The organism is Syntrophobotulus glycolicus DSM 8271, assembly GCF_000190635.1.
In the GTDB taxonomy this organism is placed as follows: domain Bacteria; phylum Bacillota; class Desulfitobacteriia; order Desulfitobacteriales; family Syntrophobotulaceae; genus Syntrophobotulus; species Syntrophobotulus glycolicus.
Genome location: NC_015172.1, coordinates 2,875,895 through 2,933,565 on the forward strand (window position 1 = coordinate 2,875,895; position 57,671 = coordinate 2,933,565).

The 57,671-nt window shown below is 48.4% G+C and carries 58 protein-coding genes (2 of these 58 running past the window's edge); 7 read left to right on the forward strand and 51 right to left on the reverse strand.

The features are described 5' to 3' along the window. From SGLY_RS14230 to nifH (SGLY_RS14315), 18 genes are all read right to left on the reverse strand, one after another. Positions 1-288, reverse strand: partial view of a nitrogenase component 1 gene (locus SGLY_RS14230; protein ID WP_013625925.1) — the 5' portion only. It extends 1,086 nt beyond the left edge of the window; 288 of the gene's 1,374 nt are visible here — the first part of the coding sequence; its start codon is at positions 286-288; its stop codon lies off the left edge, out of view. After that, entirely contained in the window at positions 251-1,651 is a 1,401-nt protein-coding gene (nifE, locus tag SGLY_RS14235) for a nitrogenase iron-molybdenum cofactor biosynthesis protein NifE (protein ID WP_013625926.1), read from the reverse strand. Before nifE ends, SGLY_RS14230 begins: the two co-directional genes overlap by 38 nt. A 113-nt stretch (positions 1,652-1,764) precedes the next feature. After that, on the reverse strand, positions 1,765-2,031 hold the full coding sequence (fdxB, locus tag SGLY_RS14240) for a ferredoxin III, nif-specific (protein WP_013625927.1): 267 nt from the start codon (positions 2,029-2,031) through the stop codon (positions 1,765-1,767). Further along, positions 2,031-2,414 carry a nitrogen fixation protein NifX gene (gene nifX / locus SGLY_RS14245; RefSeq protein WP_013625928.1) on the reverse strand — a complete coding sequence of 128 codons (384 nt, stop codon included), beginning with the start codon at positions 2,412-2,414 and terminating at the stop codon, positions 2,031-2,033. The genes fdxB and nifX overlap by 1 nt, the downstream gene beginning before the upstream one ends. Before the next feature lie 42 nt (positions 2,415-2,456). Next, positions 2,457-3,914, reverse strand: a complete 1,458-nt coding sequence (gene nifK / locus SGLY_RS14250) for a nitrogenase molybdenum-iron protein subunit beta (RefSeq protein WP_013625929.1) — start codon at positions 3,912-3,914, stop codon at positions 2,457-2,459. Further along, positions 3,911-5,326 carry a nitrogenase molybdenum-iron protein alpha chain gene (nifD, locus tag SGLY_RS14255; protein ID WP_041445455.1) on the reverse strand — a complete coding sequence of 472 codons (1,416 nt, stop codon included), beginning with the start codon at positions 5,324-5,326 and terminating at the stop codon, positions 3,911-3,913. Before nifD ends, nifK begins: the two co-directional genes overlap by 4 nt. 117 nt (positions 5,327-5,443) lie before the next feature. Further along, entirely contained in the window at positions 5,444-6,298 is an 855-nt protein-coding gene (gene nifH / locus SGLY_RS14260; protein WP_013625931.1) for a nitrogenase iron protein, read from the reverse strand. A gap of 49 nt (positions 6,299-6,347) precedes the next feature. Continuing rightward, positions 6,348-6,734 carry a P-II family nitrogen regulator gene (locus SGLY_RS14265; protein WP_013625932.1) on the reverse strand — a complete coding sequence of 129 codons (387 nt, stop codon included), beginning with the start codon at positions 6,732-6,734 and terminating at the stop codon, positions 6,348-6,350. A 14-nt stretch (positions 6,735-6,748) separates the two neighbouring features. Further along, a complete protein-coding gene (locus SGLY_RS14270) occupies positions 6,749-7,066 on the reverse strand; it encodes a P-II family nitrogen regulator (protein ID WP_013625933.1) in 318 nt (105 codons plus the stop codon). 613 nt (positions 7,067-7,679) lie between these two features. Continuing rightward, positions 7,680-8,228, reverse strand: a complete 549-nt coding sequence (locus tag SGLY_RS14275) for a pyridoxamine 5'-phosphate oxidase family protein (RefSeq protein WP_013625935.1) — start codon at positions 8,226-8,228, stop codon at positions 7,680-7,682. A gap of 4 nt (positions 8,229-8,232) precedes the next feature. Then, positions 8,233-8,943 carry a type 1 glutamine amidotransferase gene (locus SGLY_RS14280; protein WP_013625936.1) on the reverse strand — a complete coding sequence of 237 codons (711 nt, stop codon included), beginning with the start codon at positions 8,941-8,943 and terminating at the stop codon, positions 8,233-8,235. 1 nt (position 8,944) lies between these two features. After that, positions 8,945-9,343: a hypothetical protein gene (locus tag SGLY_RS14285; RefSeq protein ID WP_013625937.1), complete on the reverse strand. Its 399-nt coding sequence runs from the start codon at positions 9,341-9,343 to the stop codon at positions 8,945-8,947. Between the two features lie 126 nt (positions 9,344-9,469). Then, the gene (anfK, locus tag SGLY_RS14290) at positions 9,470-10,858 is read right to left on the reverse strand and encodes a Fe-only nitrogenase subunit beta (RefSeq protein ID WP_013625938.1); all 1,389 of its coding nucleotides are present in this window, start codon (positions 10,856-10,858) and stop codon (positions 9,470-9,472) included. A gap of 67 nt (positions 10,859-10,925) precedes the next feature. Continuing rightward, entirely contained in the window at positions 10,926-11,276 is a 351-nt protein-coding gene (gene anfG, locus SGLY_RS14295; protein ID WP_013625939.1) for a Fe-only nitrogenase subunit delta, read from the reverse strand. A 14-nt stretch (positions 11,277-11,290) separates the two neighbouring features. Further along, positions 11,291-12,856 (reverse strand): nitrogenase iron-iron protein, alpha chain, encoded by a 1,566-nt coding sequence (anfD, locus tag SGLY_RS14300; RefSeq protein WP_013625940.1) that lies wholly within the window; start codon positions 12,854-12,856, stop codon positions 11,291-11,293. 14 nt (positions 12,857-12,870) lie between these two features. Beyond that, positions 12,871-13,251, reverse strand: a complete 381-nt coding sequence (locus SGLY_RS14305) for a P-II family nitrogen regulator (protein WP_013625941.1) — start codon at positions 13,249-13,251, stop codon at positions 12,871-12,873. A gap of 12 nt (positions 13,252-13,263) precedes the next feature. Continuing rightward, complete coding sequence (locus tag SGLY_RS14310) at positions 13,264-13,581, reverse strand: P-II family nitrogen regulator (RefSeq protein ID WP_013625942.1); 318 nt, start codon at positions 13,579-13,581, stop codon at positions 13,264-13,266. A 40-nt stretch (positions 13,582-13,621) separates the two neighbouring features. Beyond that, on the reverse strand, positions 13,622-14,446 hold the full coding sequence (gene nifH, locus SGLY_RS14315; RefSeq protein ID WP_013625943.1) for a nitrogenase iron protein: 825 nt from the start codon (positions 14,444-14,446) through the stop codon (positions 13,622-13,624). Between the two features lie 629 nt (positions 14,447-15,075). On the opposite strand from nifH (SGLY_RS14315), the gene SGLY_RS14320 reads away from it, so the two are divergent. The 5 genes from SGLY_RS14320 (at position 15,076) to mqnC (ending at position 20,401) form a co-directional block, all read left to right on the forward strand. After that, positions 15,076-16,041 carry a helix-turn-helix transcriptional regulator gene (locus SGLY_RS14320; protein ID WP_041445456.1) on the forward strand — a complete coding sequence of 322 codons (966 nt, stop codon included), beginning with the start codon at positions 15,076-15,078 and terminating at the stop codon, positions 16,039-16,041. Between the two features lie 468 nt (positions 16,042-16,509). Continuing rightward, complete coding sequence (locus SGLY_RS14325; protein WP_013625945.1) at positions 16,510-17,166, forward strand: 4Fe-4S binding protein; 657 nt, start codon at positions 16,510-16,512, stop codon at positions 17,164-17,166. A 168-nt stretch (positions 17,167-17,334) separates the two neighbouring features. After that, the gene (gene mqnE / locus SGLY_RS14330) at positions 17,335-18,444 is read left to right on the forward strand and encodes an aminofutalosine synthase MqnE (RefSeq protein WP_041445457.1); all 1,110 of its coding nucleotides are present in this window, start codon (positions 17,335-17,337) and stop codon (positions 18,442-18,444) included. Beyond that, positions 18,429-19,274 carry a menaquinone biosynthetic enzyme MqnA/MqnD family protein gene (locus SGLY_RS14335; RefSeq protein WP_013625947.1) on the forward strand — a complete coding sequence of 282 codons (846 nt, stop codon included), beginning with the start codon at positions 18,429-18,431 and terminating at the stop codon, positions 19,272-19,274. The genes mqnE and SGLY_RS14335 overlap by 16 nt, the downstream gene beginning before the upstream one ends. A gap of 65 nt (positions 19,275-19,339) precedes the next feature. Further along, positions 19,340-20,401: a cyclic dehypoxanthinyl futalosine synthase gene (gene mqnC, locus SGLY_RS14340; protein WP_013625948.1), complete on the forward strand. Its 1,062-nt coding sequence runs from the start codon at positions 19,340-19,342 to the stop codon at positions 20,399-20,401. Positions 20,402-20,409: 8 nt separating this feature from the next. On the opposite strand, the gene SGLY_RS14345 is transcribed toward mqnC, so the two are convergent. The 18 genes from SGLY_RS14345 to SGLY_RS14430 form a co-directional block, all read right to left on the reverse strand. Beyond that, positions 20,410-22,188, reverse strand: a complete 1,779-nt coding sequence (locus tag SGLY_RS14345) for a bifunctional homocysteine S-methyltransferase/methylenetetrahydrofolate reductase (protein ID WP_041444840.1) — start codon at positions 22,186-22,188, stop codon at positions 20,410-20,412. A 59-nt stretch (positions 22,189-22,247) separates the two neighbouring features. Further along, the gene (metE, locus tag SGLY_RS14350) at positions 22,248-24,542 is read right to left on the reverse strand and encodes a 5-methyltetrahydropteroyltriglutamate--homocysteine S-methyltransferase (protein WP_013625950.1); all 2,295 of its coding nucleotides are present in this window, start codon (positions 24,540-24,542) and stop codon (positions 22,248-22,250) included. A gap of 172 nt (positions 24,543-24,714) precedes the next feature. Next, the gene (locus tag SGLY_RS14355; RefSeq protein ID WP_013625951.1) at positions 24,715-25,632 is read right to left on the reverse strand and encodes a LysR family transcriptional regulator; all 918 of its coding nucleotides are present in this window, start codon (positions 25,630-25,632) and stop codon (positions 24,715-24,717) included. A 92-nt stretch (positions 25,633-25,724) separates the two neighbouring features. Continuing rightward, a complete protein-coding gene (locus SGLY_RS14360; protein ID WP_013625952.1) occupies positions 25,725-26,060 on the reverse strand; it encodes a metal-sensing transcriptional repressor in 336 nt (111 codons plus the stop codon). Positions 26,061-26,302: 242 nt separating this feature from the next. Continuing rightward, entirely contained in the window at positions 26,303-27,592 is a 1,290-nt protein-coding gene (locus SGLY_RS14365) for a homocysteine synthase (RefSeq protein WP_013625953.1), read from the reverse strand. A gap of 117 nt (positions 27,593-27,709) precedes the next feature. Continuing rightward, positions 27,710-29,695 carry an NAD(+) synthase gene (locus tag SGLY_RS14370; protein WP_013625954.1) on the reverse strand — a complete coding sequence of 662 codons (1,986 nt, stop codon included), beginning with the start codon at positions 29,693-29,695 and terminating at the stop codon, positions 27,710-27,712. 203 nt (positions 29,696-29,898) lie between these two features. After that, complete coding sequence (locus SGLY_RS14375) at positions 29,899-30,720, reverse strand: aminotransferase class IV (RefSeq protein ID WP_013625955.1); 822 nt, start codon at positions 30,718-30,720, stop codon at positions 29,899-29,901. Positions 30,721-30,738: 18 nt separating this feature from the next. Then, positions 30,739-30,885 carry a hypothetical protein gene (locus SGLY_RS18180; RefSeq protein WP_169312031.1) on the reverse strand — a complete coding sequence of 49 codons (147 nt, stop codon included), beginning with the start codon at positions 30,883-30,885 and terminating at the stop codon, positions 30,739-30,741. A 35-nt stretch (positions 30,886-30,920) separates the two neighbouring features. After that, positions 30,921-31,115: a helix-turn-helix domain-containing protein gene (locus SGLY_RS18680; RefSeq protein ID WP_041445460.1), complete on the reverse strand. Its 195-nt coding sequence runs from the start codon at positions 31,113-31,115 to the stop codon at positions 30,921-30,923. Between the two features lie 218 nt (positions 31,116-31,333). Beyond that, positions 31,334-32,827, reverse strand: a complete 1,494-nt coding sequence (gene pabB, locus SGLY_RS14390; protein WP_013625957.1) for an aminodeoxychorismate synthase component I — start codon at positions 32,825-32,827, stop codon at positions 31,334-31,336. Positions 32,828-32,877: 50 nt separating this feature from the next. Continuing rightward, the gene (gene trpA / locus SGLY_RS14395) at positions 32,878-33,684 is read right to left on the reverse strand and encodes a tryptophan synthase subunit alpha (RefSeq protein WP_013625958.1); all 807 of its coding nucleotides are present in this window, start codon (positions 33,682-33,684) and stop codon (positions 32,878-32,880) included. Next, positions 33,674-34,861, reverse strand: a complete 1,188-nt coding sequence (gene trpB / locus SGLY_RS14400) for a tryptophan synthase subunit beta (RefSeq protein WP_041445461.1) — start codon at positions 34,859-34,861, stop codon at positions 33,674-33,676. Before trpB ends, trpA begins: the two co-directional genes overlap by 11 nt. A gap of 4 nt (positions 34,862-34,865) precedes the next feature. Next, on the reverse strand, positions 34,866-35,531 hold the full coding sequence (locus SGLY_RS14405; protein ID WP_013625960.1) for a phosphoribosylanthranilate isomerase: 666 nt from the start codon (positions 35,529-35,531) through the stop codon (positions 34,866-34,868). Then, on the reverse strand, positions 35,522-36,307 hold the full coding sequence (gene trpC, locus SGLY_RS14410) for an indole-3-glycerol phosphate synthase TrpC (protein ID WP_013625961.1): 786 nt from the start codon (positions 36,305-36,307) through the stop codon (positions 35,522-35,524). The genes SGLY_RS14405 and trpC overlap by 10 nt, the downstream gene beginning before the upstream one ends. Then, positions 36,304-37,335, reverse strand: a complete 1,032-nt coding sequence (trpD, locus tag SGLY_RS14415) for an anthranilate phosphoribosyltransferase (RefSeq protein ID WP_013625962.1) — start codon at positions 37,333-37,335, stop codon at positions 36,304-36,306. The genes trpC and trpD overlap by 4 nt, the downstream gene beginning before the upstream one ends. Continuing rightward, positions 37,332-37,916 carry an anthranilate synthase component II gene (locus SGLY_RS14420; RefSeq protein ID WP_013625963.1) on the reverse strand — a complete coding sequence of 195 codons (585 nt, stop codon included), beginning with the start codon at positions 37,914-37,916 and terminating at the stop codon, positions 37,332-37,334. Before SGLY_RS14420 ends, trpD begins: the two co-directional genes overlap by 4 nt. Beyond that, positions 37,913-39,397: an anthranilate synthase component I gene (gene trpE / locus SGLY_RS14425; RefSeq protein ID WP_013625964.1), complete on the reverse strand. Its 1,485-nt coding sequence runs from the start codon at positions 39,395-39,397 to the stop codon at positions 37,913-37,915. Before trpE ends, SGLY_RS14420 begins: the two co-directional genes overlap by 4 nt. Before the next feature lie 435 nt (positions 39,398-39,832). Further along, a complete protein-coding gene (locus tag SGLY_RS14430; RefSeq protein WP_013625965.1) occupies positions 39,833-41,077 on the reverse strand; it encodes a YibE/F family protein in 1,245 nt (414 codons plus the stop codon). Between the two features lie 324 nt (positions 41,078-41,401). Here SGLY_RS14430 and SGLY_RS14435 point away from each other — a divergent pair, with 324 nt between their 5' ends. After that, the gene (locus SGLY_RS14435; RefSeq protein ID WP_013625966.1) at positions 41,402-41,842 is read left to right on the forward strand and encodes a MarR family winged helix-turn-helix transcriptional regulator; all 441 of its coding nucleotides are present in this window, start codon (positions 41,402-41,404) and stop codon (positions 41,840-41,842) included. Then, positions 41,826-43,055 (forward strand): MFS transporter, encoded by a 1,230-nt coding sequence (locus SGLY_RS14440; RefSeq protein ID WP_013625967.1) that lies wholly within the window; start codon positions 41,826-41,828, stop codon positions 43,053-43,055. Before SGLY_RS14435 ends, SGLY_RS14440 begins: the two co-directional genes overlap by 17 nt. Before the next feature lie 43 nt (positions 43,056-43,098). Here SGLY_RS14440 and SGLY_RS14445 read toward each other — a convergent pair whose 3' ends face one another. From SGLY_RS14445 to cobI, 15 genes are all read right to left on the reverse strand, one after another. Beyond that, a complete protein-coding gene (locus SGLY_RS14445; RefSeq protein WP_013625968.1) occupies positions 43,099-43,731 on the reverse strand; it encodes a precorrin-8X methylmutase in 633 nt (210 codons plus the stop codon). Next, the gene (locus SGLY_RS14450) at positions 43,724-45,244 is read right to left on the reverse strand and encodes a cobyric acid synthase (RefSeq protein WP_013625969.1); all 1,521 of its coding nucleotides are present in this window, start codon (positions 45,242-45,244) and stop codon (positions 43,724-43,726) included. Before SGLY_RS14450 ends, SGLY_RS14445 begins: the two co-directional genes overlap by 8 nt. 15 nt (positions 45,245-45,259) lie before the next feature. After that, complete coding sequence (locus tag SGLY_RS14455) at positions 45,260-46,390, reverse strand: alkaline phosphatase family protein (RefSeq protein ID WP_013625970.1); 1,131 nt, start codon at positions 46,388-46,390, stop codon at positions 45,260-45,262. Beyond that, positions 46,365-47,450 (reverse strand): pyridoxal phosphate-dependent aminotransferase, encoded by a 1,086-nt coding sequence (locus SGLY_RS14460; RefSeq protein ID WP_041445464.1) that lies wholly within the window; start codon positions 47,448-47,450, stop codon positions 46,365-46,367. The genes SGLY_RS14455 and SGLY_RS14460 overlap by 26 nt, the downstream gene beginning before the upstream one ends. A 19-nt stretch (positions 47,451-47,469) precedes the next feature. Continuing rightward, positions 47,470-48,435, reverse strand: a complete 966-nt coding sequence (cbiB, locus tag SGLY_RS14465; protein WP_013625972.1) for an adenosylcobinamide-phosphate synthase CbiB — start codon at positions 48,433-48,435, stop codon at positions 47,470-47,472. Positions 48,436-48,511: 76 nt separating this feature from the next. Next, positions 48,512-49,897, reverse strand: a complete 1,386-nt coding sequence (locus SGLY_RS14470) for a cobyrinic acid a,c-diamide synthase CobB (RefSeq protein WP_013625973.1) — start codon at positions 49,895-49,897, stop codon at positions 48,512-48,514. Further along, positions 49,894-51,108, reverse strand: a complete 1,215-nt coding sequence (locus tag SGLY_RS14475; protein WP_013625974.1) for a bifunctional cobalt-precorrin-7 (C(5))-methyltransferase/cobalt-precorrin-6B (C(15))-methyltransferase — start codon at positions 51,106-51,108, stop codon at positions 49,894-49,896. Before SGLY_RS14475 ends, SGLY_RS14470 begins: the two co-directional genes overlap by 4 nt. A 16-nt stretch (positions 51,109-51,124) precedes the next feature. Further along, a complete protein-coding gene (locus SGLY_RS14480; protein WP_013625975.1) occupies positions 51,125-51,487 on the reverse strand; it encodes a sirohydrochlorin chelatase in 363 nt (120 codons plus the stop codon). 23 nt (positions 51,488-51,510) lie between these two features. Beyond that, the gene (gene hemL / locus SGLY_RS14485; protein WP_013625976.1) at positions 51,511-52,791 is read right to left on the reverse strand and encodes a glutamate-1-semialdehyde 2,1-aminomutase; all 1,281 of its coding nucleotides are present in this window, start codon (positions 52,789-52,791) and stop codon (positions 51,511-51,513) included. Beyond that, on the reverse strand, positions 52,791-53,774 hold the full coding sequence (hemB, locus tag SGLY_RS14490) for a porphobilinogen synthase (protein WP_013625977.1): 984 nt from the start codon (positions 53,772-53,774) through the stop codon (positions 52,791-52,793). Before hemB ends, hemL begins: the two co-directional genes overlap by 1 nt. Continuing rightward, positions 53,695-54,585, reverse strand: a complete 891-nt coding sequence (gene cobK, locus SGLY_RS14495) for a precorrin-6A reductase (RefSeq protein ID WP_013625978.1) — start codon at positions 54,583-54,585, stop codon at positions 53,695-53,697. The genes hemB and cobK overlap by 80 nt, the downstream gene beginning before the upstream one ends. Then, complete coding sequence (cobJ, locus tag SGLY_RS14500) at positions 54,572-55,306, reverse strand: precorrin-3B C(17)-methyltransferase (protein ID WP_013625979.1); 735 nt, start codon at positions 55,304-55,306, stop codon at positions 54,572-54,574. Before cobJ ends, cobK begins: the two co-directional genes overlap by 14 nt. A 27-nt stretch (positions 55,307-55,333) precedes the next feature. Beyond that, positions 55,334-56,374: a cobalt-precorrin 5A hydrolase gene (locus SGLY_RS14505; RefSeq protein WP_013625980.1), complete on the reverse strand. Its 1,041-nt coding sequence runs from the start codon at positions 56,372-56,374 to the stop codon at positions 55,334-55,336. Then, the gene (gene cobM, locus SGLY_RS14510) at positions 56,371-57,126 is read right to left on the reverse strand and encodes a precorrin-4 C(11)-methyltransferase (protein ID WP_013625981.1); all 756 of its coding nucleotides are present in this window, start codon (positions 57,124-57,126) and stop codon (positions 56,371-56,373) included. The genes SGLY_RS14505 and cobM overlap by 4 nt, the downstream gene beginning before the upstream one ends. Next, positions 57,123-57,671, reverse strand: the 3' portion of a protein-coding gene (gene cobI / locus SGLY_RS14515) for a precorrin-2 C(20)-methyltransferase (RefSeq protein ID WP_013625982.1). 165 nt of this gene lie beyond the right edge of the window; only the last 549 of its 714 coding nucleotides appear in the window; its start codon lies off the right edge, out of view; its stop codon occupies positions 57,123-57,125. The genes cobM and cobI overlap by 4 nt, the downstream gene beginning before the upstream one ends.

Sequence of the window (57,671 nt, forward strand, 5' to 3'; positions counted from 1 at the left end):
GATGATCTTTGGATCGTAGACCTTTCGTACATTTTCCAGGCCTTTCTTCAGGTTTGCTTCCCCGCCGTAAACCGTCCCTTTTTCATTGAGAGATGTCGAAGCCACATCCAGAGGCTCATTATAGTGCTCTGAAATTAATCTGCGCATATAGGTTGCACATCCCTGTGATCCGTGCAGAAGAGTCATGGAGCCTTCAATACCTTTCATGGCCAGAATGCCTCCGATTGGCATGCACATATGACAAGGATTTTCATTGACATTGCGGTAATGATCGATTTGCTTTTTCATCGCTATCCCCCTCTTTCTCCACAAACTGCCAGACCGGAGAACAAACTGTCGAATAAACCTCCCGGGCAAAATTCACCGCACCGGCAAATCCGCTTAAGGGATGCTTGCGATCATGATTATGATCAATAAAGGCTACACCCATTTTATAGGCCAGGGCCCGTTCTTTTACTCCTCCGACAAGCAGATGGGCCCCTTTTTCCAGCATAAACTTTTCCAGTTCGGAAGGATTGGCATCATCCAGGATCACCGTACCGTCATCAACCAATTCATTCATCGTTTCGTATTCTTCCTGGCGTCCGGATTGTGTGCCGATCATGACGACATCAATGTCAAGCTCTTTAAATTGTTTAATCAGAGAAATCGCTTTAAACCCCCCTCCGACAAAAATGGCTGCTTTTTTCCCGGCCAGCTTCCGCCGGTAGTACTCAATTTCCGCTGCGACAGCCGCTGTCTCCTGTTCAATCAATTCTTCGGTCTTCCGGATAATTTCCGGATTATTGTAAGCCTGAGCAATCCTTCTTAACGTTTCCGAAGTATCCTGGATTCCCAGGAAAGAAACCGTCATATAGGGAATCCCATAGATATCCTGCATTTTTTTCGCCAAATATATCATCGAGCCGGCACACTGAACAATATTCAGGTAAGCCTTGGTCGCATTTTTCAAAGTTTGATAATTAGAGTCCCCGGTGAACGCTGTATTTGGTTCAATACCCATTTGTCTCAAATAATTTTTGATGATCCAGACTTCACCGGCCAGGTTAAAATCGCCCAGATAGTTGATTGTCATATCCTTCACCGGCATTGCTCCTTCCGCCGGCCTGATCAGTTTCAGGAGGGCATTACAGGCAGCCTTGTACCCGGCAGTCTTATTGCCGATAAACCCGCTGGACTGAACCGGAATAACTTCGATGCCATGTTTTTGGGAGGCCCTTTTACAGACTGCCTCGATATCATCACCAATTATTCCGACGACACATGTCGAATAGACAAAAAAGAGTTTAGGATTATATTTTTCTGCAAGCTCGTCAATCGCTTGGCTCAGTTTCTTTTCGCCCCCGAAAATTACATCCATTTCCTGTAGATCAGTAGAGAAGCTATGCCGGTAAAGCTCTTCTCCACTGGACAGGCTGCCCCGGATATCCCAGGTATAGCTGGCGCAGCCAATGGGTCCGTGAACCAGGTGGACCGCATCTGTTATCGGATTTAGGACAACCCTCGCTCCCGAGTAAACACAAGCCCGTTGGCTTACACATCCTGCTACACTGTCCGTATCACATTTCAGCTGAGTCTTATGCTTCCCTTTGGTTTGGATAGAGCCTTTTCTTTCCTCAATTGTCGGGTCAAGCCATACGGTCTCCTGCATTTTAGTCACCCCTTTTGTGGTTTTCCTGCGCCCCCTTCAAAAGGAGGCGCAGAATAATTTTTTTTATTAGAATGATCCCTAATTGGACTCACAGCCCTTGCTTAAACTTCAAATCAAATTTCTTTAACTTCGAAACTAAAGGCTTTTTTCACACAAGTCTTGCCACAAGCCATGCAGCCAATACAATTATCTTTATTCGAAATATTTGCCTGCATTCTGTCCGCATCTTCATCATCATCTAAATTGCCGAAACCCAGTGTGCCATGAGAACATACCTTGACACAACGTCCACAGCCAATACATTTATCAGGATCGATCGCCTGAACAAACTCCGGGGTCCAGGATGACCCGCCATAAGTTAATCCCTGGTATACTGACATTACGGTAATTCCCCCTTGTTTTCCATTTCCTCCGCCAGGCGCTTGCGCAGCCATGGCGGAGGACTTTCTCTCAAAATCGTTTGCAATCTTTCAAGCTCAGCGATTATCGGTGTTCCCTCTTTAACTTTGAGCGGCTGAATATTCTGTTGGACCAGCCTTGCAGCTGCAGGTCCTCCGATATGATTACAATAGACTATGGTACATTCTTTCAACATGTCTGCACGTGCCTCAACCTTATCATCCTCAGAAGCCTGTTCCGGGAGACTGATTGTCTTGACGAATCTGTAATCACCGGGAGTAATCTCATATACCGCAAAAGCAGGCGCCATCCCAAAATGAGCATTTACTTTATCTTCACCTGTTGTGGCAAATGCAACAAGCATTGGCATTACCTCCCTGAAGAGAATTCTTTTCTAAGGGAATTTTTATCTTAGAACTTCAAATCTTTCATCCGGACAATTGCGGTCGTACTCGTCAATAAACATGTTGGCTATCATGGTCACCAGATTAATGGCACCTTGATATCCGATGATCGGCTGCCTGTGCAAGTGGACACGGTCTGTCAGGAAAAAACCTATTCTGGCCAAAGGTATTTTGGCATCTTTGGCTAACCGTTTGCCGTGAGAATCTCCAATCAACATATCTACCGGATCAGTCATCAGCAGTGAGCGCAAATGCCAGAGATCCTTACCAAGGTATACTTTGCCTTCTGTCCCAAATGGGCTGGACGCCAGCAAACGATCCATTTCCTTGTGAAAAGTTTCATTGCCGTTCGTACATACAATATGAACCGGTATCCCTCCCATTTCCAGCAGGAATCCAACCACACCCAGTAATAAATCCGGATCGCCGTATAAAGCAAACCGTTTGCCATGGATATACTGGTGAGCATCCGTGGCGGCATCGACAGCTCTGCCTCTCTCGGCCTCCAGTTCGGCCGGGATTGATTTGCCTGTCATCTTGTGCAGAGTCATCAGAAATTCATCCGTATTCCTAATCCCAACCGGCATGGTCACTGCTTCACTGTTAATCTTTTGTACATTTTTCACAAATTTCTGGGTTCCCGCAGTTGAATATTTCTGGGTAAACAGGAAAGCAGAAGCATTGAGGGCATCAGCCAATTCAGCCATAGGCGTACCTGGCTGGTACATTTTGTATTCGCCGGTATTGGGAGAATCCAGGGCTTCGGTCGGATCAGGCAGCATGGTCATATAGATGCCCATCGCGGTAATCATTCGTTTGTATTCTCTCAGGTTCCCCGGATAGAGGTCAAATCCGGGAACGACATACAATCTTCCGTTGGTCCATTTTCCCTGTCTGGTATCTGCCAGGGACTGAAGAAGCCCTTTCAGCATATTGTCATAACCAATAATATGGGAACCTACGAAACTGGGCGTATTGCCATAAGCAATCGGAAAATCTTCCGGAACAGCCCCTTGGGTACGGGCATTGGCAATAAATGATTTCATATCATCCCCGATGACCTCCGCCATACAGCTGGAAAACATAGCGATAATAGAGGGTTTGTAGGTTGCAATCGCATTTCTCAGTCCTTCAACCAGATTGGCCTGACCTCCAAATACTGCCGCATCTTCAGTCATGGAATCTGATACGAGAGGAATAGGCTCCCTGGTATGCCTGGATAAACAGGCCCTAAAGTAAGCAGCACAACCCTGAGACCCGTGGACAAAAGGCAGACAGCCGTCAACGCCCAATGCACAAAGCATCGCTCCGTAAGGCTGGCACGCCTTGGATGGATTAATCACCAATGCCTCACGGGCAAAATTTTTCTCTTTATACTCTTCTGTTGCCATCCAATCCAGGATTTCATTGGCATAGCTGTTTTCTTGGCATGTTGTTTGTTTGCAGTTGTCCTTGCTCATCCGCGCACCTCCTTGTCTATTTTCCAAGGTGCTTTTGTCAAGCTCCAGGTCGGACTGCTGATCGCGATATCCATATCGCGGGCAAAAATGGGGAATCCTTCAAAACCATGGTAGGGGCCGGAATAATCCCAGGAATGCATTTGCCGGAAAGGAATCCCTTGCTTCTGGAAAACGTATTTTTCTTTGACTCCTGAACCGACCAGATCCGGTCTTAACCGGTTAACAAACTGATCCAGCTCATGTTCTGTCGCATCATCGTAAATAATTGTCTGATTCTGCATTTCCGGGAAAGTACGGTCATAGTCATCCTTGTGCGCAAATTCATAACCTGTTCCGATAACCTCCATCCCCAAATCTTCATATGCTCCGATCACGTGGCGGGGACGAAGTCCACCGATAAACAACATTACTTTTTTACCTTCGAGGCGGGGACGGTACTGATCAATGACTTTCTGCATGATCGGCTCATACTTGGCAATAACTTCTTCGCCTTTCTTCTGAATCGTTTCATCAAACTGGGCGGCAATTTTACGGATCGATTCTTTGATTTTACTCGGACCAAAGAAGTTAAACTCCAGCCAGGGAATCCCATAGGTCTCTTCCATATGCTTGCAAATATAGTTCATACTGCGGTAGCAGTGAATCAGATTCAACTTGACTTGGTGGGCGGCCATCATTCCTTCAACGGTTCCATCCCCGGTCCAGACATTCCGGACTCTTAAGCCCATTTCTTCAAGAATTTTTTTGGAAGACCACACATCTCCGCCAATGTTATAGTCCCCGATAAGGGAAATATCATATGGTCCGACTTCTTCCGGACGCTCCTTTTTGCCCAATAAATAATCCCGGACGGCATCATTGGCAATATGGTGTCCTAAGGACTGACTGATTCCGCGAAACCCTTCGCAGCGTACAGGTACGATTGGGACCTCGAGCTCCTTGTTCATTCTCTTGGCGACACTTTCAATATCGTCACCAATCAGACCAACCGGGCACTCCGAGCAGATGGAAAATCCTTTGACGCTGGGGAACAGTTCCTTGGCTTCACGCAGAACCTTCTCCAGCTTTTTATCTCCCCCATAAACAATGTTGCTCTCGGAAAAATCCGATGTAAACATCATCGGGGAAAAGCTTTCCACCCCTACAACACCCCTGGTCAGATTGCGCCTTGCTCCCCAGGAATAATAACCGCAGCCGATCGGTCCGTGGGAAATATGAATCATATCTTTAATCGGTCCCCAGACGACACCTTTTGCTCCGGCATAAGCACAACCACGCGCAGTCATCAGCCCTGGGACACACTTAATATTGGATTTGATGGCACAGGTTGAACCCTCATCTTTTATGGCAATATGCTTGGCCCTTAATTTCCTTGCTTTCTCCGGATAGACAGATAACACATCTTCAACCATCTCTTCAGTTGGTCTTTCACTTACGATGTTTCTTTTTGCTTCCACCGGGTTCACCTCCTCGTATTACGTTTAAGCAATCTTCCAGACAGCCTTCTCCTGCTGTTATCTCAAGCATACTCAGCCCAGCCTGGCAGCTGCCGTTTCTTCATCCTCAATGATCCCGAACTCCATAAGCAGTTCTTCAAGCTCATCCATGGTCAAAGGAGTCGGAATAACCAGCTTTTTGTTTTCGTCGATTTTCTTGGCCAAAGCCCGGTATTCATCAGCCTGCTTATGCTGATCATTGTATTGAATCACTGTCTGGCGGCGGAGCTCTGCACGCTGAACCTCATTATCACGAGGCAGGAAATGAATCATCTGGGTGCCCAGCTTATGAGCCAGAGCATCAATCAGCTCATATTCTTTGTCTGTATTACGGCTGTTGCAGATAAGACCGGCTAAACGCACTCCACCATTCGTGGCATACTTCAGAATACCTTTAGAAATATTATTGGCCGCATACATCGCCATCATTTCCCCTGAGCAAACAATATAAATTTCCTGGGCCTTGTTCTCACGGATTGGCATTGCAAAGCCTCCGCATACAACGTCCCCCAGAACATCATAGAAAACATAATCCAAGTCAGGTGTATAAGCTCCCTGTTCCTCCAGGAAGTTAATTGCGGTAATTACTCCGCGCCCCGCACAGCCTACCCCTGGTTCCGGGCCGCCGGATTCCGCGCAGCGAACATCACCGTATCCTGTAAACAAAACGTCATCCAGTTCCAGATCCTCTACCGTACCTCTTTCTCTTGCTAAATCCATAACTGTTGTCTGAGCTTTAATATTAAGAATCAGTCTCGTAGAGTCCGCCTTCGGGTCGCAGCCTACAATCATAATCTTTTTTCCCATTTCGGCCAGTGCTGCCACAGTATTTTGGGTGGTTGTTGATTTGCCGATTCCACCTTTTCCATATATCGCAATCTGTCTCATTTTTTTTGCTCCTCTCTCAACCAATCTCAATAATTCTTTCTGTTTTTCCTTATGAAATAGCACGGGGACCGTTTTCTCCCGTCCTCACCCGAACTACCTCCTCTAAGGGACAAATAAATAGTTTACCGTCTCCGATATGCCCTGTCTGGTTTACTTTAATTAAGGCATTTACGGCCTTTTCAACTTCATCATCCTGGACCGCCAAGGTCAGCATTCTTTTGGGAACCCATTTCATAAAGGAGTCTCCGGCGGGGGTTTCACTTTTTAATAATGGCCGGAGTTGAGGATCAACCTCCGCTGCCCAGCCTCCCATTCCTTTCTGTTTGCCATGCCCCTCAACACTTTGAATCGTCAGGGCATTGAATCCAGCCTCTTCCAAAGCCTTTTTGGAAGCTGGAACCTGATGGCGTCTTACAATAGCAATAATTTCTTTCATCTGCCACCACTCCTTTACAGACCAGATTCGCCGGTTCTTACCGTATAGGCGGCATCCACTGACGAGATAAAGATTTTCCCGTCACCGATATTGCCGGTCTTCCCGGATTCAATAATCACGTCAACAGCTTTTTCAACCGTCTCATCAGAAACAACAATAAGCAGCATCACTTTTGGGAACTCATCGTAGCGGATATCCCCAATCTGCAGCCCTTTGGTTTTTCCGCGACCGAACACATGCATTTTCGTCATGGAAATGATTCCGGCATCAGCTAATTTTTCAGCGATAGATTCGCTTTTTTCCGGCCGGACAATAGCTCTGATCATTTTCATCATGAATTTCTCCTTTTCTTCTTTTGCACAAACCAATCCACTTTTTGCCCGAACTAAAACAGTCAATGCTTCGACTTTTTTTGGCATAAAAACATTTTTTCACTAGGATGTTTGGCTTTCTCTTTTTTTCAGCCTGTCTCATTTTTTCCTACTTAAATTGCAAAAGACGCTTTTCTGTTAACCGGTACAACCAGTTAAAAAAAAGCATCTTTGCTTAAACGAAACCTCAATTTAAACCTATGCCATAGAAATCGACCTGGGTTATCCTTAAAAATAATCACCTCCCGGAAAAACAAAATAGCGCTTTATGCTTAAAGCATAAAGCGCCGCTGCTTTGAAAACCATTCCAATGCCTTTAGTATAAATACTAAGTTTTAAAAAAACAATAGCCTTTTTAAAAAATTATGTATACTTTTTTTATGTTAACCTGTCCTCCGCTGTAATTCGCTAAAAAAATAGGCCGGCAAAGCAAACGTTACTCCTGCCGGCCCTCTATATAAAAAATGAGACAGCTGGTTTAAGATTTGATCTCTTAACTGTAATTCCTCACCTTATTTTCTCTTTTCATTTTTGATAATCGTTATAAATAGACTGCTTATTCTACACCGATTTATCATTCAGACGTTTGACGCTCATCCGTTAAAAACATGTGCTCAGCATCAATGGGATTTTCTTTGGCTGTCAGGTTTTCCGGACTAATGCAGTAAACAGCCGCGGCTTTATGATCAAGCCCTGAACGGTAATGATCTACAAAGCTCTTGGAAAGAGGAGCTTTGAAAAAACCAGGCAAAAATTTCTCTAGAAATTGCTTTAGCGCCAGCGTTTTTTCTTCTAAATCCTGAACGAGAACGGCTTCGCCGAAAATGACGACACTAAAATAAGCTGTATCACATTTAGCCGGCACAGGATCGGCCACAGTGCCAAATTCCTCGAATACAGTAAAACAAACAACCGGATTGGCCGCAAGGACATCATTCTTTTTACCGCTGCCCATACCATGAATATAGATTTTTCCGTTCCAATAAACATAATTGACAGGCAAAGCGTAAGGCTTGCCTTTCTGATCGCACATACTTAGCGTCCCTACTCTTTTTTCAGCCAAAAACCGGTCAATTTTTTCTTGATCATCACAAATTCTTTGGGTGTATCTGATTTGTTCCATTCGCTCACCCCTGTTCTATAAAATAAGCTTCAAGGCGATTAAGAAAATCTTCCATCAATGAATTGGCTGTTTTTAAAAGGCTCATTCCGGATTTGATCTGCTCTTCGTTCTGCATGTAGGTACCGCCTGTCATTTCACCGGCACAATGATCGATCAGTGCCAAAATACTGTTTTCGGTACTCTCCAAATGAAACTGCAAACCGATAACACGCTCTTTATACATGAATGCCTGATGCTTACAGGCCTGGCTGCCGGCAATGCATACTGCTCCTTCACCAAGTGTGCTGAAGGTATCATTGTGCCATTGGAAGGCATAGAATGTTTCCGGGAAATCTTTAAAAAGAGGTGATTTCAATGCCTGGGCATTAACGGTCACAGGCAGCCAGCCGATTTCACCCTCCGGATTTTTCGTCACTTTTCCGCCTAAAACATCGGTAATGAGCTGGGCTCCCAGGCAGATGCCCAATACCACTTTTCCCTGATCTATGGCTTCTTTAATGAATTTCTTTTCATATTTGAGCCAAGAGTACTTTTTTTCTTCGTAAATATTCATCGGCCCCCCCATAATGACCAGCCAATCAAATTGATCCATAGATGGAACGGCTTCATTATTGTATAAATGGGTCCCGGTCAGGCTATGTCCTTTTTCATTCGCCCAGTAAACAATGCCTGCAGGATTTTCAAAAGGCACATGCTGTAAATAATGAATTCTCATATTAACCTCTCTTTGTCGGATCAATCAGTTTCTGAATCTGATCACACATGGAAAGAACCCTGGTCGAATCAGATAACTCAGGAGTCCCATGATAATAATTTTCCAGTGAACAAATGCCAAAGATGAAATCCAGGGACCTTATCTCCTGATTTAATTCCAAAGGAACCTCAATAACAGTTTCTACCGCATCCATGAGACAGGTATAATTGTGATTCCCCGGATCAACACCATGTAAATAGCACAGAGCGATCAGATAGTTTTCCAGTGCAACGGAAGCTACATTGAAGACCACACTGAAATGCTGTCCTCCACTTAAGAACTGCTGTGCCCTGTGATGATACATCCTGGCACTGCGATAGCTTTCTTCAAACTCTTCCAGATCCGGTTTAACCGCCATCATATCCGCACCTTCTTCTCAGGGATTCTGCCAGAGCCTGGTTACAACAGGATCTGACAGAATCCTATAAAATACCAACCAAATCCTGAAACTCAAGACCCATAATGATGATTATCCTTCAGATCTGGTTTACCAAACATTAAGAATCCATTCCTTGTTTTTCTTATACTCCATATCGGTAAACAATGTATTGGCCATCGCTTCGGCCAGCCACATCGCTCCGGCATATCCGACAATAGGGTAACGGTATAAGCCCGCCCGGTCATAAGTGGGGAACCCAACCCGCAGCATGGGGATATTGTAATCAATGGAGATGAACCGTCCTTTAGAATGACCCAAAATCAGATCAAGCTCAAGTCCTTCGTTCTTGATCCGGTTCTCCAGTTCCCAGAGATCCGCATTCATAATAATTTCCATGTCATAATCGACATTTTCCTGAAGGGCTTTGATCCGAGGGTCGTTTGCATAGGACTTGTTGTCATCACCTAACAGCAGCAGTACGGGCTTCATCTCCAAATCAAGGCAGAATTCCGCAAGGCCGATGACCAGGTCGGCGCTTCCATAAATGGCAACCTTTTTGTCGGCGAGAAACAGGTGGGTCACATCGGTCAGGGCATCGAGGGCGATCCCTCTCTTTTGGACAAGCGACTGGGGAATTGGCTTGCCGGTTAACTTTTTCACATTGTGCAGGAAAGTATCTGTGTTGCGGATACCGATGGGGGCTGGTCCGATGATTGCCGGAATCCCAAATTCCCCCTCAAGAAATTCAGCAGTTTGGCCGCCTTCATATCTGTTCAGGGCGATTGTGCCCAGGGCGTTGGCCGTATCCTTCAGATCCTCAATTGTCGTACTGCCGTGGGAGACCCAGTTTCCGTCAGGCATCAGAGGAGAATCGAAGGTTTCAATTTCAAATAGCACGGTGGCATCAACCTGCATTTCCGCCAGCAGCTGCTTGAGCTCCGTCACATCCCCGGGATTGGCCCATCCGGTAATCAGATTGAGTTTCCCATTTGGTTCTCCTTTTTGGGCAAAGTAACTGACAAAATCCTTGACCGCCACATCATAGCCGCTGATCATGCTCCCCTTAAAGCTGGGGGTATGGACCGGGATCAGATAAACCTCCCGACCGGGATATTTTTCTGTTAACAGCCCTTCATTCAGTTTACGGACAACACCGTCGACATCATCACCGATGACTTCCGTGCAGCAGGTTGTAATGATCGGTACGACTTTGACATGAGGATACCGCATCAACAGTACATCCACCGCTTCTTCAACGCGATTGAGTGCCCCAAATACCGCACCATCTTCGTGCACGGAGGAAGAGGCAAGCTCGAAGCTCTCCTTAAAATGCTGGGAGAACAGCAAGCGAACGAACATCACACATCCTTGTCCTCCATGGACAATTCCTATACAGTCCTTTATCCCGATGCTGGCATACTGGGCGCCGCAGGGCTGGCATGTAAATATCGGATTGATGACACCGGCACGTTCTTTTTCTTTTAATTCACAAGACATAGCACCTTTCTCCTTTTCTGTTTATTGCCCCGCACCTGTGTAATAGCAATAGCACAGTCTTTTGCTTTTAATAGAGCGGGACCGTCAGTTCTTCATTCAACGACCCGGTAATGGTTAAATAGTCCATACGCTCTTTCACAGCCTGCATAAGCAGTTTTATTTCCGCTTTATCCATGGCAGCCAGCCAGGGGTACCGGCTTTGATAACTTTCCGCCAAACATACGGCATCCACCCAATAGCACCTGTCGGCCGGATTTTCCTTTTCAACGGGCTCATCACACAAAATCTGCATGGTTTTGGTCAGGATTCCTTCATTTTGCTTTTCTCTGTCCCAGGCCCGGGAATGAAACTGCCACAGGCAATTTTTCATAATATAATCTACCAGCTGCTCAACCTGATCCTTTAACACATCTTCCATCATATCCACCTCCGTCATCCGGCACTTGAAAGCTGTTTTGGCGGGAAATCCGGATAAGTTTTGTCCCGCAACGGGGAAATAACATCATATTTGCCCGTATATTCTCTCAATTCAGTTGAAGAAGTTACTTCCTCGCTCAAATTGGCGTCGGACAGCATCCTCTGAGTTACAAATCCTTTGTCTGCCGGGATTTCATCCTTACTGATGTCCAAGTAGGCAAGCTGATGAATCGGGGAATAAATCGCATTGTAGACATCACGGGCAAACCTGACCCAGCCCTCAAATCCTTTCCAGGGACCGTTGTGATAAGCATGGGCGTTGAGATAAGGAACGCGAATCTTTTTGGCGACCTCACCCGGTCGTTTACCGGTAAAAATAACGTCCGGCTTCAGGTTCTCCATCGCTTCCAAGCCCTCGAGCTCGTTGGGGTCATCAATCGCCAGGGCCCCTTCCTCACACCGGGCAATTCCTTTCTCCATATCTCCCTGGTGGCCGAATTTCGTATAAACCGAAACAACATCGACTCCCATTTCCGCATGAATAACGTGCGCCCAGTGCCAAAGCTTCGATCCGCCAGGCCAGAGGCAAACTTTTTTCCCCTGCAGGCGTTCCTTGTACCAGTCCAGCTCCGGCTTCCAGCGGGCTGTTTCTTCATCAATAATCGCCTGAGCCCTGTCTTCAATTCCGAAGAACAAGCCCACCTTTCTCAGGGACGCCGATAATGGTTCAAAGCCAAAGCCATCGATATCCAGACGGGGGGTCCCATATTTTGTTCTGAGTTCGTTGCAGATATATTCAGCGGAACGCGCACATTCCAGCACGTTAAGGTTTGCCCGGTGCATTGCCCTCAGGTCGTCGTAGGAGCCGTTGCCCGTAAAGGTGGAAAGGACCTGAATGCCCATCCTCTTGAAATAGTCCTGCATAACCTCCTGATCCCCTTGAATGTTATACTCCCCGACATAATTGATCACATAGTCACTGGTAATTTCTGGTTCAACGGTCCCGACTTTCTGCTTGATCCAGGCAATATTGATTTTGTGATGTCCCCCTGACTGGCTCGGTCCCCCAAATCCCGGAGAATTGCAGACAAAGATATCAACATCAGGCAGCTCATCCATTACCTCTTGGGCAACCGCATTCATATCATCTCCGATCAAGGCCGAGGCACAGGTTTGGTAGATGGTCATCCGTTTAATCTTGGGGAATGCCTTAAAGGCCTCAATAATGTTCTGCTTGAGCAGTTTTTCAGCGCCAAAGACAATATGCTTTTCCTTCATATCCGACGCATAGGTGTATTTCAGCTGGAAGTTATCGTTATCACTGATATAGCGTTTGGTTTGCCAGGTATCGTAGGTGCATCCGACCGGTCCATGACTGAGATGGATCACATCCTTCATGGGTGTCCCAATAACATGCTTTGCTCCGCAATACGCGCAGCCGCGTTCGGAAATTGTTCCTGGGATGGTGTTGAGATATCCCAAGGGAAGGGCATCTGTCAACGTTTCCCCGGGGCCTTTGATTACCGCATGCTTTTTCCTCTCAGGAATACACTTGCTGCAGTCAAACTCATGATATGGCATGATTTTTTCCTCCTTTACTTAATCGCCGTTTCACCGGTTTCACCGGTCCGGACCCGTACAGCCTCATCAACAGGACAGATAAAAATTCTGCCGTCACCGATCTGGTCTGTTTGATTCACCTTAATGATTGCTTCAACAACCGTATCCACATCTTCATCACAAACAACGATGGAAAAAAGGCGTTTGGGAATATACTCCATATACTTTCTGCCGGCCTGTTTACCTTGCTCCATCAGGTTAGGACGGACATCGATATTGAGCTCGGCTGCAATACCCCGTTGTTTGCCCCGCCCGAGTACCGAAGTTGCCGTTATGCTGGGAAACCCGATTTCTTCAAGTACTTCCTTGGTCGGCTCAATTTTTTTCGGGCGGATGATTGCCAGTATTTCTTTCAACGCTACACCCCCTTAAAGGCCTTTGATGCCGGTACGTATGGTATACGCATCGTCAACTGAAGTGACAAAAACCTTGCCGTCGCCATAATTCCCTGTGTAAGCTTTATATTTGATAATTTTAAGCACTTCTTCTACAGATTCGTCTTCCACCACCAGCATAATCATGGTTTTCGGAAGCTCATCATAGTGGGTTGTTCCAAAGGTGATTCCTTTTTGTTTGCCCCGGCCAAAGACATTTATTTTTGTCAGTGAGAAAAAACCACCTTCCGTAAGCCCTTCCGTCACTGCGTCTGAACTCTCCGGACGTACTATCGCTCTGATCATTTTCATCTTTTTATTCCCCTTATTCTTTTTTTCATTAGATGTCAGACTAATCAGCTATACCATATTTGACAACCATAGCCTCCAGTTCATCCATTTTGAGAGGTTGAGGAATAACAAAATCCTTATTTTCGATAATTTTCCGGGCCAGTTCCCCGTATTCTTTGGCTTGGTTGCAATCGGCATCATATTCGACAACCGTCTTTTTATTAAATTCTGCTTTCTGAACAATATTATCCCGGGGCATGAAGTGAATCAGTTTCGTGCCAATGGCACTGGTAAATTCTTCTAGAAACTCTCTTTCCCGGTCTACCTTACGGCTGTTGCAAATAATCCCCCCAAGACGGACACCGCTTTGTTTGGCATATTTCAAAAGGCCTTTGCAAATATTGTTCGCGGCATAGATGGCCATCATCTCACCCGAGGCGACAATATACACTTCCTGCGCTTTACCGTCACGGATCGGCATGGCAAATCCGCCACAGACAACGTCACCAAGCACATCGAAAAAAACAAAATCCAACTCAGGCGTATATGCTCCGTTTTTCTCCATAAGATCAATGGCAGTGATTACACCGCGGCCTGCACATCCTACACCGGGTTCAGGACCGCCTGATTCCACACAGCGGATTCCTTTGTACCCTGTTTTCACAACTTTATCGACGGTAATCTTTTCTTCCCCTTCGTCACGGAGCACATCCATTAATGTTTTTTGATTCATGCCCCCCAGAATAAGGCGGGTGGAATCGGCTTTAGGGTCACAGCCGTGGATAAATACTTTCTGGTCATAAAAGTAGGCCATTGCTCCTGCTGTATTTTGTTGTGTCGTGGATTTTCCAATTCCACCCTTGCCATAGATTGCAATTTTTCTCATCATCATTACTCCTTTTCTTTTTGGATTCAAATTAAGTCCCTATTTTACCGGGATCTTTGTCTGCATCTTGCATCACATCACCAACTTTCAAATATCAGCAATAAAATCTTAATCCAAACAAACAACTCTTTATAAATAAAAAACATCGTGGCCTTTGAGAAATTGATTTCTCAAGAATACCACGATGTATTTCTATTTAACGATATTAGTTTTCCTCAACAACAAAACGAGTGATGCTATTGGTTATTGTTGAAAAAGCACTGCAAGTTTTCCATAACGCATTGAATTGATTTGCTTTATTCCATTCTAGCGGCGATCTTTTGCTATGTCAAGATCATTTCCGTGTATACATTAACGAAACTAATCATAATGGAAAATCAAAGGCTGAAAATCCCCTTGTTGAAGCGGTTTGGTTTTATATTTTGTGTGAAACAGACTATTTATTCATCTGTTTATCTGTCTTTTATCAATTTGTTTCCACTACGTATAGTTATATATTGTTTGGTGAAATCCTGCTGATAAATACCAATATATCGATGAGGCTTGATGCCAATATTGGTTTGCAAACACATGGCAGAATTGTTATATTAAGATTAATTGATATCAATAGATTAGGGAATGGTAAGGTTATGAGTGAAAATCAATCTTTGACTCCTCAAGAAATTGCAGGAATTTTGAAAATTTCCAAGAGCACTGTCTATGAACTGATTAAACGCAAAGAATTAAACTCATATAGGGTTGGAAAGAAATTGCGTGTTGATTCCCTAGATGTTGAGAATTATAAAAATAAAACCAAAGAAATTAAGACGGTGCCATTACAAAGCCCACCCCAGCCCGTCAGTTTTCCTCAGCCATACTTACCTGCCCCCGCCTACCCTTTACTCAAATCTAATTCCTTCGTGATCTGCGGACAGGATGTCGTTCTGGATATTTTATGCCGCTATCTTGACCGCCATCCTAAAGGGGTACGGGCTTTGCGCTCTTATGAAGGCAGTTATAATGGGCTTTATCAATTGTATCGGGGAGAGGTACAGGTGGCTACCGCCCATTTGTGGGACAGCAAATCAGGCGAATATAATGTTCCCTTTGTGGAACGGATGCTTCCCGGGACTCCGGCTGTCGTCATCAGACTTGCTTCCCGGATCCAAGGCTTCTATATTCTCAAAGACAATCCCAAGCGAATCAAAGGCTGGGAAGATTTAAGACGGCCCGACATTTCCATTGTCAACCGCGAAAAAGGCAGCGGTACAAGGATTCTTTTAGACGAACACTTGAAATCGCTGGGCATATACGGAAATTCCATTCAGGGCTATTCACGCGAATGCTTTTCCCACCTCGCTGTAGCCAGTGCCGTTGCCCGCGCGGGGGCCGATCTTGGCCTGGGCAATGAAAAAGGCTGCCAGCAGGTTCAGGGAATTGACTTTATTCCTCTGCAAACAGAGCAATATGATTTGGTCCTTCGCAAAGAGGATCTTTCCAAGCCTGAGTTTGAAGCAATCATTGACATTCTCCTTTCTGAGGAATTTAAAACGGAATTGACCTGGATAGGCGGCTACGATCTTACTGAGCTTGGAAAAATCATCGCTGAAACTTGAGCTGTTTACTCCTAACAATAATATAAAGCAAAAGAAAAAAGCTTACGGCATTTCATTGATTAGACCGTAAGCTTCTCTATATGGATAAAACCAGGACCCTTCGGGAAGTTTACCGTCTTTCCCCGGACTATCTAGGGCAGCCTTCTTTACAGTGAGCCGTTTCTCTAAGCATCCAATGTTTGGTGAACATGAAAATCACCTCCTTGTTAACAAATATATCACAAATTTCCAAAAAATAAAGAGTTGAATTTGTAACTGTTCTAAATAAATTCTCATTGTATAGTTCTTCGTTTGCTCCGGTCCGCCACATTTCATTTTTATGCCCTTTGCACAGGATTTATGTTTCTTGGCTTAAAGGGAAAAAATAGAAGGAGAAAATTCAGTACACATCATTGACAATTTACCTGAACCTCCTTTATACTCAGAATACCCCCTATGGGTATATAAAGTGTAAAGGAGTTGTTCTTAATGCCTTCAGTAAAAAAACTCGTTCACAAGTGGATCTGGACCGTTTTGCTTTCCTTTTGCCTCATCGGTCTGATCTATCCGGTGATCGGTTTGATTGCCATCATCTGTATGTCCGCTCCGATTATCGTCGCCTTATTTAAAGGGAGGATGTGGTGCGGCAGCTTCTGTCCCAGGGGCAGCTTTAATGATACGATTCTGGCAAAATTCAGCCATGGGAAAGCTTTGCCCAGTTTCTTGAAAAGCAGGCTGTTCCGTAATTTGTTTTTTATCCTGCTTATGGGCGCCTTTGCTCTTCAACTTATTCTGGCTTGGGGAAATATCACTCATATTGGTCTGGTATTTGTCCGCATGGTTATCGTCACAACGCTAATCGCTATTGTCTTGGGCATTTCTTTTAATCAAAGAACCTGGTGCAGGATTTGTCCAATGGGAACAATCGCCCGGTATGCCTCTCAGACCACAATTTTAAAAATCAAGCCCCACCACATCACTTTCCAAAAGCAAGGTTGTACGAATTGCAAAATATGTTCTAAAAGCTGTGTCATGGGGATTGATGTCCTAACGTATAAAAACGCGGGAAAAGTCACTGATGCAGACTGTTTGAAATGCAGGGTGTGTGTCGACAGGTGTCCTAAAAAGTCCTTATATATTGCTTGATTCTTCCGGAAGCAGGGAGACGGTCTCTTTTTTCCCACCTGCCGATCATCCAAATCTATGCTATAATTAATGAGTTAATAACAATGATTTACTTTTTATCGGAACCCTTTTGCAACAATGATTTCATCCCATGTTCGAATGGAATTTGCCCCGGAAAGGACAGCGAAAGTGAACAACCTGCTTCAACAAATTGAAAAGAAGGTTTTTGCCGGCCAACGCCTGACTAAGGAAGAAGGACTTGCCTTAATGGAATGCAAAGACCTTCTTTTCCTTGGCCGGCTGGCCCGGGAAATCAAATTGCGCCATAGCGGCCGTAAGATTTTCTTTAATGTTAATTTCCATATCAATTTGACCAATATTTGCGTTTCTGAGTGCCGGTTTTGCGCCTTCGGCGTCCGGAAGGAAAGCGGTAAGGCCTATTTTATGACCTTAGAAGATATCTTGCAAAAGATCGCAAAATCTTTACCGGAAAGCGCAACCGAGCTGCATATTGTCAGCGGACTGCATCCCGACCAGCCTTTTGATTATTACCTTGAAGTTATTGATACTTTGCATAGAAGGTACCCGGGAATTCATCTGAAAGCCTTTACGGCCGTTGAAATTAATTATTTTGCTGAGATCAGCGGGCTTTCGATCCGTGAGGTTCTTCTGAAGCTGAAACATGCCGGGTTAGGTTCCATGCCGGGAGGCGGAGCAGAAGTGTTCAGCCCCCGCATCAGGGGAATGCTCTGTCCCGGGAAGGCTACCGGGGAACGTTGGCTGGAGATCATGGAAACTGCCCACGACCTTGGCATCAGGACGAATGCCACCATGCTTTTTGGTCATTTGGAAACAAATGAGGAAAGAATCGATCATTTGATCAGTCTGCGTGATCTTCAGGATAAAACCGGCGGTTTTCAATCTTTCGTTCCTTTGGCCTTTCATCCGGAAAATACCAGTTTGTCTGAAATTAAACCTGTTTCAGCATATGAAAAGTTGAAAATGATTGCTGTCTCCAGACTCATGCTGGATAATTTTGATCATATTAAAGCTTACTGGGTCATGCTTGGCGTTTCCCTTGCCCAGATTGCCCTTGAATTTGGCGCCGATGATCTGGATGGGACTGTAGTAAAAGAAAAAATTACCCATGCCGCCGGTGCCAAAACGAAAGAAGGGATCAGTATGGACGAATTGCTCGAATTGATTTTCTCTGCGGGATATCTTCCTGTAGAAAGAGATACCTTATATCACGAGCTGAAAATTTTTAGAAAGAGGGACTGCCAATGCTGCCCAGAGTAGGTCATATCCAATTTCTCAACTGTATGCCTTTATATTATGGTCTGGTTAAAAAACATGCCTTGTCCGAGGTTCATCTGATCAAAGGCACTCCTACGGAATTGAACAATATGCTGATTGAGGGACACCTGGATATCAGCCCTATTTCTGCTTTCCAGTACGGCAAACATCATCGGGAGCTTGAACTCCTGCCCGGCCTTTCAGTCAGTTCAGACGGCGAAGTACAAAGCATCTTCCTGATCAGCAAAATCCCCATCAATGAACTTGACGGCAAGAAAATTGCCTTAACGAATACTTCGGCGACCTCTCAAAACCTGATCAAAATCATTTTGCAAGAAAAGTATCATATCGAGCCGGATTATTTTGAATCCCCTCCCCTTTTAAGGAATATGCTTTTGGAAGCCGATGCCGCCTTGCTCATCGGAGACGCGGCAATCGAAGCTTGTTATCATAAACCAAGGGGATTGTTCTTTTATGACCTGGGGGAAGAATGGAAAGCGATGACCGGCCAAAAGATGGTTTACGCCGTCTGGGCGGTCCGGCGGGAATATGCCGGAAATAACCCGGAAGCAGTTACAAAAATCATTGAGGCTTTTAACGAATCTATGGCTTATTCCGTGAAAAACGCTCCGGAAATCGCCGCTGAAATCGCCAAATATGAGAACTATTCCGAAGAATACCTGGTCAATTATTTCCATACTCTGGAGTTTGATTTTACCCCCTGCCACCAGAATGGGTTAGCCACTTTCTTTCAAAAGCTTACCTCTCTTGATTTGCTTTCCGAACTGCCCGAGATCAAGTTTTTCAGCAGTGCTTCATCTTTCAGGGATTAACATTTTTATTGATCAATAAGAATAAATGATTCTTTAGTAACAAACTGTTTAAGGAAGTGCTTTCTTTGGCTGTCACAGAAATCCTGAATGCTCATAAAAATGGCCTCCGCCTCTCAACCGGGGATGCCATAGCCCTCTATCTTGACGGAGATATTTTGGAGGTTGCCCGGCTGGCGGCGGATGACGCCGCCCGCCGGCACGGAGACACCGTTACCTTTGTCATTGACCGCAATATCAACTATACAAATATCTGCAAGGTCGGCTGCAAATTCTGCGCCTTTTATTGTGACCACGAAAATGAAAAAGCTTATGTCCTTACTCCTGAAGAAATCTTCAGCAAGGTCGAGGAGGCTTTAGCCTTAGGCGCTACTCAGATTATGCTGCAGGGCGGCCTGAACGACCGGATCAAATTTGATTATTACCTGGATATCGTAAGAGGGATTAAAGAACGCTTCAAGATTACCGTCCATTCCTTCTCGCCCCCTGAAATCGCCCATATGGCTGAATTGACCGGTCTGGGCCTGCGGGAGGTTTTAACCAGGCTCCAGGAAGCGGGACTGGATTCCCTTCCGGGCGGAGGGGCCGAGATCTTAGCCGACAGAGTCAGGCAGGAAATCAGTCCAAAAAAAATAACCTCGGCCAAATGGCTCGAGGTCATGGAAACTGCCCATGGATTAGGAATGAAATCTACCGCGACCATGATGATGGGCAATATTGAGACATTGGCGGAACGTTTTGCCCACCTGGAAAAGATCAGGGCTTTACAGGACCAGACAGGGGGCTTCCGGGCCTTTATCCCCTGGACCTACCAGCCTTACAATACCGAGCTTGGCGGTAAGAAAATGTCCAGCTATCACTACCTGAAATTCCTGGCTGTTTGCCGGCTTTACCTGGATAATTTTGATCATGTCCAGGGCTCATGGGTGACACAAGGGCCTGATATCGGGCAGCTTACTTTGACTTTTGGGGGCCGCGACCTGGGCAGCATCATGCTCGAAGAAAATGTCGTCAGGGCTGCCGGGGCCGAATTCCGGATGCAGCTGCAAGGCATGGTCGACCTGATTAAAAACGCCGGGTTCAAGCCGGCGCAAAGAGATACGGAGTACAGGATCATTAAACGGTATTGATAAAAACATTAGCCGGCCTGGCTTTGCAACATATTCTCAAGAATATCTGTCACGATATCCAGCCTTTGAAAAGGGGTGATCAGATAATATCCGTCCACATAAGCAGAGATTTCCCGGACCATACGGGTGGAAATATCTACAGCCAGGTTTCTGGCCTGTTCTTTCGAGGCATTTTCATACAGGTCCATGATCTCTGGGGAAACATCGATCCCAGAGATTTCATTGTTCATAAAACACGCATTTTTATAGCTTACGATTGGCAGTATTCCTCCTAATATTTTGGCCGGAAGGACCCTGCTCGCTTCCTGAAGGTTTTCCAAGGCCTTTTTCGTCAAGATGGGCTGGGTAAGGAAAACGCTGACCCCATTTTCGATCTTTTTCCGGGCATGTTTTAATTGGGCCTCGAAGTTTCTGGCGTTGACATTTAAAGCGCCATAGATGGTAAAGGGCCTGGCAAACGTGTTTTCATTTAATGTCCTGATATAGTTGGCCAGAATGGCCGAGTTAAAATTAGACCTTGCTTTTACCTCGTCCCTTTGGGCGGAAGGAATGGGATCACCCGTGACAACCAGGACATTATTGACTCCTTCAATATTCAGGCCAAGAAGCAAGGCCTTGGTTGCATTAATATTTCTGTCCCTGCAGGTCATGTGCGGTATCGGTGTCACACCGAGCTCTTTTTTTAGTTTGCAGGCCAAAAGGGAGCTGTCCACTCTGGCCCGGGCGATTGGGCAATCGGCTATGGTAATCGCATCAACCTTGTTTTCTTGAAGCTTTTGAGCGCTTCTCATCAAAAAATCAATATCTGTATTTGCCGGGGGATCAAGCTCTACCGCTATGATTTTTTCTCCCTGCCTGATTTTTTCCATTAAAGGGTTTTCTGCCTGCGCCGCTGGTTTACCCTCTGTTATCTTTATCCTTTTGACGGCAGGTTCCGGTAAAGACAGGCTTTTAATTTTGGCTGCGGTTTTTCTGATAAATTCCGGAGCTGTGCCACAGCACCCTCCCAGGATCGCAATCCCTTCCTTGGCCATTTCCAGCATCTGATCCGCGAAATACCCGGCATTATTTTCAAAAAACGTCCGATTGTCAATTACTGTCGGATACCCCGCATTCGGCATGATAGAGACAAATTTATCTTTGGCCTCCAGCTTTTTCGCCAATTGCAGCAGGTGATAAGGTCCGGAGATACAATTGAAACCGATGGCATCTATGCTGTTTTCTCCTGATAGTTCCTCAAATATCTGAAAACCGGAATTGCCCTGACGGGTATACCCATCAGGCGAAACCGCAAATTCCGTGATGATAAAAGCCTGCGGACTTTTCTCCTTGATATAGGCGGCGATTTGGGCCAGATATTCAGCGGAGCTGAAGGTTTCGAACAGAAAATTGACCGCGCCTAAATCCAGAAATAGGTCTGCTATTTTTTGATATTCAGCAAATAGATTCTCATTATCCCTGAAGGGTATCGGCCCGATATCCGCGAAAAGATAAACACCGCTCCCCGCTACGGCCCGCCGGGCAAGCTCATACCCTTTTCTGATTACTTCTTCCACACCTTCAAAGGGACAATCCAAACAGGTTACATTGGCCCCGAATGTATTGGTCTTTATTGCCATGCATCCGGCCCTGATATATTCATGATGAATCCGGAGAATAGCCTCTTCATCATGAATATTTGCCATTTCGCATTTGACTAAAGGTTTTTTTTCTAATTGGGCATAGTAAGTCCCCATTGCCCCATCAAAAATTAAGGTATTGGTTTTTAAATATTCCCGGATATTCATCTCGACCTCATTTCGCTGTTCCTGTTTCGTCTTCACCTGTGTCTGATGGCTCCCTTTCTTCAATCCTGCCTGGCTTTGATTTCTTCTCTGATTTCAAGAACTGCCTGAACTACATTTTTCAAACTGGCTATTGTTTCGGTTTCTCCCCGGGTTTTTAACCCGCAATCGGGATTGACCCAAAGCTTGGCTTGTTCTATTTTTCCGAGCATGCCCTTCAGCGCTTTTAAGATTTCTTCCTTGCTCGGGACTCGCGGGGAGTGTATGTCATAAACACCCGGTCCGACCTCAGTTTGAAAACCTGCCTCGACTAAAGAATTCACAATAGCAAGATTGGAGCGGGAAGCCTCGAAAGATATGACATCGGCATCCATTGCCTCAATATCCTTAATCATTTGTCCGAATTCACTGTAGCACATATGGGTATGGATCTGGGTCTCTGGTCTGACTGAAGAATGAACGAGCCGAAAAGCTGAAATAGCCCAGTCAAGATATTCGGTGTGCCAATCTGCCCGGCGAATGGGCAGTTTTTCTTTCAAAGCGGCTTCATCAATCTGAATCACCCGGATGCCGTGAGCTTCCAAATCCAAGACCTCATCCCGGATAGCCAGGGCGATCTGAAAAGCCGTTTCTTTATCGGAGATATCTTCTCTGGGGAACGACCAGTTTAAAATCGTGACCGGCCCTGTCAGCATCCCTTTGACGGGTTTAGCGGTCAGGCTCTGGGCGTATGTGCTGTACTTTAAAGTAATTGGATTTTTGCGTTCAATATCCGTCCAGATAATGGGCGGTTTTACGCAGCGCGTGCCGTAGGACTGAACCCAGGCCTTCTGCGTAAAAAGAAACCCTTCCAGATTTTCACCGAAATATTCAACCATATCATTTCGCTCAAATTCGCCGTGAACGAGAACATCCAATCCGATTTCTTCCTGCTGGGCAATGCACTGAGCAATCTTTTTCTTGATATTCTCCTCGTACTGGGCCGGAGCCAGCTCTTTCTTCTTCAGCTTTGCCCGCCAGGCCTTAACTTCTGCTGTCTGGGGGAAAGAACCTATCGTAGTCGCGGGAAGGACCGGCAGCTTGAGCTTAGCCTTTTGCAGCTTTTCCCGCTCTTCGAAGTCCGGGCATCTTTTAAAATCTTTTTCACTCAGGGCTTTGATCCTTTTTTGTATTCCCGGATTGACATCGTCTTCTTTTGTTTTCCTTAACGCGATCTGCTGAAGATATTTTTCGTTTTTCTCCTCATCCTGATCATCAAGAAGCTCCTTCAGGTCCCCCAACTCCTGGAGTTTTTCCCGGGCAAAAGCAAAATGGTTTTTATATTTTTGATCCATATTGTCTTCATTCTCCAGAGAATATGGGACATGGAGCAGTGAACAGGATGTATTGATCACAATATTTTCTTCTGTAATCTTTGCTGTGAATTGATTGATCATTTTCCTTGTTTTTTCATAGTTATTGCGCCATATGTTCTTGCCGTTGACCACCCCGGCGAATAACAGGGTGTTTTTGGGAAAACCGTTTTCCTCAAGGAGCTGAAGGTTTTTCTTTCCTTCCAGGAAATCAAGGCCAATTCCGTCAAAGCCAAGTTTCATGATTTCCCTGTAAACATCTCTGACATCTCCAAAATAGGTTTGGAGAAGTACTTTTAAATCCTCTTTTCCGGTTAACAGCCCGGTATATAAATCTTTAAACAGTCCGATCTCTTCCTGCGTCAAATCCGTAACTAAGATCGGTTCATCCATCTGCAGCCATTCTGCTCCCAGGGAATGAAACTTGCTGAACACTTCCCGATAAGCGGAAATCAACGGCCCGGCAAAGTCCTCCGCCTTTTTCACCCCCCGGTAATCGGCCAGTTTCAAAAGAGTAAAGGGACCAAGCAAGACCGGCTTTGTTTTTATGCCAAGCTTCATTGCCTCCCGGTAATAGGAAAACGGTCCGTCAGTATTTAACCTTACTTCTGTGTCATCATCAAACACAGGCACAATATAATGATAGTTTGTATTAAACCATTTCCGCATAGCCAGGGCCTTAACATCGCCTTTCTCCCCCTGGTACCCCCTGGCCATGGCAAAATAGGTATCTGTATCATGCAGCCCAAGGTCTTGATATTCCCTGGGAATGAGATTCAAAAAACAAGCGGTGTCTAGAACCCCGTCATAAAAAGAAAAATCGTTTGATGGAATAAAATCAATGTCTTTCTGTTTCTGCCATAGCCAGTGCTGTTCCCTCAGACCGGCCGCGTTCTTATGTAATTGCGTCAGGGATAACTTCCCCGCGAAATAATCCTCGGTCCAATGCTTCAGTTCCCTTAAACTGCCGATTCTGGGGAATCCGATTACAGAACTCTTACTCATTTCGTCCCTTCCCTTCCTAAAATCTTAACCATAATATAGCATAGCGTTCCCGGTCATTAATAACTCAAAAAAGCTATTGCCTGCTATAGGCAAATCCTATAGCAGGCAATAGCTTTTCGCTGTCCGTTCAATTCGCAGCTTGATTTCAGAAGGAAAATCGCCGAGCAAGATCTCAGTCTTGATATTTTTCAGCAATGATTTTCTGAAGTACGGCCAAATACTTGGTCGCAATTTGACTTAATCGTACATCCTTATGCACAATCCAGCCCACCTCAAAGACTTCATCACTTTCCAGCGGAACGGCAATGATTCCCTGGCCGCCATTAAGGTCGTAATTTAAAAACCCTGTGCTGATGGTATACCCATTGAGCCCGATCACAAGATTAAACAATGTCGCCCGGTCTGTTACGCGAATACTTTTTTTGTGCCTGATGGTGTTAAACAATTCTTCTGAAAAATGAAAAGAGTGATTCTCCCCCTGCTCAAAGGTCAAACAAGGATAGGGGTCCAGGTCTTCCAAGGCAACGCGTCTTTTAGCAGACAAAGGATTTTGAGAACTGATAAAAATATGAGGATTTGCCTGAAATAAGGTTGTAAATCTCAGGTCATTGTCGGCAAAGATCTTGGACATGATTTGCTCATTAAAATTGCTCAGATAAAGGATTCCGATTTCGCTGTGCAGGTTCCTGACATCCTCAATAATTTCATAGGTCCTGGTTTCCCTCAGATTGAATTCGTATTCTTCGGTCTGTTCTTCTTTTAATAACCGGACAAAAGCCTCTACGGCAAAAGCATAATGCTGGGCAGATATGGAAAAAAGCTGGGGTTTTCGTTTTTCTCCCAAGTATCTGCTTTCCAATAATTCTGCTTGCTCCAGAACCTGCTTGGCATAAGCGAGGAACTCCACGCCGGCAGGTGATATTCTTATCCCCCTGTTCGTCCTCATAAATATATTAATACCCAGCTCGGCTTCCAGGTCCTTGATGGCATTGGATAAGCTCGGCTGGGAAATAAACAGGCGCTTTGCCGCTTCATTGATTGAAGCGCAATTTGCGATTTCAACGGCATATCTGAGCTGCTGCAGGGTCAAAGTATCACCCCTCTACTCAATTCTATTCGCTGCGGTCTATAACGCTGCGATCATGTCTCTCATTACCGTGTTTGTGCACAGCGTTTATTTCTTTATTTCAGAAATTTGCCGATGGCATCACTGAGCTTCATAATGGCCTTCGTATCATTATTTTCATGAGCATGAATAAGACAGTGATTAATATGATCCTCCAGAATAACCTTACCCGTACTGTTGAGGGCAGAGCGGACAGCTGAGATCTGAATCAGAATATCACTGCAGTCCGTATCATCTTCAACCATCCTTTTTACCCCTTCCAGGTGCCCTATAATACGCGCTAAACGGTTGATCACGATTTTTTTGTTCGGATGATCATGATCATGCTGGTGGATATTTTGTTTCTGAATATGTTGTTCGTTCTGATCCTGCCTGTTGTTCTTCCGCTCCACTATGAATAACTCCTTGCATTTCAGAAATCAATAAACCGATTGGCATTGCAAGAAGCCGTCTCCGTTTCTGTCACGGGACGGCCTCAACTATCAAAATACTTGAGGGATGTGAAGAGTTGAATTATCGATGCCTGTAATCAGCCGGCATCTTTAAGAACCTCTTACGTATTTATTATATCCTCTCTAGCTTTTTATGCAATCCTGTCCGGGGGGATATCCTCTCCCGCGAAACAGCCGGCTCCTTATTCCCCTGCTTTCGCCAATGCCTGAGCAAGGTCGTCAATTAAGTCATCAGGATCTTCGATCCCGATTGAAAGTCTGATCTGATCAGGGGTTACACCGGCCTTGGCCTGTTCTTCCTCCGTCAGTTGGGAATGGGTCGTGCTGGCCGGATGAATGACCAATGATTTGGCATCAGCCACATTAGCCAGAAGTGAGAAGATTTCCAGATTATTGATGAATTTCTTACCGGCCTCTGCCCCGCCTTTAATCCCAAAGGTAAAGATTGAACCGGCGCCTTTAGGCAGGTATTTTTGAGCAAGCTCATAATATTTATTGCTTTTCTGCCCGGGATAATTGACCCAGGTAACAAGAGGATGCTTGGAGAGAAACTCAACGATTTTCAAGGTATTTTCAACGTGTCTTTGAACCCTGATCGACAATGTTTCTAAGCCCTGCAGGAAGAGAAATGAATTAAACGGGCTCAATGCCGCTCCCGTATCCCTCAATAACTGAACTCTTGTTTTTAGAATATAAGCTAAAGGCCCAAAAGCTTCCGTATACCTGAGACCGTGATAACTGGGGTCAGGTTCGGTAAGCCCGGGGAATTTGCCGCTGGAAGCCCAGTCGAATTTCCCGGAATCAATGATTAGGCCCCCGATAGAGGTTCCATGCCCTCCGATGAATTTGGTTGCTGAATGGACAACGATATCGGCGCCATATTCAATCGGTCTGAGCAAATAAGGGGTCGCAAAGGTATTATCAATAATTAATGGGATTTTATTTTCATGCGCGATCTTGGCCACTGCCTCAATATCAATAATATTAATTCCGGGATTACCGATAGACTCTATGTAGACGGCCTTGGTCTGATCATTAATCGCCCGGCGGAAATTCTCGGGGTCTTCCGGATCGACAAACACTGTTTTCACCCCTAATTTAGGCAGGGTAATCGCAAATAAATTATAAGTCCCGCCATAAAGGGTACTGGCTGAAACGATTTCATCACCCGCTCCGGCAATATTCAGAATCGCATAGGTGACGGCGGCCGAACCGGAAGCAACAGCGAGACCTCCTACTCCGCCTTCAAGAGCGGCGATTCTTTGTTCCAGCACATCTGATGTTGGATTCATGATTCTGCTATAAATATTTCCGAATTCTTTTAGCCCAAATAAATTGGCTCCATGATCGGCGTCTTTAAAAACATATGAGGTCGTCTGATAGATCGGAACTGCTCTTGCGTTTGTGGCAGGATCAGGTCCTTGTCCGGCATGAACCTGTAAAGTATCAAATTTCCAATTCTCTTTACTCATTTCTTTTCCTCCCATATTCTTTGGTTTTCAGATAACGACTACCTTTTTCTTTAATAGCTATAAAATCTATGTATTTAGTAGTGATTAAAAATAGAATACTCCATTCAAAATACTTTGTCAATCTCTATTCTTTGCGCAATCTTTGTTTTTTTCTAATAATTCCACTTCCTTCAGCCAGATTTCTGCACTGGCATCACTCGGCATCCGCCAGTCCCCGCGGGGAGAAAGACAAACCGAGCCTACCTTGGGGCCGTCGGGAAGACAGGAACGCTTAAACTGCTGGCTGAAAAACCTCTGGTAAAACACCTTGAGCCAACGCAGAATCTCAGAAGAGTCAAATTTATCCTGAAAAGCAAGCTCTGCCAGCAAAAATATTTTCTTCGGTGAATATCCCCAGCGCATCATATGGTAGAGGAAAAAATCATGCAGGTCATAAGATCCGATTTTTTCCTCTGTCTTTTGCTCAATTTCCCCTGTCCTGTCTGCGGGAAGAAGCTCAGGACTGATCGGGGTAGCGAGGATATCTTGTAAGGTTTTTGTTACCTTCGTATTTTGCGAAGTGTCTGCATACCAGGAAACCAAATATTTGACAAGGGTCTTGGGGATACCGGCGTTGACCGCGTAATTGCTCATATGGTCTCCATTATAAGTACACCAGCCTAACGCAAGCTCGGAAAGGTCCCCTGTGCCGACAACTATTCCGCCTTCCCTGTTGGCCAGGTCCATCAGAATCTGGGTACGCTCTCTGGCCTGAACATTCTCGTAAGTAATATCCTGAATGGCCGGATCATGCCCGATTGCGGCAAAATGCTGCAGACAGGCCTCTGTTATGGGTATTTCTCTGACATCGATCCCAAGCTCCCGCATCAGGAGTTTAGCATTTTCATTGGTCCGATTGGTTGTGCCAAAGCCGGGCATTGTCACCCCAATAATATTGTCCTGAGGGTATCCTAATTTATCGAAAGCCTCTTTACAGACCAGCAGGGCTAAGGTTGAGTCCAGTCCTCCGGAAATACCGAGGACAGCCTTTTTGATCCCCGATTTCACCAGCCTTTGAGCCAAGCCGGTCAATTGAATGGTAAAGATCTCCTGACAGCGGATATCACGGTCTTCCCGCCTGCCCGGCACAAAAGGATAGGGGTCCACATATCTTTTCAGACAGTTCTCGGTTGTTTCCTGTTCTGTTCTCTCCGTCTTTCCCAGGTTGAAATTAATAATTGTATAATCCAGGTCCGGCGGTCGGTTCATAAAACTGTTCATTTTTCTGCGTTCGTTCATCAGTTTTTCCATATCGATATCACAAAAGGTGATCACAGACTCCTGAAACCTTTGTTCTTCAAGAATGGAGCCATTTTCAGCGATCAGGGTCTGGCCGCCGAACACCACATCCGTTGTTGATTCACTCTGTCCGGCAGAAACGTAAACATAAGCAGCCAGGCACTTGGCAGACTGCTGACTGACCAAAGCATCCCGGTATTCCTTTTTGCCGACGACCTCATTGCTGGCTGAGAGATTAAGAATCAGGTTTGCTCCGTATTGCGCGTGATATGCGCTGGGAGAGATTGTCATCCAAAGGTCTTCGCAAACCTCGACCCCGATGCAGAGTTCTGAGGAACTGTCCCGGAACAAAAGCTGTTCATGAAACGGCACTTCCTGTCCGCAGAGAATCACCCGGTCACTCAATCGATTGATTGCTGAGCTGAACCATCTCTTTTCGTAAAACTCATTATAGTTTGGAATAAAGGTCTTCGGCACCGCTCCCAGAATCTCACCCTTATACAGAATAACCGCGCAGTTAAAAAGCTGATTATCCGCCAAAATCGGCAAGCCGACCGCGATCACCATATCGATCTCTATCACTGTGTTTACTAATTTCTCCAGAGCCTCCTCTGTTTTATCCAGAAGAAGCCTTTGATGAAACAGATCGCCACAGGTATAGCCGGTCACACATAGTTCCGGAAACACCAATACCTTGACTTTTTCTTCTGCCGCCTGATTAATCAGTTTGCTTATTTCCTCAATATTTTTCATGGGATCGCCGATTTGAACCTTCGGTACGGCCGTTCCGACCCGGATAAAACCCATTTTCTTCAGATCAAACATCAGAACCAAATCCCCTCTCTTCACAGACAGAATGAAATCAAAAGATCCTTGTATCCGCGTTTACCATGACATAACCATCAGGCGTTACGCAATACACCATCATTATAGCTTTATTTTCACCATAAACAAACAAAATGGGCGGACAATGCCATAAATGGCCTTCATCTGATCATTCATTGCGCACTCCTCATAATCTCTAAAACTCAACAGGCTCCCTGCCGGGCAAAAGCCAGTTCCTTTTTCAACCAAGCTGTCATTTCTCCGGGAAAGCCATCATTATAGCATTTCTCGTCGATCTTCTGTCCATGCATAATGCCCATCACCGAGTTGGTGATCAATACTTCATCGGCCTCCATCAGCTCAGCCAGACCGTAATAGCCTTCCCGGCAATCAATTCCTAAGGATGCCGCTTTGCGGATCACCCATTCCCTGATTACCCCGGGCAGTAAACCGCATTGAACATTTGGTGTATGTAAGACCCCGTCCTTGACAAAGAACAGATTGCTTTTGGTTGTCTCCGTGACCTGATTCTGCGTATTTAAGAAAACAGCATCATCAAAACCCTGGCGTATCGCCGCCCGGGCAATGAAATAGTTCTCCATATAATTCGCCGTTTTATGTTTGACCAGAAGCGAAGTTTCATTGCGTTTGTGATCTGAGATCATGAGTGTACAGCCCTGATCAATTTTTTCCGGTGAATAGCTGTTGGCCCGCAGGGCAAAAAAGATTCCCGGTTTTAGCTGTTTTTCTTTATTTCCGGCACTGACTGCCACCCGCAAAATCTTATTTTGGATCTTGTTCTGCCGGATATAAGCCAGAACTATCCCCGTAAATTCCTCCTGCGGGCAGTTTAACTCTATTTCAAAAAAAACCAGGGAATCATAGAGCCTTCGGATATGATCAGACAGCAAAAAAACCTGCCCTTTATGATCGACAAAAAAAGTTTCAAAAATACTCAGACCATAAAGGAAGCCAAAATCATCGGAGCTGAGCCTGTTTTCTTCTCCTTCGTATTCAGTGTTCATTTCATCGTCCTGCTTCCATTATTTCTTTCGGCTGATTTCAGTAAGGCATTCTTTAATTTTCGTTGTCATCTCGGTGATTTCCTCCGTCAATTCAGCGGAGAATTTCATTTCAGCTTTTTCTCTGCTTAAATCAACATACCCTTTAATTACTGTCAAGTTATTCATCAAATTCTCACAGAAAAGTTGAAACTGATTATTTTTCATTCCTCTTCCCACAACTTTCTTAAATCTGTTTCCAGCGCATTGGCTATGATCGATAAAGTTTTTATGTGTGGTTTTTTATAATGTCCTTTTTCGATCTTTTTTAAATAACTTAGACTGATTCCGGCTTTTTCAGCCAGCTCTTTTTGGGTTAGGCTTTTGGCTTGACGTACCTTGGCGATATTTCTCCCTATCTGTACAGATGTCGCCTCCTATTAAGAGATTAAATCATAACCCAGGTCGAAATATAAAGAATGCGGTTACTGAAAAGGGTCAATTTTTCTCTCATTTTCTACAACATTCAACCAGGTAACTTCATCTATTGATCAATTGCGGCGGACACAGGGAAACGCAATAAAACCATCTGCCCATGATTCTCATGCAGATGGCCATTATTCCCGGGCATTATTTTTCAAAGAATACTACACAGGACCCGCATCATCATCTTGCCTTTATGCAGGGTTTCCTCGTATTCCTTTGCCGGTTCAGAGTCCCATACGATGCCTCCACCCACATTGTAATATGCCCGCTTAGCTTTCACAATAATTGTCCTGATCGCAATATTTAAATCGGCCTCTCCGTTAAATCCCAAATAGCCGATCGAACCGGTATAAACTCCTCTTTTAACCGGTTCCAGTTCTTCAATGATCTCACAGGCCCTGACTTTAGGCGCCCCGGTAATCGAGCCGCCGGGAAAGGCCGCATAGAGACAATCCACCACATCTATATCCTTTCTGAGTTTGCCGCTTACCGCAGCGACCAGATGAAAGACATTGGCGTACTCCTCAACTTCCCTTAATTGCTCAACAGCCACACTGCCGATTTCGCATACTTTACCCAGATCATTTCTGGCCAGATCAACAATCATCGTCAGTTCCGCACGATCCTTTGCACTGTTCAGCAGCTCCGCCCTGTTCAGGGCATCCTCTTCCCTGCTCCGCCCCCGGGGCCTGGTTCCCTTGATCGGCCTGGTCTCTATTGCCCGGTCCTTTATTTTGAGGAATCTTTCCGGCGATGAGCTGATAATTTTTAACTGATCGAAATTGAGATATGCTGAAAAGGGAGCCGGGGAGGCTTGGCGAAGCAGAGCATAGATTTTGGAAGGATCACTGTCTATCTCTGCCGTAAATCGTTGAGAAAGGTTGGCCTGGAAGATATCGCCGCAGCGGATGTATTCTCTTACCCGGCTGATCATCCTCCTGTATCCTCTTTCAGAAAAGTTCGCGGCAAGAAAATTGGGACTATCTTCAGCAATTCTGTGATTGATCTCACTGCCTGCAATGCTATCGTGCCCTGCGCTTGCCCGTTCTTTGAGCTGATCATCTGAATTGCTCTTCGCGCTGCAGGCGGCCATTTCTTCATACTGTTTAAGTACTTTCTTGATCTCCTTGAGATTATCACTTGCGGCTGCTTCGACCTCTTCGGTTTCACAGCCTACCGATGTCCCGATGGCGTAGATATCGCCTTTATGATGATCCATTACCAATATTTTATGATAAAACCCCAGTTCCAGATCATTGGCTCCGATGTCATCACGGTTCAAGGAAGGGAGATCTTCGATAAAGCGGACTAGATCATAAGAAAAATACCCTATGCATCCGCCCAAGAAAGGAACTTCTTCCTCATGCCAGGAATTTTGATACCTCTGCAATAGTTTCCGCAGGATTTCCAGGGGATTGCCGTGCGCGTCCTCCTGTATATTTTTTCCCCGCAGGCGGCCCCGGCCGTTCTTCGACTGAAAAATCAAAAACGGATCATAACCAATGATGGTAAAACGACCAAGACAGTCCATCGTCAATGAACTGTCCAAAATCGCGGCATAAGGGATTTGGGCAAAGAAATCCAGAATGCCTTGCTCCGTATAACTGATCTTGATTTTCTCCATGATATAAGTATCTTCCCGCAAAGCCAAGCTCCTCACCAATGATTGTTCAGATATGTTTATGGTTCGGTCCTTTATTCGTCCAAAGCCCGGCGCAGACTCCGCACAAGCTCCCCGACTGAAGCCACCGCCTCTTCCGGACCGGCCGCTGCCGCCACTTTTTTAACAATCGCACTGCCGACAATGACTCCGTCACAATACTTTTTCAGGTCCCGCACCTGCTCCGGGGTGGCGATCCCAAATCCGACCGCGGAAGGAGCACTCTTATATTGATTGATCTTACCAAAGAACCCCTCAAAATCGGTTTTAAACCCGGAACGCACTCCGGTCACGCCCAGTGAGGAAACACAGTAAAGGAACCCTTCCGCTTTAGCGGCTATGGTTTCGATCCGGTCATCTGAAGAGGGGGCCACCATCCGGATCAGTCTTACCCCTGTCCGGATATTCTCCCCGTAAATCTCGTTGCTTTCCTCATCAGGGAGATCAGGAACAATCAGACCGTCTATTCCGCTTTGGACACAGTTGTCCATAAACTTTTCTTTGCCGTATTGCAGAACACAATTGACATAAAGCAAAAAGACCAGGGGAATATTTGTCTCCTGCCGGAGCCGGGCCGCAAGCTCAAACAGCCTGTCTATACCGACATCATTTTTGAGCGCGCGCAGATTGGCTTCCTCAATTACCGGACCCTCGGCAACCGGATCGGAGAACGGCACCCCCAGCTCGACCAGGTCGGCGCCGGCCTTTTCCATCTCCAATACCAGTTTGCGTGTGGTTTCCAGATCAGGGTCTCCTGCCGTCACAAAGGTAATCAAGGCTTTTTTCTTTTGATCTGCCCGGCGGGCAAACATTTCGTCAATTCTGTTTTGCTCAGCGCTCATCTATCTCCACCTCCAAATATCTGGCTATCTGGTAAACATCTTTGTCCCCCCGGCCTGAAAGGTTAATGACAATGGTCTTATCCCCGTCCATCGCCGGTGCTATTTTCATGGCATAAGCAACGGCATGAGCCGATTCAATAGCCGGGATGATCCCCTCGGTTTTCGACAGCAGTTGGAACGCTTCAACCGCTTCACTATCGGTAATATTCGCATATTCGGCCCGACCGGTGGCATGCAGCCAGGCGTGTTCCGGCCCGATCCCCGGATAATCCAGGCCGGCCGAGATGGAATAGACAGGTGTGATCTGCCCTTCTTCATCCTGCAGAAAATAAGATTTCATGCCATGAAATACCCCTATGCTGCCCTTGGTAATCGTTGCCGCGTGATCAGGGGTCTCAACTCCCCGTCCGCCTGCTTCTACCCCGATCATCCGCACTTCTTTGTCTTCAATGAACGGATAGAAAAGACCCATGGCATTGCTGCCGCCGCCGACACAGGCGATCAGGCAATCAGGCAGCTTACCGGTCTGGGCCAGCATTTGTTCCCTGACCTCACGTCCGATCACGCTTTGAAAATCGCGGACCATCATGGGATAAGGATGCGGCCCCATGACAGAGCCCAGCACATAGAAGGTATCATCCACACGAGCTGTCCATTCCCGCATAGCCTCGTTCACCGCGTCTTTGAGCGTGGCTGTCCCCGATTCCACCGCCTTAACCGAGGAACCGAGAAGGTTCATGCGGAAAACATTCAGGGCCTGTCTTTCGGTATCCTCCCGTCCCATAAAAACCTGACATTCCATGCCAAAAAGCGCTGCCGCCGTTGCGGCCGCGACTCCATGCTGTCCGGCGCCTGTTTCTGCTATGACCCTTTTCTTCCCCATTTTTTTAGCCAGAAGGGTCTGCCCCAAAACATTATTGATCTTATGGGAGCCGGTATGGTTCAAATCTTCCCGTTTCAGATAAATCTTCGCTCCGCCCAGATGTTCGGTCAGCTTTTCGGCATAATAGAGCAGTGACGGCCTGCCGGCATATTCTCGGAGCAGCCTGTCAAATTCCTCCTGAAATTCCCGGTCATTTTGATAAAACTCGTAAGCTTTTTCCAATTCAAGCAAGGCATTCATTAAGGTTTCCGGAACATAACGGCCGCCAAAAACCCCATAACGGCCTTCCCGCACCTGTTTATCCATTTTTTATCCCTCCCCGGTCCTTTGATCTGACCTGACTTTTTTCATATGACCTGACTTTATTGATGAAGTCCGCAATTTTATCTTTGTCCTTGCTTCCTGCCGTTTCCACTCCCGAACTGACATCAACCCCATAGGGATTGACTGTTTCCAGCGCCCGTTCGATGTTCTCCCCATTCAGGCCGCCGGCCAGCAGGTACGGTTGTTTCACTTCCTTGAGCAGCTTCCAGTCAAAAACCTGGCCCGTCCCGCCCATTACACCGTCATGATAAGCATCCAGCAAAAGAACATCGCTCCGAATACCTGCCAAGGCGATCAGTGCCTGCCTGTCTTTCACCCGTACCGCTTTCATGATCACAGTTCCGGCAGGCAGTTTGTTCCTCAGACTCTCCAGATACCTCTGATCCTCATCTCCATGCAGCTGTACCGCTGCCAGACGGCATTCCTTCACAATCTTCAACAGATCGCCTATTGCCATATTGACAAAGACACCGACAGGCTTGATTTCGGGACTCAGTTCCCTGATCAAAGCCGCCGCTTTGGCCGGTTCAATCCCGCGTCTGCTTTCTGCAAAGACAAAACCGGCATAATCAGGCTTATATTCATTAACCGCGGCAATATCCTCTCTCCTGCTTAAACCGCAGATCTTGATTATTGGCACCTGCGCCCCTCCTTAAACGCTTTAATCATTGCTCCGGGGTCTTCTGTCCGCATTAATGTTTCCCCGACCAGGATGGCATCGGCACCTGCCTGTCTCATGTATTGGGCATCACCGGAAGAAGCTATCCCGCTTTCGGCGACCGCCAGTGTTCCTGAGGGGATGAACTTGCGCAGCTGCTCAAAGGTCGCCAAATCTATCTGGAAAGTTTTTAAATTCCGGTTATTGACCCCAATGATTCTGGCTCCGCAATCTGCCGCCCGTTTAACCTCCGCTTCATTATGGGCTTCGAAAAGACAATGCAATCCGGATTCTTGCGCAAGCTCATAGAGTTTCCGCATGGTTTTATCATCGAGAATCCCGGCGATCAACAAAATCGCATCTGCCCCGATCGCCTTGCTTTCCAGAATCTGACGCTCGTCGATCATAAAATCCTTGCGCAGAACCGGAATCTGAACCAGCTCTTTAATCTCCGCAAGGTAGGTGTCACTCCCCTGGAAGAAATGTCTTTCCGTAAGGACGGATATGGCTTCTGCTCCACCGCCATCATAGGCGGAAGCTATTTTAGCGTAATCAAAATCCGGGGCGATTATTCCCTTGGACGGAGAGGCCTTCTTCACCTCAGCAATTACCGAAAGCCCCCCGGCGGCCAGGGCGCCGTAAAAATCCCTCGGGGCCGGCATGGAAAACGCTCTTCTTTCAATATCGTTCATCAATCCGCCCAGCAATTCATTCTCAATATCAATTCTTTTTCTGGCCAGTATCTCCTGCAGACTCATGATGACCTCTCCTTCATCCTATTGGATATTTTGCCGTATTCCTCAAGCTTGAGGGATGCCGCGCCATGATCTATTACAGCGGCTGCCAGCGCGATGCCTTCCCCGATTGTACCCGTCTTCTCCGCCGTATAAAGGGCTGCCCCCGCATTCAGTAAGACGATGTCGCGTTTGGGGCCATGGAGCTTCCCGGACAGGATGTCTTTAATGATCCCGGCATTCTCCAAGGCATCTCCCCCGCGCACATCATCAAGTGTGCCCGGTTTAAAGCCATAGTCCTGAGGATCGAGCAGATAACGGGAAAATTGCCCCCGGCGGTATTCATATACATTCGTCGGAGCGGAAACGGAGATTTCATCCAGACCTTCCTGGCTGTTAACTGTCATGATATTGCGCACCCCCAAGCCCGCGAGGGCTTTGGTCAGCGGCTCAAGCAATTGTTCGTCACAGACCCCGAGCAACTGGTTCTGCACCTTGGCCGGATTGGCAAGAGGCCCCAGAATATTGAAGATTGTCCGCAAGCCGATTTCTTTGCGCGGTCCGGCCACATATTTCATCGATTTATGATAAGACTGGGCAAACATAAAACAAATATTGGATTTTTGCAGACATTCCGCAGCACTCTCCGGTGTAAGCGTAATATTGGTTCCGAGGGCTTCCAGCACATCGGCACTGCCGCACCTGCTGGAAACAGACCTATTGCCGTGTTTAGCTACAGGGACCCCTGCCGCCGCGACAATAAAGGCTGAACAGGTGGAAATATTAAAGGTATTGGCACAATCTCCGCCGGTCCCCACAATATCTATGGCCTCCGCGCGATTGATCGCAACTCTGTCGGCCTTCTCCCGCATAACCCTGGCACAGCCCGTAATCTCTTCAATACTCTCCCCTTTCATCCGCAAAGCAATCAGAAAAGCTCCGATTTGGGCCTGAGTGGCTTCCCCCTCCATAATTTCGTTCATGGCTGAAGCCGCTTCCTCTGCCGTAAGATTTTCCAAGCCGGCCAGTTTGGCGATGATTTCTTTAATCATTGTTCTCCCCCCTTACGAAAAGCTAAAAAATTCTCGATGATTTTCAGACCCTCGGGGGTGAGGACAGATTCCGGATGAAACTGCACCCCGAAGACCGGATAATGACGGTGCTGTATGGCCATGATCAAGCCTTCCTCCGTCTCCGCCGTAATCATCAGCTCTTTGGGGAGTGATTCCCTTTCCACAACCAGGGAGTGATAACGCCCCGCCTCAATCTCTTCGGGCATTGCCGCGAATAGCGGACAGCCGGGATCAAGCCTGGCCCGAGCCGTCTTTCCGTGTACCGGTTCCGGCCCATGAACGATCTTTCCCCCGTAAGCTTCCCCAATCGCCTGATGTCCCAGGCACACACCCAAAATCGGATACTCCGCTCCAAGCTTTTGCACCGTCTCGATGCTGATGCCGGCCTGCCGCGGAAATCCCGGACCGGGGGAAATAATCAAGTGTGAAGGGTTGGATTCCCGGATCTGTTCTGTCGTCATCCGGTCATTCCTTACTACGGTCACATCGGGATCGATACTGCCGACATATTGGTAAAGGTTATAGGTAAAAGAATCATAATTATCGATGATCAGAATCATATTATTCCACCTACCTCTTGCAGAGCCTTAATCACTGCCCTGGCCTTGTTTTCCGTTTCTTCATATTCTCTCTCGGGAACGGAATCGGCCACGACCCCGCATCCGGCCTGAACATAGGCCATCCCATCCTTGAAAAGAATGGTCCGTATGGCGATACAGCAGTCCAGACTGCCGTCAAAAGCAATAAAACCAATTGCCCCGCCGTAAATGCTTCTTTGGGTCGTCTCCAACTCATCAATAATTTCCATGGCCCTGATTTTAGGAGCCCCGGAAAGAGTCCCGGCAGGCAGAACAGCCATCAGGGCGTCGAAAGATGTTTTATCCTCTCTCATTTCACCCCGGACAGTCGAACCGATATGCATCACCTGGGAGTACCTTAAGACCGACATATAATCGCTCACTTCTACCGTCCCGAATTTGGCGACCTTGCCAATATCGTTGCGCCCCAGGTCAACCAGCATGATATGCTCGGCCAGCTCTTTCGGGTCTTCGAGCAGTTCCTCCTCCAGTTTCCGATCCGCTTCCTCAGTCTCTCCTCTTTTGCGGGTTCCGGCAATCGGGCAGGTTTCCACAATCCCATTTTCACAGCGCACCAGCATTTCCGGTGAAGAGCCGACAATACAATAGTCCTTGAATTTCAAAAAATACATATAAGGGGATGGATTGGATACCCGGAGATAACGATAGACATCAAGCGGATCATGGAGAGCGGGCATCGAGAAGCGCTGTGACAGCACGATCTGAAAAATATCCCCGTTATTGATATACTCTTTAGCTTTGGCGACCAGATCACAGAAATCCTCTTTCGAAATATTTGATTGGACTTGAGCTTTCTCCGGAGCCGTTTCCCTGTCATCATCCTTGATCCTTTGAACGGCAGCGGATTCCCGGATCGTTTGATCCATGACCTTCAGCCTTTCCACCGTACGGTCATAATTCAGTCTCAAATCACCTTTTGTGGGCATATTGACAATCAATACCAGCTTCTGTTGCAAATGGTCAAAGACAATGGTTTCATCAACCAGCATAAAATGACAGGTCGGTACATCGAGATCGTCCTTGGGAGGATTGGGCAGGTTCTCTATACTGCGGATCAGGTCATACCCGAAAAAACCGACGATACCTCCGGAAAGCCTGGGCATGCTTTCCACTTTGGCCCCTTTATAATTGCTCATGAGATCTTGCACGATTTGATAAGGATTGCCCCGGATGTTTTCAACCCGGCCATCCCTGTACTGAATAACCGTTGTTTGATCTTTGACGCGAATGGTCAGCAAAGGATCTTTGGCAATAAAGGAATACCTGGCCCACTTTTCGCCCCCCTCAACACTGTCCAGTAAAAAACAATAGGGGCTGGTGTCCTTGAATCTTTTAAAAACGCTGACCGGTGTTTCCATATCAGCAAAGGTTTCCATCGCAACCGGTACAAAATCCACCCCGGCCGCTTTTCTGCCTGCTTCTTCAAATGACGGGTAAACCATTGTCCGACATCCTCCTTCTTCGTGCAGTTTTCTTGTAAAGTGCCCAAACAAACTAAAAAACGCCTATCCTCGGATAATCCAAGGACAGACGTTATATCTGCGGTGCCACCTTGATTGACTTCGTGTTCCCTTCCTCTCTGGATAATAGTAAAAAACCAGACCTCGGAAGATCACAAGCCCAACTCATAGCAGGATGCCAACACATCCCCCGTCTTCTAACGCCAACGCCGCGTCGGGTATTACTCAGGGCATATCTTGCCGCTTTCCCCCCGCCTTCAGGAGCCCATTTGCCAGTCCGTTTCCTGCTGCGCTCCCACCGCCCGCAGCTCTCTTTGAGGACGTATACTGACGTTACTTCTCCATCAGAAGTTTAACTGTATTTTTTTGCAATATAACACTTCAGTAACGTTTTGTCAAGAATATTATTGCTCTGTGTTACCGCTCTGCTTTTTCTTTCTTTTTCTTTCTTAAAATCGTCGCCACAATTGTCGTCAAGGGGATGGTCAGAATAATCCCGATGCTTCCGGCCAGAGCCCTGACCACCTCCGAGGAAATCATGTCCCAATTAATGAATTGCTGAAAAGGGATAGCATGGGCCATAAAAAGCAGGAGCAAAGGCAAGGACGCACCGACATAAGCTAAAATTAAAGTATTGGACATTGTCCCCATAACATCGCCTCCGATATTCATTCCCGCCCTGACCAGTTCTTTGGGGGTAATCTCCGGTTTGAGCGTTTCAATTTCATACAGGGACGAGGAGATAGACATCGCAATATCCATGATTGCCCCTAAAGCCCCGATAATAATCGCGGTAAAAAGCAGCCCTTCAAAGTCAAAACCATTTTCTCTGGGGATAAAAGCCAACATCTGTGTTTCCTGTTCTCCAAGCCCGGTCAGGCTTGCCAAAGAACCAAAAATCATCGCAATCATCCCGGCTACCAATACCCCCCCGGTTGTCCCAATGATGGCCGCAACCGATTTGCGGTTTATTCCGCTTATGATAAACAGGGACAGGGCCGTAATCACCGCACAGATCCCCACAGTAAGGAGGATAGGGTTATACCCGGCAAGGATTCCGGGGAGAAGGAGTTTGAGGATTGCCAGCCCTGTAATGGCTAACGTCACAATTGTTTTCAATCCCTTGACTTTGCCGAAAACCACCAGACTGAAAAGAAAGAGAATTAATAGATAGGTCAGATAGGTCTGCCTGTAAATTTCCGTAACATAGGCATTGACGACCTTTCCATCATTGTCCTCTACAATTTGAGTGATCACTTCCTGCCCGACTTTAAGCTTTAGATTGTAAACCATTCTTTCATCTATCACATTTTGGGCAATAACCGTCTCGCCTTTATGTTCCCCTGATAAAATATGGACCTTAATATCCTGGTAGATAATTTTCATCTCACCACCGGAATACTGCAAGTCATTTTCTTTCTCTTTGTTTTCCGTAATGTCAAGGATCTTGCCCCGTACTGTCTCTTCCGCCGGGGCAGTGCCTTCTGCCGGAGCAATACCTTCCGCCGGAGCGGTGCCTTCTGTGGAAACGGTGCCTTCTGCCGGTGCGTTATCCTCTCCCCGCACCACAAATGGAAAACTCATCAGGATTAATACCGCCAATATGATAGCCAGGATCGAATAATGGTTGCTTCTGTTTCCCCTGTTATGATCAATATCCATTTCTGCCCCTCTCTGCCTTTACTCACTGGTCTTTGTTTTGTTCTACAAAATAGGACCGGCCTGACGCACATTAATACTATAAACATGTCTGTCTCTATAATGCAAGCAGCATTTTTTTCGAGAGCCTGCTTTTTTATCTGCTTTGCCGCCAAACACTGTCAGGCAGCTGTGTATGCCTGAGAGATTGTCCGTTGCGGAGCCGATCTTTAAAGGATCAGTAAAACGTTTATTTCTGATAGGAGCTTGACAGGCAGCAAGGCCCCGGATACAATAGTTAAGCATATTTATATAAATACGCTTAACTATTGTATCCGGAGGTTACTGATGGATTTTCTTGGAGAAATGAATTATTTTTACTTGCGCATGTCCCTTAACGAGCTGCGTATGATGAACAGGCAGGACTATTCCTCCGGTGTTTCATATCACAGCATGCTCTGTCTCAACGTTATTGCCAATACCGAAAACTGCACGATCAGCAAACTGGCGGAAGCTTTACAAATCACCAAATCCGGTGTCACCATTAAAGTCAACGAGCTTGTGAAAAAAGGGCTGGTTGAGAAAGTCCAAAGTGTTCGGGACAAGCGAATCCATTATTTGAAACTCAATCCGAATATCTCAGCCATTTACGGAATGTTTGACCGTATAGGCCAAAATATGGAAGAGACGCTCAGGAAAAAGTATACAGAAAATGAGCTGTCTCTGTTCTCCGGTATGCTGCACACGATTGCCGACTGTGATTGGAGGTCCAATGGCTACAAATCCTAGATCTTGGAAAAGGAATATCGTCCTCTTCCTTTCAAGCCAGGTAATCTCTCTGTTCGGCTCATCTCTGGTCCAATGCGCAATGTCATGGTACATAACGCTGGAAACGCAGTCCGGTACGATGATGACCATCGCTATGATTTGCGGTTTTTTGCCGATGTTCCTCATTTCTCCGTTTGCAGGGGTATGGGCGGACCGCTATGACCTAAAAAAGCTGATTATTCTCACGGATGCCCTGGTCGCGGTATCGACACTGGGACTTGCCCTCGCCTTTTGGGCAGGCTCGCGAGATTTCCAGCTGATTTTCGCTGTCATGGCTGTGCGCGGCATCGGACAGGGGATTCAGCTGCCTGCTGTCAACGCGCTCATCCCAAGACTGGTGCCCGAAGACAAGCTGATGCGCATCAACAGCATCAACAGCTCGGCTCAGTCCGGCATGATGCTGCTCTCACCCGCGCTCGCCGCGGCCCTGATGGCTTTGGCACCGTTGGAAACCATATTCTTTATCGATGTGGCAACAGCAGCGGCAGCCATTGCAATTTTCGGACTCTTCGTACACCTTGAAAAAAGCGGAAGCCGCCCCGCCCAGGAAACTAAAGTCGATTATTTCCAGGACTTGCGGCTTGGACTGAAGTATATTGCCCACCATCATATTGTATCGAGACTTTTCATGTTTAATGCCGTGATGATGCTCATGGCGGCACCGGTGGCAGTGCTCTACGCTTTACAGGTCACGAGACTGTTCGGAGCCGATGCCTGGAGGCTTTCAGCAGCAGACATCGGGTTCTCGGTGGGAATGTTGCTTGGCGGGCTGATCATGATGTCCTGGGGCGGCTTTAAGAACCGGCACCGGACCATCACTCTGGGGATGTACATCTTTTCGGCGGGAACGGTGTTATGCGGGGTAATCGATCATTTCTGGCTGTACATTGTGCTGATGGTGGCGGTCGGGTTGGCAATGCCCATATTTTCCACCCCCTTTACCGTGCTGCTTCAGGAAAAAGTAGAGCCGGAATACCTGGGGCGTGTGTTCAGTTTTATGACCATGCTGGCCAGTCTGGCGATGCCTTTGGGCTTATTGGTGTTCGGACCCCTTGCGGATAGCATCGGCCTGAGTGAGCTGTTTATCATAACAGGAGCGGTACAATTCATCACAACACTGTTTTTCATGCTGAACAAGCCGCTGGCTGAGGCCGGGCGGCAGCAAGCTTCGTAAAATACAGAGAAAGAGAGCATCCGTCCTCAATCCCGGAGAATTTTTATTTTTCCGGTTTTCCGAGTTTATAAATCAGTGCGTTGCAGATGGCGGCGGCAACATTGCTGCCGCCTTTTCGGCCCCGGGCCACAATGAGGGGAACATCTGTCCTCATCATGAGCTCCTTGGATTCAACCACATTGACAAAGCCCACCGGGACCGCAATCACCAGCTCCGGTCGGACCGCTTTCCGCTCGATCAGGGCCTGAAGCTTGATCAGCGCAGTGGGCGCGTTTCCGATGGCGAAAATCAGCGGCCTGTTCAGAGAAACGGCCTTTTCCATACAGACCGCAGCTCTGGTCGTTTTTTCGGTTTTGGCTCTGAGCGCGACATCTTCGTCCGCCATGAAGCAAAACACTTCGCCGCCGAAACGGGCCAGGCTCCGGGCATTAATCCCAGCCCTGGCCATGCGGGTATCCGTCACGATCGAGACCCCGTTTTGGATGGCCCGAAGGGCTTTGGATACCACACCGTCGGAAAAATAAAGGTTATGCACATAATCAAAATCCGCGGTGGTATGAATGACGCGTTTGATGATGTCGGCGTGGTCGGGAGCAAGCTCCGTATCCTCCAGTTCTCGGGTGATGATTTCAAAACTTCTCTTTTCGATTTCTTCAGGGGTCAGCTGCTCAAACATCCTGTCCTATCCCTTCTTCCAAAATGGTATAAATGGCGTCCATATCCAGTGTCTGCCGCAGGGCTTCAGCCAACAAATTATACTGCCCGTCCTTATACGCCCGGTAATTGACCGGGCCGACCCCGGTTTCCTCTATGCCTTTACTTTTGAGGAAGCAGCGGACCAAGGCCTGGGCCACCCCTTCATCATCAAAAATTCCATGAACATAGCTGCCGAAAATATTCCCCTTTTGACCTCCGTCCGCTTTTTTTCCGGCCGAACCGCTCAGATCTTCCAATAAAGTTAAAGGCAGTGCCAGGCTGTCGGGGGAAATCCCCATGTGAATTTCATAGCCGTGGAAGGGAATCCCGGACAATCCTTCGAGTATCCCTTCCAGCCGGGTGAATCTGCCGCGGACTTGGGTACGGGTTTTGGCGGAAGCAAAGACTGTGGAAATATCAAGCAGCCCCATCCCGGCCAGCGTGCCTCCATGTTCTACTCCATAGGGATCTTCCAGAGTATGCCCCAGCATCTGGTACCCTCCGCAGATACCAAAGATAACGGCGCCCCGGGCGGCAAACTTTTGAATTTCCGCCTCCAGGCCGTTTTGCCGGAGCCACAGCAGGTCGCCCATGGTATTTTTTGTTCCCGGAATGATGATCAGATCGGGGTTCCCAAACTCACTTGTTTTCCGGACATAACGAAGCGATACTTCCGGCAGGAGTTCCAACACGTTAAAGTCTGTGAAATTGGACAAGCGGGGCAGTTTGAGCACCGCAATATCCACGGTCCGCACCGTTTTCTCCCTATCGAAGCGGTCAGCCAGGCTGTCTTCATCTTCCAGATCGATTGCCAGATACGGCACCGTACCGAGAACAGGAATTCCTGTTTTGGCCTCAATCATGGTTAATCCCGGTTTTAAAATTTCCGGATCTCCCCGGAATTTATTGATGACAGACCCCTTGATCAGCTTTCGTTCATCTTCTTCCAGCAGCATCACCGTTCCATAAAGTGAGGCAAAAACCCCGCCCCTGTCGATATCCGCAACGAGCAAGACCGGAGCCCGGGCTATCCTGGCCATACCCATATTGACAATATCCTGTTCCTTGAGGTTGATCTCCGCAGGGCTTCCCGCCCCTTCAATCACGATGATCTCATGCTTTTGAGCCAGGGCCTGATAGGCTTTGCGGATAATGGGGACAAGCGAGACCTTATAGCGGAAATATTCGGCCGCCGTCATGGTCCCGACAACCTCTCCCTGGACGATCACCTGTGATCCCCGGTCACTGGTGGGTTTCAGGAGGACAGGATTCATCAGCACCGAGGGTTCCAGGCCGGCGGCTTCGGCCTGTACAACCTGCGCCCGGCCCATTTCCAGCCCTTCCCCAGTAATAAAGGAATTGAGGGCCATGTTCTGAGATTTAAAGGGCGCAACCGAATAGCCGTCCTGAGCCAATATCCGGCAAAGCCCGGCTGTAATCAGACTTTTTCCGGCATTGGAGGCTGTTCCTTGAATCATGATTGCTTTAGTCATCTCTTTCCCCTCTTTCTATTTCGTCAACAGGCAGTGCAAGGCATCAGCCGGCGTTAGGATTTCCCTGTTCAAAAATTTCTTTTCTTTTTGCCGGCTGCTAAGAATGACAGGCACCGGAAGATGGGCGTGCTTGCCTGTCAGCGGGTCGGTAGCATGGTCGGCGCAAATCAGCAGTTTTGTCCCGGGGGCCGTATGCTTGACCAGATAGGCGATGAATTCTTCGTCAATCCGCTCAATAAAACGGACTTTTTCCCAGTAGTCGCAGCGGTGGGAAGCCTCATCCGCTCCGTTGATATGGACAAAGACAAACTCATGGTCACGGAGAAGGGAACAGGCTGTTCTGGCTTTAAGCAGCAAATCGGTATCCGTATCCCCTGTAAGACCGTGCAGCTCCGGAACATCCATACCCAAGGCGATCCCGATTCCCCTGGCGATATCGGCGGCGCAGACCGCGGCCGCCCGGCACCGGTAAATCCCGGCGAAATCCGGCAGCTCCACGGACTGGGAGATCCCCCAGGGATAAAACAGGTATTGGCGCTCATGGCCGTGGAACCGGCTTAAGCTTTCTGCGGATAATTCCACAAAATTTTTGGCGACAGGGGATGAAGAAAAAAGTGCCGCCAACAGGCTATCCACATTTTCACCCAAGGATTCATGCGGAGGAAAAGTCGGGGCGTCAGGGCGGGTAAGCTGGTCCTTTTTCAGGACCAGAAGGTTTCTGTACCCCGCCAGCGGCAAAAACCGAACAGGGGAGGCCGCCCGGACCATAAGGCGGGACGCTTCTTCCATCTCGGCATTATTTAAAGAGCCTCCGTTAAAAGATACCAGCCTGCGCCGGTGGTCGGCAACCACCAGGTTGCACCTGGCGACCACCTCATCTTGACCCAAAGGGTAGCCCAGGGACAGGATCTCCAGTGCCGCTCTGCCCGAAGGATAAAACTCCTTCCGAATGCCCAGCAGGTTTAAAATACAAACCATGCTTTCGGGCAAAAAACCCGCCGGACAAACGTCCAGATACCCGTGAAAACCGGTTTCGGCCAGAGCGTCCATGTGCCGGTGCCGGGCAAAAGTGTAAGAAGATCGGTGATCGAGCTGCGGGATGGCCTGGTCGGCCAGTCCGTCAATCACAACCAGCACGGCTTTCATGTTGTATCACATCCTTGATCCGGTTAATCAATGTTCTATTTTCCTCTCTTGTCTTGACGGCAACCCGGTAGAAGCAGGGATTCAATTTGAGATAATCCGCGCAGGAACGGATGATGATCCCTTTAGCAAGAAGCTTTTGGCTCAGATCTGGGACACCCTCGGTCAGAAAAAAAATGTAATTGGCCCGGGAACCGAATACCTTCAGGCCCAGAGCGGTCAGTTCCCGGATCAGGAACTCCCTTTCCGTTTGAACCAGAAGTTTGCTTTGTTGAACATAGTCCTCCTGCCGCAGGGCGCAAATCCCCGCAGCCTGGGCCAGGCTTGAGACAGCCCAGTCCGGTCCGCACAGCTTTAGGCGGTCCAGCACATCACGGTTGACCGTCAGGGCATAGCCCAGCCTGATTCCGGCCATGGCGTAAAGCTTAGTGAACGCTTTCAGGATGATCAGATTCGGACAGTCTTTCAGGTACTCCCGAACGGAATACTTTTCCGGATGATCGGTAAAATCCATGAAACACTCATCCACCAGGACGAAGATGTTCTTCTCCCGGCATTCAGCCAGGACTCTTTTCAAAAAAGCTTTTGAACACAACTGCCCAGTCGGATTATTGGGGTTGCAGATCACGGCCATGTCAATCTCCCGGGTAAGATAAGCAGAATAGTCTTCCCGCACCCGGAACTCCGTTTCTGCCCGGAGATCATAATATTCGATACCGCACCCTACGGTCTGGAGGGCCCTCGCATAATCGGCAAAGGTCGGTGCCAGAAGCAGGGCCTTTCTGGGCTTGATCGCCAGGGCAAGCCTGAAAATAATCTCCGAAGCCCCATTCCCGCAGAAAATATCATCCCAGTTGATCTTTTCCCACCCGGCCAATGCCGCGCGAAGTTCCCGGCAGAAGGGGTCCGGATAATTCCGGCATTCTTCGGTTGCGGCGGCCACTGCGGCTTTTACCGCTTCCGGCAGGCCCAGGGGGTTGACATTGACGGAAAAATCGAGATAGTCCCCCGGCCTGTTCGCTTGCACGGAATAAATATCTCCGCCATGAACGTATTTATACACCACAGTTCACCGGCCTTTTCTATAAGAACTTCAGTAAAATTATGTGGATTCCGATTGCTGCCGTTAAGGCCAGCGCCGACGTTACATAGAGCAATCTGTTGGCTCTCAGAATGTCTTCCGCTTCAACAGGCCTGCCGTTATCACCGATCGTAGGCTTTGAGAGAAGCTTGCCAAAATAATAGTTATTCCCTGCCAGTTGAATGTTCAGGGCACCGGCGCAAACCGCTTCAGTCTGGGCAGAATTGGGACTGGTATGTTTCATCCTGTCCCGGCGGTAAATCCTCCAGGCGTTTTTTGTGTCATAACCGGACAAACAAGCCGCCAAGAGCATAAAATACGCGGCCAGCCGCGCCGGGATAAAATTGGCGGCATCATCCAGCTTGGCCGCGAATTTACCGAAGTACAGGTATTTTTCGTTTTTATAACCAATCATGGAATCCAAGGTATTGATTGCTTTATACAGAAAGCCCAGAGGTGCTCCGCCGATCAGGATAAACAGCAGAGGAGCGACCACCCCGTCCGAGGTGTTTTCGGCAATTGTCTCCACCGTGCTTCTGCTGACCTGAGAAACATCCAGATGAGCCGTGTCCCGGCTGACGATCCGGGAAAGCTTCTCCCTGGCCGCCGGCAGGTCCCCCCGAATCAGTTCACGATAAACCCGCATACTTTCAACCTTCAGGGACTTTGTGGCCAGAATCTGATAACACATCAGGGATTCCAGGCCGTACCCCAGAAGCGGGCTGCTGGCCCGGGCCAGCTTCAACAGGACATCAGGCAGAATAAAGGATACTGCCGCGACCAGCAGGGTCAACAATAGACCGCAGATCCATTGGCTTTGGGGCGTCCTGCAGCTCAGCCGCCGCAAGAACGCTTCTCCCCTGGAAATCAGCAGGCCCATCCCCCTGACGGGATGAGGCAGCCACTGGGGGTCCCCGAAAAGAAGGTCCAGCAAGTAACCGGTAAGCAGAGAAGCTGCCGCCATCATTTCTGCTCCTCTCTCCAGTGCTTGGGATTTGCTTTAAATGTTTTCCTCATTGTGTCTGCCCTTTTTCGAATTGGTTTCATTTTTTTGTGTTCTCTTTCCTCTTCCGGGATCGATAGGCGATGCATTTTTCCACAAAGCTGACGGCAAACCGGATATTTCCCCAGAGGTGGAGGTGCGGGTAGCCCGCAAACAAATTCGCATCTGCTTGGATACAGTCCCATTCCATGTTACGGGTAGGTTTTCTGGCCTGAAAAGCACTGCCGTTGGCCGTGGAATCCGAATAATGGAATTCATGGGCATTGATTTGCCCGCCTTTTTCCGATAGCAGGTTATGGTTGCCGGAGGTCAGAGTAATATAGCCAAAGCGGTTTAATTTTTCCGTCATGAAGGCCTTCCCTCTGATCGCCCCGGTCATTTCGTGGTGTTTCCCTTCCTGATCGGTGATCTCCTCCAGCAAATACATGAAGCCGCCGCACTCGGCAAGACAAGGAGTCCGCCGCTTTAAGGCCGCTTTAAGGCTGGCCTTCATCCTGGTATTTTCCGCCAGTTCCCGGGCAAAGACCTCAGGATAACCCCCTCCTAAAATCAGCCCGTCGCATTCCGGCAGTGCTGTGTCCTGAAGCGGGCTGAAATAGCGGATTTTGGCCCCCATCTCCTCCAACAGCTCCAGGCTGTCCTGGTAATAAAAACAGAAAGCCTTATCCCGGGCCACCGCAACCGTAACCTCGCCTTTTCTGAGCACCGGTTGATCCTCATAACGGATATCCTCGGCCCCTGCGGCGATTTCCAGCAAGGCCGCCAGATCAATCGTCCCTGCGGCCTGCTGCCCCAGCCTGACGGTCTTTTCCCGGAGATCCTCGACCTCCGCAGCGGTAATCAGCCCCAGGTGCCTGCTTGCCAATGAAAGCTCCTTGTGGTAAGGAAAATAGCCCAGCACCGGTATACCTGTTTCCTTCTCGATCATTTTCCGGTAGAGAGGGAACATCCCCGGAGAGAGACGGTTCAAAATAATCCCCCGGATATTGCTTTCCGGCCTGAAGCGGATAAAACCCTGGATCAAAGCCGCCAGGGAAAGGGAGGAACCTTTGCCGTCCACGATCAGGACGACCGGCGTCCCGGTGACCCGGGCCAGGTGGTAAGAACTGGCTGTCGTACTGTCGGCTCCCAACCCGTCGTAATATCCCATTGCCCCTTCCAGAATGGCCAGATCGGCGGTCCGGGAATTCCGCACCAGAAGGTAACGGCATACCCCTTCCGGAAGCAGGAATACGTCCAGGTTCCTGGCTTTTACCCCGGTCACCTCGGAATGAAACATCGGATCAATATAATCGGGGCCGCATTTAAAAGCGGCCGGGGTCAACCCTTTAGTCAGCAAAGCCTGGAGGATGGCACAGGTGATCGTGGTTTTGCCGCCGCCGCTGTTGAACGCACTGAACATCAAACGGGGGATCTTTGCTTTCATGCCAAGGCCCCGCTTTCCGCCGTAATCACAAACACCGGATTTTGGCCGGTCAGCAAGTGATAACCGCCAAGTTTTTGGGCTTTGGAAATCCCGACCTGGATGATCTCCGCTTTAAGGTCAGTCCTGCCCTCATAATAAGCGGCAGCCTGAGTAAGCGTCTGCAGCGTAATGGCCGTGAGCACTACCCTGGCCCGGGGGTTTTTGGCATAAACCAGGTCCAGGATATCCTTTAGCCGACCACCGCTCCCCCCAATAAAAGCCTTGTCGGGACAAGGAAGCGCGGCCAGTCCTTCCGGAGCGGCAGCCTGAAGAATATGCAGGTTATACGCGGCAAACTTCTGCTTGTTCTGCTGAAGAAGGTCCACTGCCCCCGGTTCTTTTTCGATCGCAAACACCGTACCTTCCGTAAGCCGCAAGGCCATCTCCACCGCTACCGAACCAGTCCCCGCGCCGATATCATAAACTGTATCACCGGCGGCAAGCTGCAGCTTGGACAGGACGACCGCCCGGATCTCCTGTTTGGTCATGGGGGCATCTCCCCGAATGAACATCCCGTCCGGCAGCCCGGAGGTGGTCAACTCCCCTTGGACCGGGCTGTTGTTAAACACCAGCATTACGCTTAACTCGGCAAAATCTTCCTCAGCCAGGGCTTCCGCAGTCCCCGTCGTGATCCGCTCCCCCGGATAAGACAGGTTTTCTCCGACACTGACCCGGACAGTTTCCAGCCCGGACCGGCAGAGTTCCCTGCACACCGCCGCCGGCGTGCAGGAACCTCCGGTCATGATGAAAACAGTCCGATGCCGCATCACCCGGTTCAGGACATTGCCGTCTCGCCCGTGCAGGCTCAGGACATTGACATCCTGCCAGGGTATCCCGAGTCGGGAACAAAATACCTGCAGAGAGCTGAGACCGCAAATCAATCTGATCTCCTCCCGCTTTCCGGTCTCCAGCAGGCGCTTGGCCAGGCTGTAAAAGCCGACATCCCCGGAAACAAGGACAGACGCTTCTTCCTCTTGCCCCAGGCCGGTCAAATAGTTGTTGATTTCCTTGACATTGCTGGAGTAAAACATCTCTTTCCGGAAATGTTCAAAGGGTTCTAAGACCCGCTTGTCCCCGATCAGATAGCGGCTGTTTTGAATGGCCCCTACGGCTTCCTCCGTCATTGTCTTCCTGTCGCCGGGTCCGATCCCGACAATATTGATTCTGGGCATTTTCCTTCCCACCTGTCTAAATGACTTCCTTCACCCGGTCCGCCAGTACTTCGGCCAGCCGGTTATCCGTACCCAGAGTCCGTCCGAACGTGATCCGGACATCGGAATAACCCTGTAAAAATTCATTGATCTCCTTGGGAATATCTTCTTTGATATGGACGCCTTCAAAAAGAAAATAAGGAATAACTTTAATGTCTTTGATCCCCTGCCCAATGAGTTTATTTAGTCCTTGCTCCAGGTTGGTTTCGGAAAATTGCAGGAAAGCTTTTTCCACGTACTTCAAACCCAGAATTCGTTTCACCATACCCACAATATTTTCCAGAGTCTCTTCCGTCTCTTTTTCCCTGCTCCCGTGGGCCAGTATCAAAATACCCGTCATTTTCATTCTCTCCTTTAAACCGTTCAACTCTTTTTCAGAACCTCTTCCGCACAGGCCAGAGTATCGTCGATATCCTCCGGAGTATGGGCAGCCGAGATAAAAACAGCCTCAAACTGAGATGGGGCAAAATAAATTCCCCGGCTCAGCATGAAGTTAAAATAGGTCCTGTATCTCTCCGTATCGCTTTGCCTGGCTTCCGTATCATTTCTGACTTCCTTCCCGCTAAAGAACAGGCAGGAAAGTGAGCCGATACCTGTGACAGAAGCATTCACCCCATGAGCTTCAATGATCGTTTTCAAGCCTTCTCTCAGCCTTTGCCCCAGAGCCTCCAGGTCGAAATAAATCCGGGGGTTTTCTTTCAGAATAGTGAGCTGGGTTATCCCGGCGGCCATAGCCACAGGATTACCGCTTAAGGTCCCTGCCTGATAGACAGCGCCGCTGGGCGCAATCATTTCCATGACTTCTTTCCTGCCGCCGTAAGCTCCTACCGGCAGTCCCCCGCCGATAATCTTCCCGAACGTCGTGAGGTCGGGAACAATCCCGTAATGCTCCTGGGCCCCGCCCGTCCCCAGGCGGAATCCGGTGATCACTTCATCCGCGATCATCAGAGCTCCGTTGTCCCGGCACAGTTTTTGCAGTCCCGGCAGGAAGCCCTCCCGGGGCAAAACAACCCCCATATTCGCGGGAACAAGCTCCAGGATCACTGCGGCAACCTGGCCCTTATTTTGTTCAAAGAGAGAAACAACACTTTCCAAATCATTGTATACCGCTGTCAGGGTATCATTGGCACACCCCGCCGGGACACCCAGGCTGTCGGGGACACCGGCCGTCATCACACCGGACCCGGCTTTGACCAGCATGGCATCGCTATGCCCGTGGTAGCAGCCCGCAAACTTGATGATCTTGTCTCTTCCCGTATAACCCCTGGCCAGCCTCAGCGCACTCATCACAGCTTCCGTACCGGAATTCACCAGCCGCACCATTTCCACCGACGGCACCAGCTCACAGATCAGCTCAGCCATGGTGACCTCCGCCCCGGTAGCCGCGCCGAAACTCAGTCCGTTCTCCGCCGAGCGAGCCACAGCCTGCACCACTTCTGGGCGGGCATGTCCCAGAATCAGCGGACCCCAGGACCCGATATAATCAAGATATTCATTTCCGTCGACATCATAAATCCGGGAACCCTTGGCTCTCCCGATAAAGCGCGGGCTGCTCCCGACAGATTGGAAAGCGCGGACGGGGCTGTTTACTCCCCCCGGCATCAGGGTTTGGGCTTGAAGAAATAATTCCTCTGATCTCGTCATCAGCCTATCCTTCCTTCATCGATAAATTGGGCAATCTCCAAAGCATAATAGGTAATCAGGATATCCGCCCCCGCCCGGAACACACTGGCCGCCGTTTCACAGACCATGGCCGCCTCATCGATCAACCCCGCCCGGGCAGCCGCCTTGATCATGGCATATTCGCCGCTTACGCTATAAGCGGCCAGAGGCAGGTGAAACCGGGCTTTCAGGTCGGAAACAACGTCCAGATAGGACAGCGCCGGTTTGACCATCAGGATATCTGCTCCTTCCGCAATATCCAGACCGGCCTCCTTCACTGCCTCTCTCCCATTGTGGTAGTCCATCTGATAGCTCTTTCTGTCCCCGAAAGCCGGAGCTGATCCGGCCGCTTCCCGGAAAGGACCATAAAATGCGGAAGCGTACTTCACCGCGTAAGACATGATGGCTTTATCGGTAAACCCCGCTCTGTCCAAGACCTGTCTGATTACGTTAACCCGCCCGTCCATCATATCCGACGGGGCGACAATGTCCGCTCCGGCCTCTACATGAGACAGGGCTGTTTGGGCAAGTAAAGGAAGGGTGGCGTCATTATCCACCGTATCCCCTTTGAGCAGCCCGCAGTGCCCATGGTCCGTATATTCGCAAAGACAGACATCGGTGATCACACTGATCTCGGGGAAGTTTTTTTTCGCGGCCCGCACCGCTTGCTGAACAACCCCGTTTTCGGCATAAGCGCCGCTTCCGACGCCGTCTTTGGTCAAGGGGATCCCGAAAAGCAGGATATTTTTGATTCCAGCCTTTATCACGGTCTCCAGCGCATAAGGAAGCAGGTCCGGGCTATACCGTTTTTGCCCTTCCAGGGAAGGGATATCTTCTTGGATTCCTTTTCCTTCCCGGATAAAAAGAGGCAGGATCAAGGCACTTTTATTGATCCGGGTTTCCCTGACCAGAGCTCTCCTGACAGGATCCGTGCGCAGCCTTCTCGGCCTTATCGTGATTTCCATCTCGCCCGTCCTCCTTTCGGCACAATGAAACATCATTTATTGTCAAGCCATATTCCGTTTGCAGCTTCTGAACCACTTGGGCGAAGCTCAACCCTTCACCTTCTTCAGGCCTGCCGATCACGACCACGGGGATTCCCAGGTCCCCGGCCGCTTCAATTTTCTGATGATAGCCGCCGATTTCCCCCGAGTCTTTGGTGACCAGCCAGGCCGCGGCGGTTGCTTTAAGCATCGCCGCATTGAGTTCTCTGGAAAACGGGCCCTGCATGCAAATCATATGAGAATGCTTAAACCCGAGGGACAAACACTTCTCCAAACTCTCCGGGGCCGGCAGTATCCGGGCATACACCCTTTCAGCAAAATCCGGCAGAGAGGTAAAGGCTTGGATTTCTTTGCTGCCGCAGGCCAGAAAAACGTTCCCCTTTGTCTCCCTCAGGATAGCCGCAGCCTGAACTGTATCCCGTACCCGGATAGATCCTCCCTCTCCGGCTGCCGGCCGGAGCAGGCGGATATAGCGGGTGCCCGTCTTCCGGCAGGCGCGGTCAATACCGGAAGTGACCTTTTGGGCGTAAGGATGAGTTGTATCGATGACACAATCGGGACGCCTGGTTCGCAGAAATGAGACCATCTCTTCCGGGCTGAGGCGTTTGGCCTCCACCCGGACATTTTCTTTCTCCGGAAAGAAGGACAACCCATAATCTGTAGCCAGAGATACGTAGAGGGTAACATCACAGGCGGCCAGGCTTTCCACAAGCTTTCGGCCCTCAGTGGTCCCGGCGATGATCCAAAGTACAGGCTGTTCAGGTCTCCTCATAGCGGTATCCTCTCGGCGTGACCATTTTTCCGCGGATGATCCGGGTCTGGGAATTGCCGATCATGACAGTGGTGAACATGTCGACCGGTATTTCTCTTAAGGCGGCCAGGGTGGTCACCTGCCAGCTCTCGTCTTCCCGGCCTATATTTCGGACAATCCCGGCGGGCAGGTCTCCGCTTTGAAACCGCATAATGATCTCACTGGCCCTGGCCAGATAGTCCGAACGCTTTTTACTGGCGGGATTATAAAGACAAATGACAAAATCAGCCTGAGCGGCCGCCTGCAGCCTGGCCTCGATTTTCTCCCAGGGAGTGAGCAAGTCGCTCAGGGAAATCACCGCAAAATCATGGCTGAGAGGCGCCCCCAGCAAGGCTCCTCCGCTGCAGGCGGCCGTGATGCCCGCAACCACTTCGATTTCGATTTCCGGAAATTCCCGGGCGGTTTCATACATGATGCCCGCCATTCCGTACACTCCGGCATCTCCGCTGGAAACCAGCGCTACGGTATTTCCGGAAAGCGCTTCCTCGATTGCCAGCCGGCAGCGCTTTTCTTCTTGCTTCATCGGGGTGTCCAGCAGTCTTTTACCGGGAAACAGCTCCCTAATCAGGTCTATGTATACCGTATACCCCGCAATCACATCACATTGGTTTAAAACCGCCATTGCTCTTGGTGTTATCTGTTCGGCTCCTCCCGGTCCCAGTCCGACCACAAATAGTTTCATTCTTGTTCTCCTTGTCCCCCAACGATTTTAAAAATCAACTTTCCAGTTTTTTTGGGCTACAGCAAGCGTTACACCGTTTTGCACCCTTTTGGGGACGATCAGTTTGCCGTTGCCGCTGAGCAATACCGCTGCTCTCTCACAAACATTGCCGATTCCGGCAACCTGCCGGACAAAAGGAGACTCCGTAAATTCCCCGCAAACAGACCCCAGTTCCCGGGCCGTAAAGGCAATCAAAGGCAGCCGGTATTTTGCCGCAAGCTCCCGCAATCCTGTTTCTTCCTTTTTCAAATCAATTGTCGCGATTCCCGCAATCGCCCGCCGGGAAATATGTTCCTCCCCGAGGACGTCTTCCACCAGTTCTTCGATCACGTTAAGGCTCACCCCTTTCCGGCAGCCCAACCCCAGACAAGCGATCCTGGGGATCAGATTCAGAGTGGTGGCAAAAGGCTTGCGCCGGTCGTCAAGCGCTATGCAAATCCCCACCGGGCTGTTCCTTCCAGACAGAATATACGGAGGAACCTCTCCTGCGATTTCAAATTCGGACTCTAAGCCGACGGTCTTTCCTTCCAGAAATAAAGCCGAGATTTTTTTGGCGGCTTCCATATCCTGAATATAAAGGTTATGCTCTGCCGCCCAGAGGTCTACAGCCATGAGACCGTGAAGATCGGTGGCCGTCGTGACCACAGGCTGGGCCCCGGTCTGCTCCGCAATAAAAAGGGCCAGCTTGTTTGCTCCCCCGATATGTCCGGAAAGCAAGGGAATAACGAACGTGCCTTTCTCATCCAAGCAAATGACCGCCGGATCGCTCCGCTTGTCCCGAATATAGGGGGCAATCAGCCGGACAGCTATGCCGCAGGCCCCGATAAAAACAAGCAGAGAACAGGATTGAAAAGCCTGCTTTACAACTGTGTTCAGGTCCGGGTCATACCCTTTGGGCCCTTCAAGCGGTTCGGAAAGTGCTTTGGCGGAATAAATCCCGACCTCATATTCTTGGGCTTGGAGGAGATCTTTTAACTGCAGGCCCAATCCGGCGCCGTTTCGTGTAAACGAAAAGACAGAAGCTTTCATGGTGAAGCCTCCCGGAACCCGTGAGCAAACTGAGGGTCATAAAGTTTGGAACGGCTGTACTGGGGCTTCAAAAAATCCCCTACCAAAACTAAGGCGGTCTTTTGGATCTTGTGTGCTTCCGCGGTCTCGGCCAGCGTGCCGACGGTACAGACAAAAACCCTTTCGTCCGGCCAGGAGGCCTTATACACAATAGCGGCCGGAGCATCTTTGGCATAGCCCCCCTGGAGCAGGCGTTCCGCCAATTCCCCAATCCTTCCCAAGCTCAAAAAAACGGCCATAGAAGCCTGATGGGCGGCCAGCAAGGAGATATCCTCCCGCGGCGGTACAGGTGTCCTGCCTTCCAACCGGGTAATGATCAGACTTTGGCTGACGTCGGGCAAGGTGTATTCGGCCCGAAGAGCGGCAGCCGCCGCGCAAAAGGAACTGACACCCGGGACGATCTGATAGGGAAGGGCCAAGGCATCAAGCCTGTCCATCTGTTCTTTGATCGCTCCGTAAAGACTGGGGTCCCCGGTATGCAGCCTGACCACGACCTTACCCTCCTGCGCGGCCGGGGCCATGGCGGCAAGAACTTGCTCCAAGGTCAGCCCGGCACTGTCCAGAAAAACGCAGCCCGGTTTGGCGTAGTGCAGCAGTTCCGGATTGACCAGAGAGCCGGCGTAAACAATCAGATCCGCTTTCTCCAGCATTTCTTTTCCCCTGACCGTGATCAGGTCGACCGCTCCGGGTCCCGCGCCAATAAAATAGATCATGGCTTTCTCTCCTTGTCCTTGACTACAATAATGGAAAAATAGCTGGTTTTCTCGTCCGCTTCCCGCAGGTCGGGATACACTTTCTCCCCATCCATTCCGCAGCGTTCCACCATGGCCGAGTGGGAAAGCAGCCCGCTGTCTTTCAAATATTCCCTGACACCGGCAAAGGCCAAACCGGATTTCATCAGGACTTTTGTTCCCGGCCAGTTCAGGGATTCGGCCAGTCCCGGGTAAGACGCCGGGATGATATGTAAAGGTTCGGCTCCGGCACAAAGCGAGTCATTTAACCTGGCGGCCACAGCACAGAAGGAGGGGACTCCGGCAATCAGTTCGGCCTGAAAACCCGCTTCCAAAACCTGTTTGTGCAAATAAATGTAGGTAGAATAAATGGAGGGATCGCCCAAAGTCAAAAAAGCGACAGTTTGACCGGCGGCAAGCCTCCGGGTGAGTTCCGCCGCCCCCTTCCGGTGGTTTTCCCAAAGCACGGTTTTTTCTCTGGTCATGGGCATATAGACTTCTAATATTTCTTTATCCGAAAAATCGCA

Excerpts from the sequence above, each read along its gene's own strand:
- nifX (WP_013625928.1), bottom strand. The coding sequence starts at position 2,414 with ATGCTTGTTGCATTTGCCACAACAGGTGAAGATAAAGTAAATGCTCAT.
- cbiB (WP_013625972.1), bottom strand. The coding sequence starts at position 48,435 with ATGATGGCGGCAGCTTCTCTGCTTACCGGTTACTTGCTGGACCTTCTT.
- cobK (WP_013625978.1), bottom strand. The coding sequence starts at position 54,585 with ATGAGGAGACCTGAACAGCCTGTACTTTGGATCATCGCCGGGACCACT.
- nifK (WP_013625929.1), bottom strand. The coding sequence starts at position 3,914 with ATGAGCAAGGACAACTGCAAACAAACAACATGCCAAGAAAACAGCTAT.
- cobJ (WP_013625979.1), bottom strand. The coding sequence starts at position 55,306 with ATGAAACTATTTGTGGTCGGACTGGGACCGGGAGGAGCCGAACAGATA.
- SGLY_RS14440 (WP_013625967.1), top strand. The coding sequence starts at position 41,826 with ATGGCTACAAATCCTAGATCTTGGAAAAGGAATATCGTCCTCTTCCTT.
- SGLY_RS14265 (WP_013625932.1), bottom strand. The coding sequence starts at position 6,734 with ATGAAAGAAATTATTGCTATTGTAAGACGCCATCAGGTTCCAGCTTCC.
- nifH (WP_013625931.1), bottom strand. The coding sequence starts at position 6,298 with ATGAGACAGATTGCGATATATGGAAAAGGTGGAATCGGCAAATCAACA.
- SGLY_RS14450 (WP_013625969.1), bottom strand. The coding sequence starts at position 45,244 with ATGACTAAAGCAATCATGATTCAAGGAACAGCCTCCAATGCCGGAAAA.
- anfD (WP_013625940.1), bottom strand. The coding sequence starts at position 12,856 with ATGCCATATCATGAGTTTGACTGCAGCAAGTGTATTCCTGAGAGGAAA.
- SGLY_RS14435 (WP_013625966.1), top strand. The coding sequence starts at position 41,402 with ATGGATTTTCTTGGAGAAATGAATTATTTTTACTTGCGCATGTCCCTT.
- nifE (WP_013625926.1), bottom strand. The coding sequence starts at position 1,651 with ATGCAGGAGACCGTATGGCTTGACCCGACAATTGAGGAAAGAAAAGGC.
- SGLY_RS14275 (WP_013625935.1), bottom strand. The coding sequence starts at position 8,228 with ATGGAACAAATCAGATACACCCAAAGAATTTGTGATGATCAAGAAAAA.
- anfG (WP_013625939.1), bottom strand. The coding sequence starts at position 11,276 with ATGGAAGATGTGTTAAAGGATCAGGTTGAGCAGCTGGTAGATTATATT.
- fdxB (WP_013625927.1), bottom strand. The coding sequence starts at position 2,031 with ATGTCAGTATACCAGGGATTAACTTATGGCGGGTCATCCTGGACCCCG.
- hemB (WP_013625977.1), bottom strand. The coding sequence starts at position 53,774 with ATGGAAATCACGATAAGGCCGAGAAGGCTGCGCACGGATCCTGTCAGG.
- trpC (WP_013625961.1), bottom strand. The coding sequence starts at position 36,307 with ATGAGTCTGCAGGAGATACTGGCCAGAAAAAGAATTGATATTGAGAAT.
- SGLY_RS14325 (WP_013625945.1), top strand. The coding sequence starts at position 16,510 with ATGCCTTCAGTAAAAAAACTCGTTCACAAGTGGATCTGGACCGTTTTG.
- SGLY_RS14475 (WP_013625974.1), bottom strand. The coding sequence starts at position 51,108 with ATGCCCAGAATCAATATTGTCGGGATCGGACCCGGCGACAGGAAGACA.
- anfK (WP_013625938.1), bottom strand. The coding sequence starts at position 10,858 with ATGTCTTGTGAATTAAAAGAAAAAGAACGTGCCGGTGTCATCAATCCG.
- SGLY_RS14365 (WP_013625953.1), bottom strand. The coding sequence starts at position 27,592 with ATGAGTAAAGAGAATTGGAAATTTGATACTTTACAGGTTCATGCCGGA.
- hemL (WP_013625976.1), bottom strand. The coding sequence starts at position 52,791 with ATGACGAGATCAGAGGAATTATTTCTTCAAGCCCAAACCCTGATGCCG.
- SGLY_RS14280 (WP_013625936.1), bottom strand. The coding sequence starts at position 8,943 with ATGAGAATTCATTATTTACAGCATGTGCCTTTTGAAAATCCTGCAGGC.
- nifD (WP_041445455.1), bottom strand. The coding sequence starts at position 5,326 with ATGGTTGAAGATGTGTTATCTGTCTATCCGGAGAAAGCAAGGAAATTA.
- SGLY_RS14455 (WP_013625970.1), bottom strand. The coding sequence starts at position 46,390 with ATGAAAGCCGTGCTGGTTGTGATTGACGGACTGGCCGACCAGGCCATC.
- trpD (WP_013625962.1), bottom strand. The coding sequence starts at position 37,335 with ATGATTAAAGAAATCATCGCCAAACTGGCCGGCTTGGAAAATCTTACG.
- SGLY_RS14420 (WP_013625963.1), bottom strand. The coding sequence starts at position 37,916 with ATGATTCTGATCATCGATAATTATGATTCTTTTACCTATAACCTTTAC.
- SGLY_RS14370 (WP_013625954.1), bottom strand. The coding sequence starts at position 29,695 with ATGTTTGATCTGAAGAAAATGGGTTTTATCCGGGTCGGAACGGCCGTA.
- SGLY_RS14320 (WP_041445456.1), top strand. The coding sequence starts at position 15,076 with ATGAGTGAAAATCAATCTTTGACTCCTCAAGAAATTGCAGGAATTTTG.
- metE (WP_013625950.1), bottom strand. The coding sequence starts at position 24,542 with ATGAGTAAGAGTTCTGTAATCGGATTCCCCAGAATCGGCAGTTTAAGG.
- SGLY_RS18180 (WP_169312031.1), bottom strand. The coding sequence starts at position 30,885 with ATGAATAACTTGACAGTAATTAAAGGGTATGTTGATTTAAGCAGAGAA.
- trpA (WP_013625958.1), bottom strand. The coding sequence starts at position 33,684 with ATGAGCGCTGAGCAAAACAGAATTGACGAAATGTTTGCCCGCCGGGCA.
- SGLY_RS14445 (WP_013625968.1), bottom strand. The coding sequence starts at position 43,731 with ATGTTTGAGCAGCTGACCCCTGAAGAAATCGAAAAGAGAAGTTTTGAA.
- SGLY_RS14285 (WP_013625937.1), bottom strand. The coding sequence starts at position 9,343 with ATGATGGCGGTTAAACCGGATCTGGAAGAGTTTGAAGAAAGCTATCGC.
- SGLY_RS14270 (WP_013625933.1), bottom strand. The coding sequence starts at position 7,066 with ATGAAAATGATCAGAGCTATTGTCCGGCCGGAAAAAAGCGAATCTATC.
- SGLY_RS14430 (WP_013625965.1), bottom strand. The coding sequence starts at position 41,077 with ATGGATATTGATCATAACAGGGGAAACAGAAGCAACCATTATTCGATC.
- SGLY_RS14470 (WP_013625973.1), bottom strand. The coding sequence starts at position 49,897 with ATGAAAGCAAAGATCCCCCGTTTGATGTTCAGTGCGTTCAACAGCGGC.
- SGLY_RS14310 (WP_013625942.1), bottom strand. The coding sequence starts at position 13,581 with ATGAAAATGATCAGAGCGATAGTACGTCCGGAGAGTTCAGACGCAGTG.
- SGLY_RS14505 (WP_013625980.1), bottom strand. The coding sequence starts at position 56,374 with ATGAAAGCTTCTGTCTTTTCGTTTACACGAAACGGCGCCGGATTGGGC.
- SGLY_RS14335 (WP_013625947.1), top strand. The coding sequence starts at position 18,429 with ATGCTGCCCAGAGTAGGTCATATCCAATTTCTCAACTGTATGCCTTTA.
- trpE (WP_013625964.1), bottom strand. The coding sequence starts at position 39,397 with ATGGTTTACCCGTCATTTGAAGAAGCAGGCAGAAAAGCGGCCGGGGTG.
- SGLY_RS14480 (WP_013625975.1), bottom strand. The coding sequence starts at position 51,487 with ATGACGGGTATTTTGATACTGGCCCACGGGAGCAGGGAAAAAGAGACG.
- cobM (WP_013625981.1), bottom strand. The coding sequence starts at position 57,126 with ATGATCTATTTTATTGGCGCGGGACCCGGAGCGGTCGACCTGATCACG.
- nifH (WP_013625943.1), bottom strand. The coding sequence starts at position 14,446 with ATGAGAAAAATTGCAATCTATGGCAAGGGTGGAATTGGAAAATCCACG.
- SGLY_RS14345 (WP_041444840.1), bottom strand. The coding sequence starts at position 22,188 with ATGAATATCCGGGAATATTTAAAAACCAATACCTTAATTTTTGATGGG.
- SGLY_RS14375 (WP_013625955.1), bottom strand. The coding sequence starts at position 30,720 with ATGAACACTGAATACGAAGGAGAAGAAAACAGGCTCAGCTCCGATGAT.